Below are 57,671 nucleotides of genomic sequence, written 5' to 3'. Positions count from 1 at the left end.
GACGTAGTTTTGCACGTCCTCTTTTAGCACACGCTCCTTAGGACCGCTCGGCTTGACCAGCGCAAGATCGACGCCCAGCTCGCGGGCTAGCATCCTTACCGCAGGGCCTGCGTGCACCAACTTACCATCACGCGGCTTATGGGATGCCATCTGCGCTTCGGGGCTCGGTGTGCCGCCACTGCTTGTTGCCGGGGCTGACGCTTTCTGTGGCGAAGATTCACCCGACGAGACCGGCTTTTCTGTCGACTTTTTCGGCGCCGCTTTCTTGGCCCCTGCCACTTCGATATAGCCAATCACATCGCCTTCCGAGACGGTGTCACCTTCTTTTACCGTAAGCTCCAGAAGTTTGCCTTTATAGGGGCTTGGCACATCCATCGACGCCTTATCGGACTCCAGCGTAATCAACGGATCTTCTTCGTTGACCTCATCCCCTGCGGCCACGCCGATTTCGATAATTGGCACGTCCGATGAGCCAGAGAGATCCGGCACGCGAATTTCTTTGCGTTCCGGCTCGCCGCTGGCGACTGCTTCCGGCTCGGCATCCTGCTCAGCCGCTGCTTGTGGTTCGCTGCTGGCGTGGCTGGACGTCTGTGCGTCTGCCATGTCTTCTGCGTCGCCGCCGCCTTCACCGGCAATTTCCATCTGGCCGATTACGTCACCTTCGGAGACGGTATCACCTTCTTTGACCGTGAACGCCACAATCTTGCCCGAGTGAGGGCTGGGCACGTCCATCGAGGCTTTGTCGGACTCCAGCGTGATCAACGTATCTTCCGCGTTAACCTCGTCGCCGTTGCTGACGGCCACCTCGATAATCTCGACGTCTTCTGAGCCGCCAAGGTCCGGGACTTTAATATCCACAGTCTGCTTACCGCCGCCGGTGGCCTTTTTCGGCGCCTCTTGCTTTTGCGATGACGACTTTTCTGAGGTCGGCTTTTCCGCAGGCGAGGCGTCGGGTTGTGATTCCGCCTTAGGCTCGTCCAAGGCTTCCTCGCTCTCACCGCCGCCTTCGGCTTCGATCTCGACGATGTCGTCGCCTTCCGAGACGGTATCACCCTCTTTGACCAGCACCTTAGTGATTTTGCCGCCCTTAGGCGCCGGGACATCCATACTGGCCTTGTCGGATTCCAGCGTGATCAAGGTATCTTCCGCCTTGATGACGTCGCCTTCCGACACCGCAATCTCGATGATTTCGACATCGGTGTCACCGCCGATATCAGGGACTTTGATGATTTCGCTACTCAAGGTCGCGCTCCTCTCAACTTGTCACAAGCCCGCGGGCACCCCGCGGGCCAGGATCAACTGGTCAGCGGGTTAGGCTTGGCTGGGTCGATGGCATACTTTTTCAACGCCTCACCCACTCGCTTGCGCTCGATATCGCCACGGTCCGCCAGCGCTTTCAGCGCCGCGACGGTGACGAAGTAGCGGTCCACTTCAAAGAAGTAGCGCAGCTTCTCGCGGGTATCCGAACGGCCAAAGCCATCGGTACCCAGCACGCTGTAGTCGGTGGGCACCCACGCGCGCACCTGATCCGCGTAGAGCTTCATGTAGTCGGTAGCGGCAATCGCCGGACCGTCGCGGCCTTCCAAGCACTGGGTAACGTGCGGCTTAGGTGCCTCATCGTCAGGATTTAAGAAGGCGGTACGCTCAATCAGCAGCGCTTCGCGACGCAACTCGTTAAAGCTAGGCACACTCCAAATATCGGCGCCCACACCCCAATCGTTCTCCAGAAGCTCAGCCGCCGCTTCAACTTCGCGCAGAATGGTGCCCGAACCCATCAGCTGAACGCGACCTTTTTTACCTTTCGTTTCGCGCAGCAGATACATGCCTTTAACGATATCGTCGGCAGGCACATCGTCGAGAGCCGGATGTTCGTAGTTCTCGTTCATCACGGTCAGGTAGTAGAAGCAGTTCTCCTTCTCGGTGAACATGCGCTTCAAACCGTCCTGTACGATGACCGCCACTTCATGGCCGTACGTCGGGTCGTAGCTACGGCAGTTGGGGATGGTGGAGGCCTGAATTAGGCTATGGCCATCTTGGTGCTGCAAGCCTTCACCGTTGAGCGTGGTGCGCCCGGCGGTGCCGCCGACCATAAAGCCGCGCGCTTGCAGATCGCCCGCCGCCCACGCGAGATCACCAATACGCTGGAAGCCAAACATTGAGTAGTACACATAGAACGGCAAAAGCGGCAAGCTGTGATTGCTATAGGAAGTCGCCGCGGCAATCCACGCCGACATCGCCCCGGCTTCACTGATGCCTTCTTCGAGGATCTGGCCCTGCTTATCCTCGCGGTAGAACATGATCTGGCCTTTATCGACCGGCTCGTATTTCTGCCCCTCTGAGGTGTAGATACCGAGCTGGCGGAACATGCCTTCCATGCCAAAAGTGCGCGCCTCATCGGGAATGATAGGCACCACTTGCTTGCCGATGTTCTTGTCTTTCACCAGGCCATTAAGAATCCGCACAAAAGCCATGGTGGTGGAAACTTCACGCCCTTTGGAGCCGCCCATCTGCGAGGCAAAGGTTTTATCTTCCAATGCCGGGATCGACAATGGCTCAAAATCCGCGCGGCGCTGAGGCAGGTAGCCACCAAGGCGTTCGCGCTGCAGGTGCATGTATTTAAGCTCGGGAGAGTCATCATCCGGCTTGTAATAAGGCACTTCTTTGAGCTGCTCGTCGGTGAGCGGAATACCGAAGCGGTCACGGAATGTCTTCAGCGCTTCATGCTCCATGCTCTTGACCTGGTGCGCTTCGTTGGCGGCTTCGCCATCGCCGCTCCCCATCCCGTAGCCTTTGATGGTATGCGCCAAAATGACCGTTGGCTTGCCCGCGGCGTTGTTAACTGCTTCGTGATAAGCCGCATAGACCTTGAACGGGTCGTGACCACCACGGTTGAGCTTCCAAATATCCTCGTCGGACATATTCTTGACCATTGCTTCGGTTTCGGGGTATTTGCCGAAGAAATGCTCACGGGTATAGCCACCGCCGTTGGCTTTGTAATTCTGGTACTCGCCGTCGACCGCTTCATCCATGCGCTTTTGTAGCACACCTTTTTTGTCTTGCTCGAACAACGGATCCCAATGGCGGCCCCAGACAACCTTCAACACGTTCCAGCCCGCGCCGCGGAAGACGCCTTCCAATTCGTCCATGATTCGGCCGTTGCCGCGCACTGGGCCGTCCAAGCGCTGGAGATTGCAGTTGATCACGAAGATCAGGTTGTCGAGGTTCTCGCGCCCGGCCAGCGAAATCGCGCCGAGGGATTCCGGCTCGTCGCATTCACCGTCGCCCATGAAGCACCAGATCTTGCGATCGTGCATGTCCTTCATTTCACGCGAATGCAGATACTTCATCACGTGAGCTTGGTAGATCGCCATGATCGGCCCCAAGCCCATGGACACCGTGGGGAACTGCCAGTAATCCGGCATCAACCACGGGTGGGGGTAAGACGAAAGACCATCACCATCAACTTCCTGACGGAATTTATCCATCTGTTCTTCGTTGAGACGACCTTCCAAGAACGAGCGCGCGTAGATACCGGGCGCCACGTGCCCCTGAATGTAAACTAGGTCACCTCCGAAATCGCCGTTGGGCGCGCGGAAAAAGTGGTTAAAGCCGACATCGTAAAGCGTCGCGGAGGACATGAAGCTAGCAATGTGTCCACCTAGACCGGGCTTAGCACGGTTGTTACGAATAACCTGCGCAATCGCGTTGTAGCGAATTAAGGAGCGAATACGACGCTCCATAAACAAGTCGCCCGGCATCGGCGCTTCACGGTGAACGGGAAGCGTATTGCGGTGCGGGGTTGTCACTGAGAAGGGCACCTTCATACCATCCCGGCGCATACGATCCGCCAAGCGGGTCATCAGGTAGCGGGCGCGCTCTTCGCCCTCACGATCCAGTACCGATTCCAGGGATTCTAGCCACTCCGTGGTTTCGGTCGGATCGAGATCTTCTCTTGTCTCCAGACTCATAGAGGTCTCTCCGAATGACGATAAATGACAGTGGCCCCCGCGAACCGCTAGGGACCTGGGCATGCAGCCTTCATCGATGGCCGCAATCCCATTACCACCGGCACAGCGGCCGATGAGTTAAATTTCTCTACATTCAAGACATTAAGTAACGCTTAGCGCATCAAGAATGTAGTTAAGCTACATAACTTTAGTAAAAATTAGCCTTTTGTATTGCTGAAGATACCGCAAAGTAGTCGCGCTGCCAATTGCAAAAAACCGCAAAATACGACCAAAAACAGCATAATGCACCGCAGCATAAGCATTTGTTAACGCCAACATGACAAACCTCCACTTACACCGCAGATGTAGTTAAACTACCGTTTTATTGTCTACTGCGTGCATTTGTTGCGCTTTCATCAGCCGCTGACGGAAGTATGCCCAATCAAACGCGGGGCCGGGGTCGGTCTTACGCAGCGGCGCAACCTTGGCATGGCTGGTGATACGCGTGAGATCAAGCGCGGGATAGCGGGCCATTAATATGCTCATCAGCTGCGCCAAGCTTACGTACTGCGCTTTGGTGAAGGGCGTCACATCATCCCCTTCAAGCTCAATGCCAATCGAAAAGTCGTTGAGCGCTTGGCGCATTTTTTTTTGCCGCGCGTCCCACCAATGCGAGCGCCCGGCGTGCCACGCGCGGCGCTGGGTATCCACAAACTGCACGCATTCACCCTCGCGGCGAATCAAAAAATGCGCCGACACACGAAGCGATGCAATGCTGGCGAAAAAAGGGTGATCATTAGGCGCCAGCCGATTGGTGAACAGCGCCTCAATGGCCTCACCGCCAAACTGACCGGGGGGCAAACTGATGGCGTGCAGCACGACCAACGAGACTTCGCCATTGGGACGCTCATCGGCGTTAGGCGAGTCCACAACCCGCGCCTTGAACCACCACGTCGCGTCTTGTAGAGCGCTGTCTTGTGAAGGGCTGGCCACTCGATACTCCTATTGCTTATTTTGAACGCCTATGACGTGACGTGCGTTCTTTCACTATAATGGCGTTATACGTCAATTCATGCTCAGGGAATTCACTCGCTCTATGCACTACTATACCGCCCTTGCCGAAGAGATCCGCGCTAACGCCGCCCACTTGCTCTCTGAAGACGTGGGGCCTGGCGATATTACGGCTCAACTAATTCCAGAATCCCAATGGGCAGAAGCACACGTTATCACCCGTGACAATGCTGTGCTTTGTGGCGTTGCCTGGGTGGATGAAATTTTCCGTCGTTTGGACAGCCGTGTGATATTGACGTGGGAAGCCGCCGATGGCGACCGTTTAGCCGCTGATCAATGCTTTTTGCGCTTGAAAGGCCCGGCGAGAAGCTTGCTGACTGGCGAGCGAGCGGCACTTAACGTCCTGCAAACGCTTTCGGGCACCGCCACCACCACGCGACACGCCGTCGACTTGATTGCCGATACCGGCGTGCGTCTGCTCGATACACGCAAAACGCTACCCAATATGCGCTTGGCGCAAAAATACGCCGTCACTTGCGGTGGCGGCCACAATCACCGTATTGGGCTATGGGATGCGTTTTTAATTAAGGAAAACCACATTGCCGCGTGCGGCAGCATTGCCAACGCCGTGAAGGAGGCGCGCAGGCTAGCAAGCGACGTCCCCGTTGAGGTAGAGGTGGAGACGTTCGACGAGCTAGAGCAGGCGCTTGACGCCGGTGCCGATGTCATCATGCTGGACAATTTTTCTTTGGAAGAACTGACCGAAGCCGTCAAGCGAGGCAGTGGCCGCGCCACCTTAGAAGCCTCAGGCAACATAAACGCCACGACGCTGAAAGCGATTGCGGACACCGGTGTAGACTGCATTTCAAGCGGCGCGCTCACCAAGAATATTACGTCTATTGACCTCTCCATGCGCCTCACGCGCACGTACTCTACCTAAACGGAGACAACGAAGGCTTCATAAAGTCCTTGCGGTAGCCGTTATTTAAAGAATTGTTTTGAAGAATTGTTGAAGCCGTTATTAAGAGAACTAATGAGAGAACTAAAGCGTCAGGTCTCCACGGCGAGCAGCGGCTTACGCAAGTGAAAACGCTTTAGTTGCGCGCCACCGCGTTCCACCCAACGCTCACCGAGGTTTTGCCAGCCGCGACGCTCTAAGCGCTCATACAGCACAAGACTCGCCTCAATCTCAATTGCACTGCACCCGGCTTCTAACAGTAACCGTTCGGCGTGGATCAGCAAGGTGGTGCCGATACCACGCCCGGTAAGCGACGGCCAAACGTATAGGGTCTCGACCCGCGCCCCGCTGATGTCAAGCTCCAAAAACCCCACGCAACGACCATCGCAAGTTGCCACCAGGGTCATGTAAAGCGGATGCCGCGCCGTCCAGGCGCAGGCTTCGCGCGGCAAGACATTCGCCCAGGCGCGCCGCTCGGTCAGCGAGTAGTGGTTCGCGGCCCCTTGCATCACCGCGTGATAGAACACTTCGGCCTGATCGGCACCGTCGCGCGCCAGCGCTTGTCGATACACGACGCGCGGCGCAACCGTCGCAGAAGACGGAGCTAACGCTTCGGTCATAATTGCCTCGCTATCTCTTGCCTATCCGAGAGAAAAGCCCAACTTACCCTATACTGACACACGCTTCACACCCCTTTACGGTTAATTTCCACCACCCTACATTGAAGCCTTTATCCTTTAACCACGGAATGAACGTAGCAATGGACTTCACCCTCACGCCGATTGGCTACATCGATAGCGACTACCCGGATAAATTTGGCGTGCCGCGCCAACCTGGGCTTGCCCCTGCGGCAAGTGCCACGCTGACGCTCGTTGCGCCCTTCAATGACCCGCTTAGCGTGCGCGGGCTAGAAGCGGTCAGCCATCTCTGGGTCAGCTTTATTTTCCACCAGAACCCACCCACGTGGACCCCATTGGTGCGTCCACCGCGCTTAGGCGGCAACCGTAAGGTGGGGGTTTTTGCCAGCCGCAGCCCTAACCGGCCCAACCGGTTAGGGCTTTCTCTCCTCGCGCTTGAGCGCATTGATACCCAGTGTGGTGTACGCCTTATCTTTGTCGGCTGCGACTTGGTAAGCGGCACCCCAGTGGTGGATATCAAACCTTACCTGCCGTGGGCAGAAGCCAAACCTGACGCCAGCGCCGGATTCGCACCGGCACCGCCGCCAAACGTTGAGGTCATTTTTCAGCCACAAGCGCTAAACGTGTTGTCGCAGCGCGACGATCGCGACTCGCTACAAGCGCTGATTACGCAAGTGCTCAGCCAAGACCCACGCCCGGCATACCAACGAGATATCGACAGTCAACGCGTCTACGGTGTCAGGCTGCGCGACGTGGACGTTAAGTTCCAAGCATGGCGCAACACCACTCACAACAAAATGGCCACAACCTTAGCGGTCATGGCCATTGAAACGGTGTAAAACGGAAAGCCCGCTTGCTTATGCCGGGAACGTAATACCGATACGGCGACCGACTTCTTCGTAAGCTTCAATCACACCGCCAAGCCCCTGGCGGAAGCGGTCTTTGTCCATTTTTTCCCGCGTGTTGGCATCCCACAGGCGACAACCATCGGGCGAAAACTCATCGCCCAGGAACACCTGGCCGTTGAAAATGCCAAATTCTAGCTTGTAATCCACCAAGAGCATCCCGCCTTCGGCGAATAGCTGCTTAAGCACGTGATTGACCTTAAAGGTCAGGTCTTTCATTTTGGCTAGCTGCTCGGGCTTAGCCCAGCCAAAGGTCTCAGCGAGCGACTCGTTGATCATCGGGTCGCCCTTATCGTCGTTTTTCAAAAACAGCTCAAACGTAGGCGGCGTAAGGGTCATGCCCTCCTCCACGCCCAAACGTTTCACTAGACCACCCGCGGCAATATTGCGCACCACGCACTCCACCGGGATCATCTTCATTTTCTTCACCAGGCTTTCGGTGTTGGAGAGACGTTTCTCAAAGTGAGTCGGAATGCCAGCATCTTCTAGGCGCGCCATAATAAAGGCGTTAAAGACATTGTTAACCAAGCCTTTTCTTGCCAGCGCCTCTTTCTTTTTACCATCGAAAGCACTGGTATCATCGCGAAACTGGAGCACCAGCAAATCAGGATCGTCGGTGGTATAAACAGACTTTGCCTTACCGGCATAAAGTTCTTGGCGCTTTTCCATGGGGGCTCCGAGAGAGTCGAAGGAGAAATAATTAACGTAAATAACCAGCCACGCGCTCTAACAACTCGCGCTGATGCTCGGCGCTGAGAACGCGCTCGCCGGCATTTTCCGCACGCAGTACAACCTGTTCGCCACGGGGTTCAAGCGCCAGGCGCACCCGGTAGGGTGAGGTATTAGTTAGCGGGTTCATCATTCGCGTCCACAAACCGAAATCACGCAGCTCGCGCGGTGTATAATCCACCACAAAGGCATAGTCCGATGGGCGCGCTTCAATCAGCTCGCGTTGGCCCTCAACGTCAAAATCCAACGCCAGAAAATGGTCGAGCTCTGCCCAAACGCGGTCGGCCTGATACGGAATGTTTACCGCCCACTGCTCACCGTTTTGGCGGAACACCAGCGCTTTTTGATCGGCATAGCGCTGGGCATTGAGCGAAGATGACAGCGTACCCTCCGTACTGGCGCGCGCGCTGAGATAGTCGTCAAGCGCGTTAAGGCAGTTTGCAAGCGATGTGCCTTGTTGCTCACAACGTACTTCGCTGTGCCCGGCACGCAATGCGCTTTGCAGCCTGATTTGCCCCTGCGACAGGTTGATAACCCCTTGCGAGGGACTGACACGGGTCACATCAACCGGCTGGGAGCGCACAAACGACTCAAGCAGTGGCCAAACCGTGCCCGCATCTGCCGCTACCACCAACCAGCGCTGACCGTCAATTTCACGCGACTCAACAAACGCTGACTCGATGCCGCCGGCAAGGGTGAGCGGCTGCGGTGGGCGCACGTCGCTGGGCTCACTTAAACGCGATGGGCTCGCGACCTCGGGCACCGGCAGCACATCACCGTAGCGCTGGGCGTTCCGGGTATCGGGCAGGTTCAGCGGGGATCCCGGCTCGACATCGACATAATCGAGGTTGCGATCATCATAGAAGCCTTCACGCGCGCAGCCTGACAGCGCCATCGCCGATACCAGAGCCAGCGGGACCCATTTAAGCGCGGGGATTTTAAACGCCGAGATTTTAAGCGCAGAACTCATCAAGCCACCTTAGTATTCAAAAAATGGAGGCCAGGCACACGCTTTAGCACCAAGCCAACGTGAACGCCTCGACAGGATTACTCCTCAACCACACCGGCAAGCTGCAGCGCCTCGCTCACGGTGGCGTGATACTTTTCAGACAACCACGTCAGCGGCAAGCGGATGCCGGCATCGGCGTAGCCCATGCGATTGAGCGCCCATTTCACCGGAATTGGGTTGGACTCAATGCCCAAGTTGGTGTGCAGCGGCATAAGGCGGGTGTTGATCTGGTGCGCTTTATCGGCATCCCCGGCCACTGCGGCAGCGCACAAATCATGCATCGCTTTAGGAGCGACATTGGCCGTCACCGAAATATCGCCGTGGCCGCCCATCAGCATGAAATCGCAGGCGGTGGCGTCGTCACCGGAATAAAGCATAAAACCGCTACCCTTCACGCGGCTAATCAAGTCTTCAGCGCGCTCCAAGTTACCGGTGGCATCTTTCAGGCCGATAATATTGTCTACTTCCGCCAAACGAACAACGGTCTCGTTATAAAGGTCTGAGCACGTACGGCCCGGCACGTTATACAAAATGACCGGCAGTTTGCTGCCTTCGGCGACGGCTTTGAAGTGCTGATACAAGCCTTCTTGGGTCGGCTTATTGTAGTACGGGCACACCGAGAGGCAGTAATCCGCGCCCACTTCTGAGGCGTAACGCGCTAACTCCACCGCTTCGGAAGTGGCGTTGGCGCCGGTACCGGCAATCACCGGGATACGCCCATTGACTTCTTCCACGACGCTTCGAATCACGTCAAAGTGCTCGGCGAATGACATGGTCGTCGGCTCGCCGGTAGTCCCCGCGGCCACAATGCCATCGGTACCGTTTTCAAGGTGGAAGTTCACCAGACGACGAAGCGCCTCCCAGTCGATGTCGCCATTGACCTTCATCGGCGTCGCTAGGGCGACAATGCTGCCTGTGATCATCCGTTTCTTCCTCAACGTCAAATAAGGGTATGCGCTCACCGCGTGCGGTGAACAATAAGTGCAAATGGTACTCAGGCGGCTCGACCCTGTACAGCGCAAAGCGGCCGACGTAGGCATATTTCACTGGCGCGCGTCTATTACGTCCAAGCGTACGTGATGTTTTAGGTGGTTATTTTTGACAGCGTAGCGCTGCTTGCGTGTAATCATACGGTCTTTAACCTTAATGAGGAGTCCACTATGAGCGTTGAAATTGGCCAACCCGTCCCTGATTTTTCTGCTCCCGCTACCGGCGATAAAACCGTTACGCTATCCGCGCTACGTGGGCAGCAGGTCGTGGTGTATTTCTACCCAAAAGCTAGCACCCCTGGTTGCACCACGGAAGGCGGCGATTTTCGCGACCGCAAACCGCAATTTGACGCCGCTAACACCGTGATTATTGGCGTCTCGCGAGATGGCATTCGTGCCCAAGAGAACTTTAAAGCCAAGCAAGATTTCAACTTTGCCCTGATTTCCGACAAAGACGAAACCGTCTGCCAGCTATTTGACGTGATCAAACGCAAAAAGATGTACGGCAAAGAGCATCTTGGCATCGAGCGCAGCACGTTTTTGCTCGACACCGACGGCAACCTCGCGCAAGAGTGGCGAGGCGTCAAAGTCCCTGGCCACGTGGATGAGGTGTTAGACGCGGCGAAAGCGCTCAACAACTGACCACTTAGACACCGGGCACGCGGCCCTTTATGCCCTCAGCGGTCAACGTGTAACAGCATCCGCACGTTGACCGCGCTAAAGCGCTGCGGTCTCATCCTCTTTAACACGCTGAGGCATACTTTTTCCCCGCCCTTCACCTTGACTACGCAACCCACGCGGCCACGCATGTACCAGCGCTTTAAGCAGCGTTGCCAGCGGAATGGCGAAGAAGATGCCCCAAAAACCCCAAATACCGCCAAAAAACAGCACAGCGACAATAATGGAGACCGGGTGAATATTGTTCGTTTCCGAAAACAGAACCGGCGATAGCACATTACCGTCAAGCGCCTGAATGACACCGTAGGCAATCAACACATAAACAAACTCATCACTGATACCGAAGTGAAAGCCTGCCACCGCCGCCACCGGAAGCGTGGCTACCGCCGCGCCGATATAGGGCACAAGCACGGAAAACCCGACCAACACCGCTAAAAGCGCTGAATACGGCAATCTAAAATAGGCAAAAGTAAAAAACGCAACCGAGCCCACGATAATAATTTCAATGAACTTACCGCGAATATAATTGGCAATTTGTGCATCCATTTCGTGCCAAATGCGCGTCATTAAATCGCGCTTTTGCGGCAGCAATGACAGGATAAATCCCACCAACTTATCGCGATCCTTGAGCATGAAAAAAACCAAAATGGGCACTAAAACAAGGTAGATGATCAGCGCCATGATGTTGCCAAGCGACGCCAGCGAAAGCGTTAATGCCCGCTGCCCTAGTTGGCTGATTTCTCGGCTGGCAACGCCAATCCAGCTCTGCATTTGATCCGGCGTGATCAAGTTAGGGTAGCGCGACTGAAGCGCATCCAACCAATCCTGGCCACTGGCAAACATTCTGGGCGTTTCTTGCACCAGCCCCACCAGCTGGTTCCAAATTAATGGCATGAGAATGAACGCCAAGGTCAATAAGACACTAACAAAAGCCAAGAAGACGATCACTACGGCTAACAGATGCGGCACACGTCGGCGCGTTAACGCGCTTACCGCTCCCTGCAACAAAAAGGCAATAATCAGCGCGGTAAAAAATGGGGCCAACATGCGACCAAGCCAGATAATGGCCGCAAAACCTGCGACCAATACCAGCAGCAGGATGATCGCTTCCTCATCAGAAAAATAGCGCTCTATCCAACTTTTAAAGATGGTGCGCATGGTCATGACGCACTCACCCCAGCCTTACGAATCCAATAATAATAGATGCCTTCACGCTCCTCTCGTGCCTCTAACGTGTGCTCACTTTGCTCAGTGAATGATGCCATATCGCGCCATGACCCGGCATCGGTTGCGCGCACCTCAAGCAGCTTGCCTTTTTCTAACGAGGCCAAGCTTTGTTTTGCTTTGAGCAGCGGTAGCGGGCAGTGCAAACCGCTCGCGTCCAACAGCGCATCTGGCTCGCCGATACTACGTGAATCCGTCATCGTCTCTTTCGACATTCCCAACCCCGCTATATGGTGCATTTATGTGGCATGATGCGAGACATCAACACCCAACGCCAAACGGTTACGATTTAACGGCACTTCTCACCGTGAATCAATGTCACAGCGTTGGCTACGCCGTCGTCAATACGGCTGACGTAACCCCGCCGCTTACCATCATGCAAGAGGATGCTATGCCACGTCTTCGTCTCGCTCGCTACGGGTGGCTTTGTGCCGCTGCTCTGACAGCCAGTACGCTATTTTACAGCACAGGCGGCGCGGCACAGGGTGTCTATCAATCAGGCGACCATCAGCTGCCTACATTAAGCACCGTTTCATCAACAGCAACCAGCGAGGAGACTCGCTTAGGCCGCGCTTGGTTGAGGCAGTTCCGCGCTCAAGCGCCGCAATGGCAGGATCCAATCGTCCATCACTACCTTGATCGCTTAGTCGCGCGTTTAGCCCCGCACAGCCATATTAACGGCATTGATACGGTCACGGTCATGGTCGATAGTCCCTCGCTGAATGCGTTTGCCGTGCCGGGCGGAGTGATTGGCGTCAATGCAGGGCTATTCGCCTTTGCTGAAGATGAAGGCGCCTTTGCCTCGGTGATCGCCCATGAGCTCGGCCATATCGCCCAGCGCCACTACGCGCGTGGCACAGCCCGCGCCGAGCAGACGCAAATCCCCGCCATGGCGGCCATGCTCGCGGGCATGATAATCGCTGCCAGTGGCGCGGGCGATGCGGGTATTGCGGCGGCGATGGGGTCGCAGGCAGCACTTTTGCAAGATCAGCTTACCTACTCGCGGCGTTACGAAGAGGAAGCCGACCACGTCGGCCTACAAGCACTTGCGGCGGCAGGGTACGACCCCGATGCGATGGTGCAGATGTTTCGCGAAATGCAACGCATGGCAAGGCTTCAAGGCGGCACCCCGCCCGAGTTTCTGCTTACCCACCCCATCAGCGAAAACCGCTTAAGCGATACACAGGCCCGTGCCGCGCAACTTGACGTGACCGATTCGCGCCATAGCGATACGCTCTATGACATGATGCGCGGCCGTGCGCTTTTACACATTCACGCTAACGACCCGTTGCAAGCCGTTACGCGCTTGCGTCAAGAAAACGCCGAAGAGGCAGCACTCGACTATCTTGAGGCACTCATTGCCGCTCGTAACGGGCACATCGATGAGGCGCTGCAAACACTCGACCGACTCGCGCGCGCACACCCGGATTATAGCGCCCTACCCGCCTCTGCCGCCCAAGTTGCCCTAGAAACACGTCGTTTTGAGGATGCCATCGAGCGCAGCCAGCGCCTGCTTCGCTTGATGCCGGGTTATCTACCGGCGCAGCTCATTCTTGCCGAAGCCCAGCTGCAGCGCGACCCGTCTGCAGCGTTTGACTTGCTTCGCGACATCGCCGCCGAGCACCCAGAGTCCCCCCAAGCTTTCAATCTCCTGGCTGAAGCCGCCGGACGAAGCCAGCACAATGGTTGGGGGCATTTAGCCCGCGCCGAATATTTACAACTCACCGGTCGAGTGGACCGCGGTATTCGTCAGTTGGATATCGCACGCGATGCCGCCGAGCAAGAAAACGACACGCGCGTGTTGGGGCGCATTGAGCAGCGCCGCGAGGCATTTATTGAATACCGCGAGGCGCTGGACAAGTTTTAACGGGCGGGAATCGCAAACGTAGGCACGCAATTTACGGTTAGCGCTGAAAGTTCAGCATCCGCTCCAGCGGCTTGAGCGCTTGCTGGCGTAACGCCTCATCGACAAACACTTCACCGGTGCCTTCGCGTAGCGAGCCAGCGAGATTGTCCAAGGCGTTCATCGCCATCCACGGGCAGTGTGCACAGCTTCGACAAGTTGCCCCGTTGCCCGCGGTGGGGGCCTCAAACAGCGTCTTCTCCGGCACCGCTTGCTGCATTTTAAAGAAGATACCGCGGTCGGTGGCCACGATCAGCTTATCGTTGGGCAGCGTCTGCGCGGCCTTAATCAGCTGCGAGGTTGAGCCTGCCACATCGGCAAGCTGAACCACTGGCTCGGGCGACTCGGGGTGAACGAGCACTGCTGCATCCGGGTAAAGGCGCTTTAAATCTTCAACCCCTTTGGCTTTAAATTCTTCGTGAACGATGCAAGCCCCATCCCACATCAGCATGTCGGCGCCGGTTTTTTTCTGGATATAACCACCTAAGTGCTTATCCGGCGCCCACAGAATTTTCTCGCCTTTCGCTTGTAAATGCTCGATCACGTCCACCGCAATGGAAGAGGTCACTACCCAATCCGCACGCGCTTTAACCGCCGCCGAGGTATTGGCGTAAACCACCACGGTACGGTCAGGGTGCTGATCACAAAAGGCGCTGAATTCATCCGCCGGGCAGCCGATATCCAGCGAGCAGGTCGCTTCGAGCGTCGGCATCAACACGCGTTTTTCCGGTGAGAGAACCTTGGCCGTTTCACCCATAAAGCGCACACCCGCGACCACCAAGGTAGTGGCGTCATGGCGCGCACCAAAGCGTGCCATTTCGAGAGAATCCGCCACACACCCGCCAGTCTCTTCGGCCAGCTGCTGAATGGCATCGTCGGTATAATAGTGCGCTACTAGCACGGCGTTGTGCGCTTTTAGCAAGCGCTTGATCTCTTCAACACGCGCCTGATCTTCCGCGGGAATCTGCGTGGGGCAGTATGCACTAGGGAGCTGCGTATCGAGCTCCGCTTGAGAAGTCATAATCGTCATTGTGTCTACCACTGTGACAAACAGGGAATCCCCCTGTTGAACATCGACCGCAGCGTATGCACTCCGCACGCACTGCGCCTAAACGGCAAGCCGTTGCGTCTCTCGCGGTGGCTGGCCTGATCGTTTCAAAGCATTTGACCATTTTGCTAGCAAAATGTTGCCTGCTGCAAGGGCAATTGTCGTACGCATGTGCGTAATCGCACTGCAATGTCCGCGCCCACAGCAAAACGCCCCTGACAGCGAACTGCCAAGGGCGTTGAATTTGGTGGGTCGTGTAGGATTCGAACCTACGACCAATTGATTAAAAGTCAACTGCTCTACCAACTGAGCTAACGACCCTTTTTACTTACAATTTTTTACTAACTACCTTTCTCTACTAACAACTCTTTCTAGCGGTTTTACCTCATTTAGGATTGGTGGGTCGTGTAGGATTCGAACCTACGACCAATTGATTAAAAGTCAACTGCTCTACCAACTGAGCTAACGACCCGCCTGAACGGATGCATATCTTACGGATACGACTTGGCATCCGCAAGCTTTTTTCGCCTTTCTCTCTATTTTATCGCTTATCGACGCTTATTTTTATGCGTCGCTTTAGGCATACCGGGTTTGCGCATGGCCTGAACCGGGCGACGCTTATTCTTATCGCGACTCCAGCGGTTTTTCTCGTCCGGGGTCAATTCCGGCACTTTGCGTGACTCCAAACCGGCAAGGGTGGCCATATCGTCGACTTCGTCTTGCGAAAGCTCGACCCATTCACCCGCTTTGGCGCGTTTATCAAGGAAGATGTTGCCGTAGCGCACACGCTTCAAGCGGCTCACCGTCAGCCCTTGCGACTCCCACAGCCGGCGCACCTCGCGGTTGCGGCCCTCTAGAATCACCACGTGAAACCAAGTGTTAATCCCTTCGCCGCCGAACTCCTGCACATCAGTAAAGCGCGCAGGGCCGTCTTCCAGCATGACCCCGTCGACCATGGCGACGAGGTGCTCTTTTTTCACATCACCCATCACCCGCACAGCGTATTCGCGCTCGACCTGGGTGGAGGGATGCATCAGCTGGTTGGCCAGCTCACCGTCGGTGGTAAAGAGCAATAGGCCACTGGTGTTGATATCCAGCCGGCCAATGGCAATCCAACGCTCGCCTTTCAAGCGCGGCAGGCGGTCGAACACGGTGCGACGCCCTTCCGGGTCTTTACGCGTGCACAGCTCGCCTTCGGGCTTGTTGTACATGATCACGCGGCGCGGCGTTTCTTCTTCAGTCCGCAATGTCACCGGGCGCTCATCAAAGGTGACCTTGTCACGCAGCTCAACGCGATCGCCTAGTGTCGCGACCTGATTATTCACCCGTACCCGGCCATCGGCGATGGCTTTTTCCATCTCTCGGCGCGAGCCGAACCCGGCGCGCGCGAGGACTTTTTGCAGCTTTTCGCTGGTGACGGGGGAGGTGTTACTTTCCTGATTCATGCTCATCTGGCTTCTCTTCTGTCGACGTGCGTTCGGGCTCGTTGCCGCGCTGCGCACGTGCCGCTAGCCGTGCTTCCAAATCGGCAAAGCTCAGCGGCGAGTTTAACGCCGTCTCGGCGTGTGGATCGGCCTTCTCGACCGTCTCAAGGGGCGCATCCTGCCCCGTTTTATCGTCGGCGTCTAGGGGGAATTCAGCCGCGCTGGTGTCAGGGCTTTCGTCATCCGCCGTCGCCGCTGCGGTAAGCGCGTGCATAGGCGGCAGCGCGTCCAAGGTTTTCAGGCCGAAGTCGTCTAAAAAGCCGCGCGTGGTCGCGTAAACCGCCGGGCGCCCTGGCACATCACGATGCCCCACCACGCGAATCCAGCCGCGCTCCATCAGCGTGCGTACAATCGAGCTCGACACGCTCACCCCGCGCACTTCTTCGATATCGCCACGGGTCACCGGCTGGCGGTAGGCAATCAGCGCCAGCGTTTCTAATAGTGCCCGTGAGTAGCGCTGCGGGCGCTCGTCCCACAGCCGCGACACCCAGGGCGACAACCGCGGGCGAATGCGCAGCTGATAGCCCGAGACTGTCTCAATAAGCTCTAACGCGCCGTTAGCGTGGCGGCGTTCCAGGCGTAAAAGGGACTGTTTGATATCGCTTCGCGGCGGGCATTCGGCATCCCGAAACAGCGTTTCCAGCCGCTCAAGCGCTAGCGGCTCACCGGCGGCGAGCAGCCCCGCTTCAAGAATATCGTCTAAGGTCGTTGCCCCGTTATCGCTCATGTTACGTCCTCAAACGGGCTTTCATCAGCACTTCTTCCACCGCCCTCTATCACCTCGATTGGACCTTCTGGCGCCACTTGTCGCACTCGTACGTGAATGGGCGAAAGCGGGGCGTTTTGTACAATGTCGATCATCGCCTCTTTGGCCAACTCCAAAATGGCCATGAACGTGACCACCACCCCAGCGCGGCCTTCTTCTAAGGTAAAAAGCGCTTCAAAGGGCGTATAGCGGTGGGGGGCGCGCTGCAGTTGATCCATGATCGCCAGCATCCGCTCACGGGTGGAGAGCACTTCGCGGCTAATATGGTGCGTTTGGGTCAGCTCGGCGCGTTTGAGAAGCCCGGCGAGTGCGCCAAGAAGTTCGTCCAGCTCGACCTCGGGATGAACGATGCGCGATTCCAATGGCGGCAGCCCCGCTTGCACGCTGAACCAGTCACGCCCCATGCGCGGCAGCGTATCGAGCGATTCCGCCGCCTCTTTGAGGCGTTCGTACTCCTGCAAGCGGCGAATCAGCTCAGCGCGCGGGTCTTCCTCGTCGTCGCTCGCCTCCTTGGGCGGGCGCGGCAGCAGCGTGCGCGATTTGATCTCCGCGAGCATCGCCGCCATCAACAGGTACTCACCGGCCAGCTCAATTTCCATCGCCTTCATCAGCTCGACGTATTCGATGTACTGATGGGTAATAGCGGCGACGTTAATGTTAAGGATATCCAAGTTTTGGCGCCGAATGAGGTACAGCAGCAGATCCAACGGCCCTTCAAAGGCCTCCAGAAACACCCGCAGCGCTTCCGGCGGAATATACAAATCCTCCGGCAGCTTTGTAATAGGCTCGTCAAACAGCCGCGCGACGACTTGTGTTACAGCGGCGTCGCCCTCGGCTATCGGTTCACTGATCTCAGGCGTCTCGCTCACGCTTAAGCAACGGTTTGTCGATGGCGCGTCATATCACCTCGCCCCGCCAACAAACCATCAATGGCAACGTCTTCATCCAGCTGATCCCAATGAATTCCTCGGGCGCTCAGCTCGTAATTCATTCGCTGCTCTAGCGTTGCATTCAGCAACCTCGGATACCAGGCAAGAGGCACCCCAAGGGTTCGCCCATCACTTAGCGCCACCCAAAAATTATCGTCATCGAACGTCACGCTTTTAGGAGAAGTAGTCATGCCAGGCGGCCTCAAGTTGGTTACGGTACTGCACTACCATGATGCTAATGTTACGTAGCTCTTTGGCATCAAACCCATCATTTTGTGCCAGCTGTACTTCAGGTAACAGCCAGAACTTTGCCTCAGAGCCTGCTTTAAACACATGGATATGAGCAGGCTCCAAGGGATCACCTTCGTTTGAATAAAAAAAGAACTTGAATCCTTGCAAGCGCAGAACCACTGGCATGGTGCACTCCCTGCAGTACGGTTATGAAGTGAAACGAAGGTGATTAAAAACTACCGGCAATGCTACCTTGCCTCCGCAGCTTTGCGAAACCGCCCTTGGTAGTCAAACAGCTTATCGCGGATTTGAAAATGCCGCCCGACCTTACGCCCCACAACAAAATCAGGGTGGCGTAAACGGCGCTGCTCGGCGATGACCGCCTCGGGTGACGTCGGTTGCCACGAAGCTCCCGGTGCGCGCAGATGATCGCGTAGAAAGGCAGCGTAGAAGGCGCGCCGTTGGGCGGAGGTTTCCAGCGCAAACCACTCGGCGAGGGTGGTGCCATCCTCATCGAAATACGTCACTTTCAAGCGCGACAACCCCCGTCCGTTGGCGGTGGCCTCTAGCTGCATGCCGCTCACCCTTAGCACCCGGGCATCTTTCAGCTTCAAGGCGTCTTTGAGCTTATCGTCAGCGTCCACCAAAAGCTGCTGGCAGCCGTGGCAGCGCCGCGCGGCGATGTCGTTTTCCGCGCCGCAGTCGCTGCACACTTTAAAACGAAAGCGAAACTCGCACTGTGTTTGTTGGCCGCTATCGCCTTCGATCAACCCCTGACAGCGGCGGCCAAAATGCTCAAGCACGAGTTCGCCGTCGCGTTTGCCCCAGAACAGATTGGCGTGCCCGCAGGCGGGGCATGGCACTTGCACCGGCTCGCTGTCGCTATCGGGTTTAGGCTCGCCCACCTCTGGCGCATAAAGATCCCAAGGGTTACCGGCGTAATCCAGCACCAGGCAATCGTCTTTCCCTGGGGAGAGACGCAAGCCCCGCCCGACGATCTGCTGGTAGAGACTCACCGACTCGGTGGGCCGCAGTATGGCAATCAAATCCACATGCGGCACATCGAACCCGGTGGTTAGCACCGCGACGTTAACCAGGTATTTAAGCTCTCGCGCTTTAAATGCGTCAATCAAGCGCGTGCGCGTCTCAGACGCCGTTTCTCCGGTGATTAGCGCCGCCTGCTCACTGGGCAGATAGCCCATGATCTCGTCGGCATGGGCAACCGTCGCGGCAAAAATCATCACCCCTTCTCGCTCACGCGCATGCGCAATCATATCCGCGATAATCTGCGGCGTAGCACGGTTACCCGCGACCACGCGGTTTAAATCTTCCTCGCGGAAAGCGCCGTGGCTGCCCGGCGCCAACGCCGAGAAATCGTAGTGTGCCACCGCCATATCGCGCCGTTCGGGTTTGGTGAGATAACCCTGCTTAACCATTAACCTCAGCGGCTGTTCAAACACGCAATCGCGGAAGAACGCGTCGTCGTCTCCGCGCACCATGCCGTGGTAGTGGCGATGGTAGATAAACCCCTGCCCCAGCCGGAAGGGCGTGGCGGTCAGCCCCAAAATCTTAAGCGTGGGGTTCTGAGCGCGCAGATGATCGATCACTTGGCGGTAACTGGCGTTGTCATCCAACGAGACACGGTGACATTCATCAATCACCAACAAGGTAAAGCCAGCATCATTAAAGCTTGCCAAGTTACGCACTACCGACTGCACCGAGCCAAACACCACTTGGCGCGCGGCCTCTTTGCGCTTTAGCCCGGCGCTAAAGATATCGGCTTTTAAGCCGTACGCCTCAAACTTAGCGTGGTTCTGCTCCACCAGCTCGCGCACATGGGCGAGCACCAGCACCCGCCCCTTCGCTAGGCGAGCAAGCTCGGCAATCACCAACGATTTTCCGCTCCCGGTGGGCAATACCACCACCGCCGGCTCACTCGATTGGCGAAAATGCGCCACCACGCGTTTGACCGCCTCTTGCTGATAGGGACGCAGCAGGGGTGGCGGTGACGATAAAGGCGACCCGGAGGCCGCCTTTTGTGCGTAGCTGACAGGCATTACGCTTACCCCAACCAGACGCGGGCGTTGCGGAACAGCCGAAGCCAGGCGCCGTCTTGGGTCCACTCGCCAGGCCGCCAAGAATTGGTGACCGCGCGGGCCACGCGCTCAGGGTGCGGCATCATGATGGTGACGCGACCATCGGGTGTGGTTAGGCCGGTAATGCCTGAAGGCGAGCCGTTGGGGTTGGCCGGGTAGCGCGTTGTGGCTTGGCCGTAGTTGTCGACGTAGCGCAGCGCCACTTGCTGGCTTGATTGCATGGTACGCAGATGGGCGCTATCGCGGAACGCGGCGCGGCCTTCGCCGTGGGCGACTGCGATGGGCAGTTGAGAGCCTTCCATGCCGGCAAGAAGAATTGACGGGCTCTGCTCCACGCGCACCATCGCCATCCGCGCTTCAAACTGTTCGGACTCGTTACGCATGAATTCGGGCCACTGCTCGGCACCGGGGATCAGTGTTTTGAGCTGTGAAAGCATTTGGCAGCCGTTACATACCCCAAGAGAGAAACTGTCGTCGCGTTGGAAGAAGTTGGCGAACTGCTCACGGGCACGCTCGTTAAACAGCACCGACTTCGCCCAGCCGCCGCCGGCACCGAGCACATCACCGTAGGAGAAGCCGCCGCAGGCCACCAAGCCTTTGAACTCGTCCAGCGACACGCGGCCTTCGAGGATATCGCTCATGTGTACGTCAACGGCATCAAAACCCGCTTTGTCGAATGCCCAGGCCATCTCCACTTGGCCATTAACGCCCTGCTCGCGCAGCACCGCCATCGCCGGTTTGGCGGTATTGACGAACGGCGCGGTGATGTCGTCCTCAACATCAAAAGTCGGCGAAGCAGTGAGGCCAGGGTCGCGGACATCCAGCAGATTATCGAACTCGTTTTTGGCGCACTCGGGATTATCGCGCAGCGCCTGCATACGGTAGCTAGTTTCCGACCAAGTGCGCTGGGTGAGTTGGCGAGTGGTTTCCAGAAGCGGCTCTTCAAACAGCGTCACGCGTACCTGATCATCGTAACGCGGGCGGGCAATGACGCCGCAGGTTTCAATCCCCGCCATGGCGAACTGCGTCAGTGCCGCTTCGGTGTCGGCGCGATTGACCTGAATCACCGCGCCAAGCTCTTCCGAGAACAGCGCATTGAAGGCGTCGACTGGCTCGTCGATCAGCCAGTCGAGCTTGATTTCAAGGCCCGCGTGGGAGGCAAAGGCCATCTCCAGCAGCGTCACCAGGAGGCCGCCGTCGCTGCGGTCGTGGTAGGCGAGCAGCTTGCCGTCGCGGTTTAAGCCTTGAATCACCTCGAAAAACGCTTTGATATCTTCCGGGTCATCAACGTCCGGGCATTCGTTACCGACTTGGCCGTAGACCTGCGCCAAGGCCGAGCCGCCGATGCGGTTTTGGCCATTGCCCAAATCGATCAGGATCAGGTCGGATTCTTCCTGATCCAAGTTGATTTGGGGGGTGAGCGTGGCCATGGCATCGGTGACCGGGGCAAAGCCGGTCACCACCAGCGAAAGCGGCGAAGTAACGCTTTTCTCCTCAAGCTTCCCTTTGGCATTTTCGGCCTGCCAGGCGGTGCGCATCGACATCGAATCCTTGCCCACCGGGATGGCAATGCCCAGCGCCGGGCACAGCTCCATCCCCACGGCGTGCACGGCGTCGTAAAGCGCTTGGTTTTCGCCGGGGTGGTCAGCGGCGCTCATCCAGTTGGCGGAGAGCTTGATATCGCTGAGCTTGGCAATCGGCGCGGCGGCGAGGTTGGTAATCGCCTCCGCCACCGCGAGACGCGCGCTCGCGGCCGGGTTAATCAGCGCCACAGGGGGGCGCTCGCCCATCGCCATCGCCTCACCCGCGTGGGTGTCAAAGCTTGCCGTGGTCACCGCCACATCGGCCACCGGCACCTGCCACGGGCCGACCATCTGGTCGCGCGCCACTTGGCCAGTAATCGAGCGATCGCCAATGGTGATCAAAAAGCTTTTAGAGGCGACCGTGGGCAGACGCAACACGCGGTCCATCGCTTCGCGCAGGTCTAGGTTATCCAGCATCATGCCGGAAAGTTCAGGCGTTTGGCGGCTGAATTCGCGCTGCATTTTCGGCGGTTTACCGAACAGCACGCTCATCGGCAGATCCACCGGCTGGCTGTCGAAATGGCCGTCGCGGACTTCCAGATGGTGCGCCTCGCTCGCCTCGCCCACCACCGCGTAAGGGCAACGCTCGCGTTGGCAAAGGGCGTCAAAAGTGTCGATATCTTCCGGTGCCACGGCGAGCACGTAGCGCTCTTGCGCTTCGTTACACCAAATTTCCAGCGGGCTCATGCCCGGCTCAGCGTTGGGCACCGCGCGAATGTCAAACAAACCGCCGCGGCCGCCGTCTTTCACCAACTCTGGCAAGGCGTTAGAAAGCCCGCCCGCGCCCACGTCATGGATAAAACGAATGGGATTTTGCTCCCCCAGCGCCCAGCAGCGGTCGATGACTTCTTGGGCGCGACGCTCGATTTCGGGGTTCTCCCGCTGCACCGAGGCAAAATCAAGGTCGGCGCTGGAGGTGCCAGATGCCATGCTAGAGGCCGCACCGCCGCCAAGGCCAATCAGCATGGCCGGACCGCCCATCACAATCAGCTTGCCGCCCACGGGAATATCGCCCTTCTGCACGTGATGAGCGCGAATATTGCCGTAGCCGCCGGCGAGCATAATGGGCTTATGGTAGCCGCGCCGCTCAATGCCGCCATCGTTGAGCGATTCCTGCTCATAGGTACGGAAGTAGCCGGTGAGGTTGGGGCGGCCAAATTCGTTATTAAACGCCGCGCCGCCAATCGGGCCGTCGAGCATGATCTGCAATGCCGACTGCATGCGCTCGGGCTTGCCGTAATCAAACGCTTCCCACGGCTGAACAAACTCAGGAATACGCAAGTTGGAGACAGTAAAGCCCGAAAGCCCCGCTTTGGGTTTGCCGCCGATGCCGGTGGCGCCTTCATCGCGAATCTCACCACCGGCGCCGGTCGCAGCGCCAGGGAACGGCGCAATCGCCGTGGGGTGGTTGTGGGTTTCCACCTTCATCAGGATATGGATTGGCTCTTGATGGGTGCTGTAAAGCGCACGCTCATCATCAGCGCCGGTTAGCGAGGTGGGGAAAAAGCGCCCCGCGTAAGAGCCTTTGATCACCGCGGCATTGTCGCTGTAAGCCGAGAGGACGTTGTCTGGCGATGACGCAAACGTATTTTTGATCATTTTAAACAGCGAGTGGCTCTGCGCTTCGCCATCAATCACCCAATCGGCGTTGAATATCTTATGCCGGCAGTGCTCGGAGTTGGCCTGAGCGAACATCATCAACTCGACATCGGTGGGGTTGCGATCAAGCTCAATGAACGCCTCCACCAAATAGTCGATTTCGTCATCGGCGAGCGCTAGGCCCAATTCACGATTGGCCGTTGCCAGCGCCTCACGGCCACCTTCCAGCACCTCTACCCGGCCCAGCGGCGCCGGCGCGTGATGGGCAAAGAGCTTAGCGGCATCGGAGGCGTCAAACAGCACGGTTTCCGTCATGCGGTCGTGCAAAAGCGCTACCAAGGCGTTGAATTCGTCTTCATTCGGCGGCGAGCTGAACGCGATACGGTAATCGATACCGCGCTCAATGCGCACTACATCGCTCACGCCACAGTTATGGGCGATATCGGTCGCTTTCGATGACCAGGGCGATTGCGTGCCGATGCGCGGCACCACCAGAAAGCGCTGCGCGCCCTGAAGCGGATCACCCGGCTCGCTGCTGTGTGTGGCGCCGTCCTTGGAATAGTCCTTGGAATAGTCCTTGGAATAGTCCAGAAGCTGTACCAAACGCTCGCGAGCAGATTCGGCGAGTTCCCCCTGGTGGTCAATGAAGTGGACGTACTCCGCTGTGAACGCCTCAACCTCAGGCACACGTTCACGCAGCGTTTCCAGTAACCGAGCATAACGGAAAGCAGATAGGGCGCGCGCGCCTCGCAGTTCGAGCATATCTGGGAGCCTCTAAAGCAGGAAAAGGTTCTGGGTAACGTTCAAGCAGGAAATCACCAGGCCGCAGATCGGCCCTCTTTTATGTCACTCGTTACACCTATGATACTGGAAAGCGGGGAACACACGAAATCGACAAGATGACAGCACGGCTTGGCCTGGGTATCGTGACGCTATGTCCAATGCCGATAAGATGCCATGACAACGCTGATTTACCGCCATTTTTCGGCTCAGTCCAGCTTCTACTACGCGCTGATTACCGTCGTATTACTGGTAATGGTGCCAACCCTTTCGCTCACCCCACCCGGCGAGCATTTACAGCAAATCCAAAGCCGGGATTTTATGACGGTGCACACCCGTACCTCACCCACGACCTACTACGAGGGACGCCGCGGTCCCACGGGGTTTGAGTACGAGCTGATGCGCCGTTTTGCCGATTATTTGGGGGTGAGCCTGAACCTCGACGCGAGCCACCATGTGGACAGCGTGCTGCCTGCCGTGCGGGATAAAGGCGACCTTGGCGCGGCGGGACTGCCGCTTGCGCCCGACACACCGGGCATTCATTTCACTCGACCCATTATCGAAATGCAGCCGCTTTTGGTCTATCGCCGCGGACTTCACGGCATCAATGGACCGGCCGACTTGATCGGCTTGGAAATTGGTGCATTAAGCGCTTCGGGCACGTCGACCAATCTACGCGAGCTACAGGCCGAGTACCCTGAGTTGAGCTGGAAAGAATCCAACGAGCTTGAAGTGGCCGAGCTCATGGCGCAAATCGAAAACGAAAGCCTCGATGCGGCGGTGATCTATGATCACCAGTTTCGTCTCAACCGGTTATTTTTCCCCAACGTTGAGCGGGGTTTTTTCATTGGCGAACCCATTTCCATGGCGTGGGCGGTACCCAGCGGGCGGGGGCTTGGCTTTCTGCAGGCCGCCAATCGCTTCCTTCAAGACTTACAGGCAAGCGGCACGCTCGACAACCTCACCGCGCGCTACTTCGGCCACGATGACTATTTAGAGTACGTCGGCACTCGCACGTTTTTAGCACACCTCGATTCACGCCTGCCGCGCTATAAGGAGCTGTTCAAACAAGCTGCCCGCGAGACCGGTTTTGACTGGAAGCTGCTGGCGGCCCTTGGCTATCAGGAGTCACACTGGGACCCGGATGCGGTGTCCCCAACCGGCGTGCGCGGCTTAATGATGCTCACGCACCCTACGGCCAAAGAGATGGGGATCGAAAACCGCCGCGACCCAGCACAGAGCATCGACGGCGGCGCACGCTATCTGCGCAGCGTTTACGACCGACTTCCCGAGAATATTACCGGCGATGACCGCTTATACATGGCCATGGCGTCCTATAACGTCGGCCTGGGGCACCTGTACGACGCGCGTAAAATTACCGAAATGCGCAGCGGCGACCCAAATAGCTGGGCAGATGTGCGAGAAGCACTTCCGCTTTTGCAACACCGTGAGTGGCATAGCCAAACGCGTCACGGCTATGCCCGCGGTGGTGAGCCTGTGATCTATGTGCGTAATATCCGTCGCTACTATGAAATGATTGAATACGTGGAACGTAGCCGGCGGCAGTTCTTTCAACTTGAGCAAACCCCGGTCAACGATCCATCTTTGTTACTCTTTGAGTATGTTCCGCCGCTTGATTAACCCGAGAGCCTCATGTATTTACCCACCCGCCTTGCTACATGGTTACTGCTATTGACCAGCGCAGCGGCGGCCGTTGGGTTAGCTTACTCACTTAGCCTCAGTACCATTACCTTATTCACCTCGATACTTGCGCTGTGGGCGACATTTGCCCAGCGTGATGTTTTGGCGCGCAGTCTCGCCGCGCTCACATTGGCGCTGCTGCTACCTGGCCTTGTCAGCTACATCACGCCGGAAGGATGGATCAGCACGGCGCAATGGCAAGCCTGGGCAAACGGCATTTTCGCCCACAGTCGGCTGGAAACATGGCGCGCGCCGCTTTTGGTAACGCTCACGCTTGCCCTGCTCGCCCTTAGCTTGCTGCTGCGCCAGCGTGCCCGCCTTGGAGCGCCCCTACTTTTAGCGGCCGCGCTACTGTTGCTCTGCACCCAGTTCATCGACCGGCTAATCGGTCACGACCCGCCTACCCTGCTTCACTACAATGCCAGCAGCGGCACCCTTTTAGCGCTGGCTTTGCTAATCGCCACCCACATTGCGCTTGTCTGGCCACACTGGCGCGATAAACGCTACGTTGCAGGCGCTTTATGGCCCGCGACGATCCTAATGCTATTGGCGTTACTGCTATGGCAACAGCAGCAACGCCATATGGAATCGGCGCTTTATCAACGCACTCACGCCGAAGGAGACGCCTTAATCACCCGGCTACAATCCGATATCCAAGCACACCGCCAAGCCATGCGGCGTTTTTCTCATTTTTGGCAGCTGCTTGATGACGTCCCCAGCGCGCCGCAATGGGCGCGTCAAGCGGCGGATTACCACACCGATTTTCGCTATTTTCTGAATATCGCCTTTATCGCGACCGACAGCCAAGTGACCCACGTTTATCCCCCTACGTTGCTCAACCGTAATATCCAAGGGCAACGGCTGTTTGAGGCGCAACCGAGTGGCAGACAAGCGTTAGCCCCCGTGCTAGAAGGAAAAAGCGCAAACAGCACAGGGCTTGTCGAGCTATTACAGGGCGGCCCTGGGATCATTTATTACTGGCCGATTAAAACCGCCGATCAAACCCCGGTCGGTGCGGCCGCGATGGCGGTGAGTATCCCGATGCTGGCCGATATTTTATTTGCCTCTCTCACCCCAGAGCATGCAACGCTACGCTGGCACGATAGCGGCAGTGTACTGGCGCGCTTTGGCACGTCGACCGACCCCGGCCCTTGGCAACACCACTTCACACTCACCCTTGGCCAAGCGCCTCTGACACTCACCCGCCAGCCCAGCCGCGATTACCTGCTAAGCCAAATGCCGCGCTTGCCTTCTATCGGGCTGATTCTTGGGCTCATGTTGGCGTATTTGCTTTATCTTGTGCGCTACACCTTTAAGCGCCTGGGTGAGCAACACCGCGCCATGCGCTTTAGTAACCGCATGCTGCAGCTTGAGATCGAAAAACGTAGCGAACTACAAAAAGAGGTTGAATGGCTCGCAAGCCACGACGAACTCACCGGCATCGCCAATCGCCGTCACTTCTTAGCGCAGGCTAGCAAGCTCACTCACTCACTTCCGCTGAGCTTGATCCTTTGTGATATTGACCACTTCAAACGCATCAACGACCAGCTTGGCCACTTGGTGGGCGATGACTATCTAGAAGCCACCGCCAAACTCGGCGCCACCCTCATGGCGCAGCATGGCGGCCTCTTTGCCCGCTATGGCGGTGAGGAATTTGTCGCCTGGCTGCCCGCAGCGGATCATCAACACGCCTTGGCGATTGCCGAGCAGCTACGACGTCAAGTGATGGCGCTTTCCCTTACCCACGCTGACGACACACCGTTGACGCTAAGCGCAGGGGTTGTCACTCATACGCAAGGTGAGGTCGACATGACGCACTTGATGCAGGCCGCTGACGAGGCGCTTTACCGCGCCAAAGAGCAAGGGCGCAACTGCGTACAAAGCGCCAAGACCCAATAACCTTAGCGGCGCTCGGCAAAAAACGTTTTCAGCAGCTGCTTTGCGGGGGCTTTCAGCACGCCACTGGTCACCGCCACATGGTGATTAAACCACGGCTGAGCGAGCAAATTGGCTTTTGACTCCACCATGCCCGTGCGCGGCTCGGGGGCGGCGTAAACCAGCCGGGCGATGCGGGCGTGCACGATGGCGCCTGCGCACATCATGCACGGCTCCAGCGTCACAAACAGCGTACAGCCATCCAGCCGGTAGTTGCGCGTTTTCTCACCGGCGCGGCGTAGGGCGAGAATTTCCGCATGAGCGCTGGGATCGCAACCGGCCACTGGGGCATTGTAAGCCGCAGCAATCACATCACCCTCGGGCGCCACGACCACGGCCCCCACCGGCACTTCACCGGCCGTAAAAGCCAAGTGCGCCTGATCAAGCGCCCGGTGCATGTAAAATTCATCGCTGCGCATGGTGGCAAACTCCGTTATGGTAGGCCAAACGCCCGTATGATAGCGATAAGGATACCGTTCAAGGAACCCGCTTTTTATGACCGACGCACTGAACCAGCTTGTTGACCTGCTCAACCTAGAGCCGCTAGAAGAGACGCTGTTTCGCGGCCAGAGCCAAGATTTAGGCTTCCCCCAACTCTACGGTGGCCAAGTCCTCGGACAAGCGCTCGCGGCCGCTTCCAGCACCGTGCCCGGCGAGCGCCGACCGCACTCACAACATGGTTACTTTTTACGCCCTGGCGACCCCCACCGCCCTGTGGTCTACCAGGTAGACACCGTGCGCGACGGCGGAAACTTTACCACCCGCCGGGTCACCGCGATTCAAAAAGGGCGGCCCATCTTTTTTTGCAGTGCCTCTTTCCACACGCCTGAACCCAACCCGATTACGCATCAATGCCAGATGCCGGATGTCCCCACGCCAGAGACGCTTCTGGCAAACGGTAAAGCACACCATTCGCGCTTTAAGGGCCACCCGAGCGAGTTTCTCTACCTACCCGGCAAACTTGACGGCCACCTACCCGCCGAACGTTGCCTGTGGTTTCGCTTCGCCGGTGGAGCGCTTCCTGATGACGCAGCGCTGCACCGTCACCTGCTCTCTTACGCGTCGGATTTCAACTTACTCACGACCGGACTTTTACCCCGAGGCGTGGAATACACCGACCCCAAGCTGCGCATTGCCAGCCTCGATCACGCCCTGTGGCTACATAACGACGCCCGCCTGGATGATTGGCTGCTTTACGCTACCGATTCCCCTTGGGCCGGCGGCGCTCGCGGGCTCGCGCGCGGACACATCTATAACCGCGAAGGGTTGCTGATCGCCTCCACGGCGCAGGAAGGCTTAATGCGCCTGCACGACGAACCGATCCGTTAAGGCGGTTTGCTCAAGGCGATTCAGTTAAAAACGATTCAATTAAAAGCGATTTGACTAAAAACACTGACGCCCGCATCGCGGCGGGCGTCAGTGTCTAAAAACAGTATCTAAAAACGACACGTTCGGGGCGTTAGGCGCTTAACCGCCGTAAACCTCGTTGACGTTTTTCAACGGATAATGCGAGGGGAACGGCTTGCGCGCCACACCCGATTCGACCGCGGCCTGCGCCACCGCGGACGAAACGCGATCAAGCAGGCGAATATCCACCGGCGTCGGGATAATATAATCCCGCCCAAAGCGCATTTCGTCACACGCGTAGGCATCAAGTACCTCTTGCGGCACCGGTTCACGGGCCAAATCTTTTAGCGCGTGTACCGCCGCGACTTTCATCGCCTCGTTAATGCGCGTCGCGCGCACGTCCAACGCCCCGCGGAAGATAAACGGGAAGCCCAACACATTGTTGACCTGATTAGGAAAGTCCGACCGACCGGTGGCCATGATCACATCCGGGCGCGCTTCGCGGGCGACATCTGGGTGAATTTCCGGATCGGGGTTAGTGCAAGCAAAAATGATCGGATCCGCCGCCATCTTCTTCACCTGATCCGCGGAAAGAAGCCCAGGACCTGAGAGACCGACAAACACATCAGCGCCATCGATGGCGTCATCCAAGGTGCGCATATCGGTATCCAGCGCAAACTCGGCCTTGTACGCATTAATACCTTCGCGGCTTTTATGGATAACACCACGGCGGTCGAGCATAACGAGTTTGTCTTGGCTGGCACCACAGGCCACCAGCAGGCGCATACAGGCAATCGCCGCGGCACCGGCGCCCATGCAGACGATTTTCACGTCTTCAATTGCTTTGCCGGCAATGTCCAAGGCGTTGAGCATACCGGCGGCGGTCACAATCGCGGTGCCGTGCTGATCATCGTGAAACACGGGGATATTACACTGCTCGATGAGCGCTTTTTCGATCTCAAAGCACTCCGGCGCTTTAATATCTTCAAGATTGATGCCGCCCCAAGTATCGGCGATACGTGCCACGGTATCGATAAACGCCTTCGGGCTTTCCGCATTCACTTCGATATCTACCGAATTAATGCCGGCAAAACGCTTAAACAGCACACCTTTCCCTTCCATCACCGGCTTGCTGGCCATGGGGCCGAGATTCCCTAACCCTAAAATGGCGCTGCCATCGGAAATCACGGCCACCAGGTTGCCCTTACCCGTATAGCGGTAGGCATTCTCTTCATCACGGGCAATTTCTCGCACGGGCTCCGCCACGCCAGGACTATACGCCAACGCCAGATCCCGCGCCGTGGCGGTCGGCTTGGTCAGCTCAACCGAGAGCTTGCCGGGGATGGGTTTTGCGTGATAATCCAAAGCAGCCTGCTTAAATGCATCCGTCATGGTCGGGGTCCAAGTTAGCGTTGAAATTAAATCGTGATTTCAGAATATAGAAAAACGGAAGGCGCCTCAAGCGCGAGCCGCGTGGCTACAAAAAACGGCCGTTTAATCGGCTTTTCGTTCTTTTTCACGTTATTTAGGCATTATTTACTGAAACTTATGTAAAAAACCAACACGAGAGCGCGCACCTTGTCGCGTTGAGAGTAAAATTTATGGAAATTTATTCCAAAAATTACGAGCGCGCATAAAAAACCCCCAGCCAAAACTGAGGGTTTGCGCCAGCTCTTAAGGAGCTGAGCGCGATACAAACACGTTGCTTAGCGCTTAATCGCAGCGCCAAAACGCTTATTAAAGCGCTCGACACGGCCACCGGTGGTCGCTTGCTTCTGCTTACCGGTGTAGAACGGGTGGCAGTTAGAGCAAACGTCCAAGTTAAAGCCTTCGTTGGACGTGGAGCCAACTTGGAACTCAGCGCCACACGAGCAAATGGCGGTGACCGTGTGGTATTTTGGGTGGATACCTTGTTTCATCTTGAACCTCATTGAGCTGTATGCCGCCACCTGATCACGTGCCAGGCACCGCATACGGGTTTTGAAAAACGATTAACCGGTTAATCGCTCGAATCGCCTCGATTCAAACGGCCGCATATTATAGCAAACCTAACGCCGGAGGCCAATTGCCACGCACGCTATCGCCACACACGTTGTCTGACACCTCGCCTATTTTACGCGTGGCGCTTCCTTCTCCGCTGCGGCGTCTGTTTGACTACTTGCCCGCTCCGTCGGCGCCGGCCTGCGGTTGGCAGCCGGGCGTGCGCGTGCAGGTGCCGTTTGGGCGCCGCGAGGTTATCGGCGTGGTGATAGCGCTCGCCGAGAAAAGCGAGCTTCCGCGAGCGCAGCTTCGCGCGGTAAGTGAGGCTCTCGACGACGCGCCGCTACCGGCGGATTGGCTGTGGCTGTGCCGTTTTACCGCGCGCTACTACCAGCACAGCTTGGGCGATACGCTTGCCCATGCCATGCCCGCCCGGCTGCGCCAAGGGCACCCCATGGCCGGGCGCACGCAAACCCTGTGGCAGCGCTCACCCACCGCGCCTGCGGCGCCGGCGTTTGGCCGCGCGACGCGCCAGGCTGAGCTTTGGGCACTGCTCGGGCAGCACCCCCACGGGCTTCCGGGGCGGGCGATTAGCGCCCACGGTTTCAACCACGACACGCTCACCCGGTTGGCGCAAAAAGGGTTGATCGAAGCCCGCGACATCACGCTCACGGCCCCCGCGTCACCCAGCGGGCACTTACTCGCTGCCCCCGCACTGCCGCTTAATCGCGAGCAAGCCGCGGTCCTTTCCGCGCTGCACGAGAAGCTTGAGAACTTTCACCCCTGCCTGATCGAAGGCGTCACCGGCAGCGGCAAAACCGAAGTGTACTTGCAGTTGATCGAAGCCGTTGCCACCAAGGGCAAACAATCGCTGGTGCTGGTGCCGGAAATTGGCCTCACGCCGCAAACGCTGGCGCGCTTTCGTCGTCGCTTTAACGTGCCGGTGCTCGCGTTGCATTCAGGCCTCACCGACCCCGAACGCCTTGACGTGTGGGAAGCCGCCGCCAACGGTCGCGCGCTCATCATCATCGGCACCCGTTCGGCGATATTCACCCCGCTGGCTAACCCCGGCGTGATTATCGTCGACGAAGAGCACGACGGCTCCTACAAACAGCAGGACGGCCTGCGCTACCACGCCCGCGATCTCGCCGTCGCCCGCGCCCATCATCACCAAATCCCGGTGGTACTAGGCAGCGCCACGCCCTCTTTAGAGAGTTTGCAGCGCGGGCTCGACGGCACTTACCGCCACCTACATTTGACCCAGCGCGCCAGCCGCCACCCGCCGGCGAAACTCGAACTGACCGACCTGCGCCATCAGCGCCGCCAGGGCGGGCTATTACCCAGCGCCATCAACGCGATCAAACACACGCTCAAAGCGGGCAAGCAGGTGCTGATTTTTATCAATCGCCGCGGCTTTGCCCCCACCCTTGCCTGCCACGCCTGCGGCTGGATGGCCGAGTGTGGCGCGTGCGATGCCCGCATGACGCTACACCGCCAGCCGCCGCTGTTAGCCTGTCATCACTGTGACAGCCGTCGTGCGCTACCGGATGCATGCCCCGACTGCGGCAGCGGCGACCTGCGCGCGCTCGGCGCCGGCACCGAGCGCACCGAAGAGACGCTGCAGGGCTTATTCCCCGACACCACGGTGTACCGCATCGACCGCGATAGCACCCGGCGCAAAGACAGCTTCGAGCAGATCATCAAAGAAATTCAACGCGGCGAGCCGTGCCTTCTGGTGGGCACGCAAATGCTGGCCAAAGGCCACCACTTGCCCCATGTCACACTGGTGGTGGTGATCAACGCCGATGGCGGCCTGTATTCCGCCGACTTTCGCGCCCTGGAGCACAGCGCACAGCTTTTAGAGCAAGTCGCTGGGCGCGCTGGGCGTGCCGCCGACCCTGGCCGCGTGCTGGTGCAAACGCTCCACCCCGACGACCCGCACCTTACCCAACTGGCCGAACACGGCTACGGGGCGCTTGCGCGTGATTTACTCAAGGAACGGCGCATCGCGCAGCTGCCGCCGTTTAGCTTTATGGCGTTGTTGCGCGTGGAAAGCCCGCAGGTCGATGCCGCCACGACGCTGGCCCAAGAAGCCGCGCATTACCTGCACGAGTGGATTTACACCCAGCAAAGCCCGGTGCGCTGTTTAGGCCCGGTGCCGGCGCCCATGGAGCGACGCCAGAACCGCTACCACCTGCACGTCATCCTTAGCGCCAACAAACGCAGCCAGCTCCACCAGGCCGCCAGCGTACTGGTGCAATGGCTAGAACTGAGCCGCGACGCGCGCCGTGTGCGCTGGTCGCTGGACATCGACCCACAGAGCCTTACCTGACACGCTGGTTTGAAAGTGGGCGCCAATCGCCGATAATACGCTTTTTACGATGCGCGCCCGTCACAGGCGCCCGCGCACGCCGCCACCGACGTTACCCGGATACTGCCCATGAAAGACACGATTATCTCCCTGCTTGAAGGCGCCGTTGCCGCGCTGAAGCACCAAGGCGTGCTGCCCAGCGACCTCAACCCGACGATCAAAGTCGACCCCACCAAAGACAAAGCCCACGGCGATTACGCCACCAATTTAGCGCTGGCCATGGCCAAACCCGCGGGCATGAAGCCGCGCGAGCTAGCAGAGGCCGTGATCAACGCCCTGCCGGCAAGCGACGCCGTGCAAAAAACCGAGATTGCCGGCCCTGGGTTTATCAACTTCTTCGCCGCTACCGACGCCGCGGCACAAATTGTCGCGCAGGTGCTCGACTGCGGCGACACCTTTGGCCGCAGCATGATCGGCAAGGGTAAAAAAGTACAAGTCGAGTTCGTTTCCGCCAACCCCACCGGGCCCTTGCACGTCGGCCACGGCCGCGGTGCGGCGATTGGCGACTGCCTGTGCCGGCTGCTTGAAGCCACCGGTTATGACGTCACCCGCGAGTTTTATTACAACGACGCCGGCGCGCAGATCAAAAACCTCGCGCTCTCCGTGCAAGCGCGCGCCAAGGGCTTTGGCCCGGACGACGCCAGCTGGCCGGCTGACGGTTACCGCGGCGAGTACATCGTTGATGTCGCCAACGACTACATGGCGGGCAAAACCGTCACTGCCGACGACCGCGAAGTCTCGGCCATCGGCGATCCCAACGATCTCGACGCGATTCAAGCCTTCGCCGTGGCGTGGCTGCGCCGCGAACAGGATCTCGACCTCAAGGCCTTTGGCGTTGAATTCGACGTCTATTTTCTTGAATCATCGCTTTATGGAGACGGCAAGGTCGAGGCCACCGTTGAAAAGCTGATCAGTGGCGGACACACGTATGAGCAAGACGGCGCCCTTTGGCTGCGTACCACCGACTTCGGCGACGACAAAGACCGCGTGATGCGCAAGCGCGAGGGCGGCTACACTTACTTCTTGCCTGACGTCGCTTACCACCTCGATAAGTGGCAGCGCGGCTTCAACACCGTGATCAACGAGCAAGGCGCCGATCACCACTCCACCGTGACCCGCGTGCGCGCCGGCCTGCAGGCGCTGGAAGTGGGCATCCCTAAAGGCTGGCCAGATTACGTACTGCACCAGATGGTGATGGTGACCCGCTCGGGCGTCGAGGTAAAACTCTCCAAACGCGCCGGCAGCTACGTCACCGTGCGCGATTTGATTGATGAAGTCGGCCGCGACGCCACACGCTTTTTCCTGGCCGCACGCCGCGCCGACTCGCAGCTGACGTTTGATATTGATTTGGCCCGTTCGCAATCCAACGACAACCCGGTGTACTACATTCAGTATGCCCACGCGCGGGTGTGCAGTATGCTGCGTAAAGCCCAAGACGCCGATCAGCCGTTTATGCACGACCTGGCGCTGGAAAACTTGGCGCTTTTGGATAGCGATCAGGAAAAAGCCGTGCTCAACCGTTTGGCGCGCTTTCCCGAGGTGGTCGATCATGCCGCCAAAAATCGTGAACCCCAGCAGGTTGCACAATACCTGCTGGATCTTGCCGGCGATTTCCACACTTGCTACAACGCAGTGAAGGTAATGGTCGACGATGACGCTACCCGTAACGCCCGATTGAGTCTTGGCCTGGCGACACGTCAAGTACTGCGCAACGGCCTTGATTTGATGGGTGTTAGCGCGCCAGAGGAGATGTAACCCATGGCCACCCCGCGTAAAAAACCCACCCGTGGCGCCACTTCGCAGCGCAAAAAGCCCGCCAAAAAGCAGGCGGGGTTTCGGCTCCCTGGCTGGCTGTGGGGGTTAGCCGGGATGGCGGCGGGGTTCTTCCTCGCGCAGCATCAACATGGCACCGCGCCATGGCAGGAGCCGCCGCCTGATTCGCCCCAAGCGACGGTCATTTCCAAAGAGGAGCGCGACGCGCAAAGCGCCGCCCGCGAAACCCAGACCGCGGCCGAGCCCTCGATGCCGACGTTTGAGTTTTACACCCTGCTGCCGGAAACCGAAGTCATCGCCCCGGGCGGTACAGTGCCTTCTAGCGTCAATCGTCCAGAGGCAGCGACTGACGTCATCGCGGAAGCGCCAGCAGATGGCTCGACGCCAAGCGACAGCGCCCCCGCAGTCAGTGAGGATGACCCCATCGCGCGCGTGATCGCGGCCAATAGTACCGACACCAGCACATCAACGAACGCACCAACCGAGACCCCACCAGGGCGCTATATGCTGCAAGCGGCGTCTTTTCGCGAGCTCAACGATGCCGAAAAGCTGCGAAGCCGGCTGCGCAATTTGAGCCTGCTGGCGCAAATTAGCGAAGTGCAAGCCGGCGGCGATACCTGGCACCGCGTACAGGTTGGCCCTTACGAAGACACTCGCGAGCTCACGCGGGCGCAGGATTTGATGGGCACGCAAGGCATTGAGCCGCTGCTGATCCAGCTACAGAACTAAAAAACGCCAGAACCCAAAAACACGCTGACACTGAAAAACGTGCCAGCGCATCACGGCGGGCGGTTGATTTTTTATCGGCCGCCCGCATTTTGTCGGGACTCGCTTTTTTTCAGCGGTCGCTTTGGCGGCCGATTCGTCATCGGGAGCTCGCCTCCCACAAGGAGTTATCTCCATGACTACGATTGTTTCCGTGCGTCGCGGTGACCAAGTTGCGCTGGCGGGGGATGGCCAGGTGTCGCTTGGCAACACCGTGATGAAAGGCAACGCCAGTAAAGTCCGCCGCCTCTACCGCGGCAAAGTGTTGGCCGGGTTTGCCGGCGGTACCGCCGATGCCTTCACGCTGTTTGAGCGCTTTGAAGCGCAGTTGGAGAAATACCAAGGCCACCTCACCAAAGCCGCTGTGGAGTTAGCGAAAGATTGGCGCACCGACCGCGCCTTGCGCCGTTTAGAAGCGCTGTTAGCGGTAGCCGACCACAGCGCCTCGCTGATCATTACCGGCAATGGTGACGTCGTTGAACCCGAGCGCGGCATTATCGCCATCGGCTCCGGCGGCAACTTCGCGCTTTCAAGTGCTCGAGCGCTATTGGAGAACACCGACCTCTCAGCGCGTGAGATTACCGAAAAGTCGCTAGAAATCGCCGGTGACATCTGCGTGTTCACCAACCACCATGTCACGATGGAAGAGCTATAAGCCATGACTCAGATGACTCCCCGCGAAATCGTTCACGCGCTAGACCAGTTCATCATCGGCCAGCAAGATGCCAAGCGCGCCGTCGCCGTGGCGCTGCGCAACCGCTGGCGTCGTATGCAGCTTGACGACGAGTTGCGCTCTGAAGTGACGCCCAAAAACATCCTGATGATCGGCCCGACCGGCGTGGGCAAAACCGAAATTGCCCGTCGTTTGGCCAAGCTTGCCCGCGCGCCCTTTATCAAGGTGGAAGCGACCAAGTTCACCGAAGTGGGCTATGTGGGCCGCGATGTTGAATCGATCATCCGTGATTTAATGGAAGCCGCGATCAAAATGGTACGCGAGCAAGCCAAAGAGGAAGTCGGCCACCGCGCGGAAGATGCAGCAGAAGACCGCATCCTTGATGCGCTACTGCCGCCGCCCCGCGGTCAGGAAGACCAACCCCGCGAAGATAACGGCACCCGTCAGGCCTTCCGCAAGAAACTGCGTGAAGGCCAGCTTGATGACAAAGAAATTGATATCGAGCTATCTCAGCAGGGGCCAAACGTGGATATCATGACGCCGCCGGGCATGGAGGAGATGACCCAGCAGCTGTCGAGTTTGTTCTCCAACATGGGCCAGCAAAAGCGTGAAACGCGCCGCGTTAAGGTCAAAGAGGCTTTTGGTCTATTACGCGACGAGGAAGCAGGCAAACTGGTCAACGAAGAGGATATCAAGTCGCGCGCCGTGGAAGCGGTCGAACAGCACGGCATCGTGTTCCTGGATGAGATCGACAAAGTCGCCAAAGGCAGCGGCCAATCCAGCGGTGGCGAGGTCTCCCGCGAGGGCGTGCAGCGCGACTTATTGCCGCTGATCGAAGGCTCCACGGTGTCGACCAAGCACGGCATGGTCAAAACCGATCACATTCTGTTTATCGCCTCGGGGGCGTTCCACCTGTCGCGTCCATCGGATTTGATTCCTGAATTACAGGGTCGCTTGCCAATTCGCGTTGAACTCGATGCGCTCACGCCGGGGGATTTCAAGCGCATCCTGACCGAGCCGTCGGCATCGCTGACCAGGCAGTATCAGGCGTTACTGGCCACCGAAGGGCTGGATATCGAATTCACCCCGGACGGCATCGAGCGCATCGCCGAGATTTCCTGGCAGGTCAACGAAGGCACCGAAAATATCGGCGCACGGCGCCTGCACACGGTGATGGAACGACTCTTGGAAGAAGCCTCGTTCCGCGGTGGCGACATGGAAAGCCCGCTGTCGATTGACGCCGACTATGTCAACGCGCAGCTTGGCGAACTTGCCGTTGACGAAGATCTCTCGCGCTACATCTTGTAGATCACCGCTGGTAAATCAACTCTTGTAAAACATTTCTTGTAAAACAGAGTGCAATCCGCCACCGTCAGACTGCCCGGCTCCGCTGGGCAGTTTGTGCTAGTTCTTGTCTATGCTAGTTCTTATCTAAGTAGGCTAGTTACCTACGTCAGCTCCCAGCCATGAGGCACCGTTATGAGCGCTAATACCCCCACTCGCGTTCACTACCATAAGAAAGCCCGCGAACTTGAACTCGGCTATACCAACGACGAAAGCTATCGGCTGCCGATTGAGCTTTTGCGCGTGTTCTCGCCTTCTGCGGAAGTGCGCGGGCACGGCGGCGACACGGCTGTCTTGCAAGTCGGCAAAAAACACATCGGCCTGCAAAACATCACCCCGGCAGGCAACTACGCTCTCAAACTGCATTTTGACGACGGCCACGACAGCGGCCTGTTTAGTTGGAACTACCTCTACGATCTCGCCACTCGCCAAGACGATTACTGGCGTGACTATTTGCAGCGGCTTGACGACGCCGGCGCTTCCCGCGAGCCGCTAGGCATCGAGATCAAGTCGATCTAGGTAAGCGCAGACAAATCGGGGCGGACAAGGCTACAATAGTGCTCAACTTTTTTTGCTGTCATGTTAATGATCGTTTTCTTTGACTTCACCTACGGTTTAACCGCCTCGACTTCGGGAGCTAAAGCCCCATGAGCCCCACGGAAAAGCGCACGACCCATTTTGGCTACCAAGAAGTGCCGGTCGATGAGAAAGCGTCGCGCGTCGCCGATGTTTTTCACTCCGTTGCCGCCCGCTATGACGTCATGAATGACCTGATGTCGATGGGCATTCATCGCCTGTGGAAGCGCCTAACGATTGAGCGCTCGGGGGTTCGCCCTGGCCACCAAGTGCTGGACATTGCCGGCGGCACCGGCGATTTAACGCTTAAGTTTTCGCGCATGGTTGGCCCGCGCGGCAAGGTCGTACTCGCCGACATCAACGCGTCGATGCTGCGCGTTGGGCGCGATAAATTGATGGATAACGGCGTGGGCGGTAATGTCGAATACGTGCAGGCGAATGCCGAGTGTTTGCCATTCCCCGATAACAGCTTTGACTGCATCACCATTGCCTTTGGTCTGCGCAACGTTACCGAGAAAGACGCCGCGCTGCGTTCCATGACCCGCGTACTGAAACCCGGCGGACGCCTTCTTGTGTTGGAGTTTTCCAAGCCCAACAACCCACTGCTGTCCAGGGCGTACGATGAGTATTCGTTCCGGCTGCTGCCCAAAATGGGGCAGTTTGTGGCGGGCGATGAAGAAAGTTACCGCTACTTGGCCGAATCCATCCGCATGCACCCGGATCAAGAAACGCTCAAAGGCATGATGGAAGCCGCGGGACTGGAGCGCGTGGAGTATACCAACCTGACTGGCGGTATTGTTGCGCTGCACCGCGGCATCAAGCTATGACGCAATCGACAACACCCGCACCGGTGACGTTAGCCATGAAGAATTCAGCCACGATATGCGCAGCGACGATGAGATCAGCATGCTGGTAACGCCCGCCCTGCTATTGGCGGGCTGCGAGCGCACGCTAAACGCGCTGCTAGCCCGCGACCCTGCCGCTCCCGCACGCCTTGACGCTCTTGCCGGCAGCCGGCTTTTGATTCGCTTCGAACAGCCGCACCTGCAGCTTTTGCTGCATTTTCACCGTGGCGGCATCGATTTACTCCGCGCCGAGGCGTTTGACGAAGCCGACGCCGATGCGGTGGTTGAGCTCACGCCAGAGACACTCTCCGAGTGGATCAGCGGCGCCACCGTTGAGCGACTGATGTTCGAGGGCAAGCTCTCGGTGCGTGGCCGCACTTACTTGCTGGAATCCACTCGTGAGCTTCTCACCGACCTGGATATCGACTGGGAGGGCGAGCTCGCCCGCTGGCTGGGGGCGACGCCTGCCCATTCGTTGGCCGAAGGCTTGCGCCGCGCCGCAAGCTGGGGCCTGCGCGCCAAAAACGAGTTGATGGCGGATGTCTCAGAATACGTGTTTGAAGAGGCGCGGCTGTTACCTGGGCCTCAGCAACGCCGCGTGCTGCGCGATCACCTCACCGAGCTTGAGGTCGCTACCGACCGCTTGGAAGCACGCTTAAAGCGCCTGCACCGACGCTTAACCCAACACACTAGCGAGACCCAAGACACTAGCGAGGCCCAAGCAAAACGCTTATCGGACGATTCGGGAGAAACGCCGACATGAGCTTACGCTTAGTGCGCATTGGCTGGATCATTGCCCGTCACCGTTTGGATACCTTAATCCCAATGGAGCGACTGCCCTGGTGGCTGCGCACGCTGCTGTGGTTCTCGCCGTTAAAGCTGCTCCCGCAGGATGAGCGCTCCCGCGGCGTGCGCTTACGTTTGGCGCTGGAAAGCTTGGGGCCGATTTTCGTCAAGCTCGGTCAGATGCTCTCAACGCGCCGCGATTTACTCCCCGAAGATATCGCCGACGAACTCAAACGCCTACAAGATCAAGTCCCGCCTTTCCCCGGCGATGCGGCCGTGGCGCGGGTAGAAAAACAGCTCGAGATGTCGCTTAGCGAGGCGTTCGCCAGTTTTGACCGCGTCCCGCTGGCCTCGGCGTCGATTGCCCAGGTCCACGCCGCCACGTTGCACAGCGGCGAAGAAGTCGTGGTCAAGATCATCCGCCCGGGCATTATGCGTATCATGCGCCAAGATATCGCGCTGCTCTACCAAGTCGCCAAAGTGTTGGCTAAAGTGCCCGAAGTGCGACGCTTACGCCCAGTGGAAGTCATCCGTGACTACCAGTCGACACTTTTTGACGAGCTCGACCTCTACAAAGAGGCGGCCAACACCTCGCAACTCAAACGCAATTTTAAAGACTCGCCGCTGCTGTTCGTGCCCACCATTTACTGGCCTTACACACGGCGTCACGTCATGGTGCAAGAGCGCATCCACGGCGTGCCGGTGGCCGACATGGCCACCTTGACTGCCTGCAACACCAACTTGAAGAAACTCGCCGAGAGCGGAGTTGAGTTATTTTTCACCCAGGTTTTTCGCGATAACTTCTTTCACGCTGACATGCACCCCGGCAATATTTTCGTTAACTGCGACGATCCGGAAAATCCCCAGTACATTGCCATCGACTGCGGCATTGTCGGCAGTCTCACCCGTGAAGACCAAGACTATTTGGCGCGTAATCTGCTGGCGTTTTTTCACCAGGATTACTACGAAGTCGCGGCACTTCATATCGAGTCTGGCTGGGTGGGCGAAGACACCCGTGCCAACGAATTCGCTGCGGCGATTCGCACCGTATGCGAGCCGATTTTAGAAAAACCGTTAAAAGACATCTCGTTTGGCCAAGTGCTGCTCGGCTTATTTCAAACGGCACGACGCTTCAACATGGAAGTACAACCGCAGCTGGTACTGCTGCAAAAAACGCTACTCAACATCGAAGGCCTAGGTCGTCAGCTCTACCCAGACTTAGACCTGTGGAGCACTGCCAAACCGTTTTTAGAGCGCTGGATGAAAGAGCGCGCGGGGCCGCGTGGGCTGTGGGACTCTTTCAAGCGACAAGCGCCCGAGCTCTCTCATCAGCTACCGGAGCTACCCATGCTGGCTCACAAAGCCTTAAGCCGCATGGAGCATGAGCAGCGTCAACGCCAGCAGCAATCCAGCGCGATCACCTCAATTCGTCGTCACCTGACGCACCAAGGCAAGCGCGCTTATCGTCTGCGCATCGGGCTAATGCTACTCGCCATCGCGCTAGCGTGGCAGCCACTCAGCCAATGGGCGGCCACACAACAGTGGCCGGTACTCGTCGCAGCGGCGATCGGGTTACTGCTACTGGCGTGGCATTAGCGCACATGCGGACGTTGACGCAGGGTTATTCACAACACGCTGTTAGAAAGAGCGATCAAACACGATGACACACACAGCATCACCTAATACGTCTCCCTCTCCTGCATCGGAGACCGTCCTGGAAGCGCTTGCCGATATTCTCAAGCAGCGGCGTGACGCCGCACCGGAAGATTCTTACGTTGCAACCTTGCATCATAAGGGGTTGAACAAGATACTCGAAAAAGTGGGTGAAGAAGCGACCGAAACGATACTCTCGGCCAAAGACGCTGAGGGCGGCGATACGACGAAACAGCAAGCGCTTATCGCTGAAACCGCCGATCTATGGTTTCATACACTGGTGATGCTTTCTCACTTAGGGATGACTCATCAAGATGTACTGGATGAACTAGCGCGCCGCTTTGGGGTTTCGGGCCACGATGAAAAAGCTGCTCGTCACCCAAGGTAAAAGCTCTTTACGCTTAACCTTTTACTCTTAAATAGCGCAAGATTACCTTGTCGCTCACAAAAACGAGGACACGCATATGTTAGGTGGTATCAGTATTTGGCAACTGCTGATTGTTCTGGGGATCATCATCCTGGTTTTCGGCACCAAAAAATTGCGCAACGTGGGCACTGACTTGGGTGGTGCCGTTAAAGGCTTTAAGAAAGCCGTACACGAAGAAGACAAAGAAGGTGAAAACAAAGACGCGGATGCCGACAAGCCGCAGGCAAAAGTCAGCCACGATGAAACCGGCAACACCTATGACGTTCAGGCAGAAGAAAAAAAGGCTGAACAAAGCGACGAGCGCAAATAAACCATGCTGGATATCGGCTTTCTCGAACTGTTGATCATCGCGGTGGTTGGGCTTTTAGTGCTCGGCCCCGAACGGTTGCCGCGCGCAGCGCGTACGGCAGGGCTATGGGTTGGCAAGATCAAACGGACGGTATCGGGCATGCAGCGCGAAATCAGCTCTCAGCTTGAAGCTGAAGAGCTGAGGCAAAAGCTGAACGACCAGCAGAAATCGCTCGATGATAGCCTCAAAAAAGCCAAACAGGACGTTGAAAGCCTTGCCGAGTCGCCGCCTGCCTCTCAAAAGGAGGAGAAAAATCTAGCGGACGCCACGGCACGGCTTGATGATGCGTTGAACACCGTGCGTGAAGACGCCCCGTCCGAGGCGCCGGCAACGTCCTCGTCAGGTCAGCAGGAAGAGGGTCAACCGGGCGCTTCTCAAAGGGTTCAATCTCAAAAAGCCCAATCTCAAAAGGATGAAGAACAACGATGAGCAGTGGCGACTCTCAGGAGCATAACGCGCAAAAACAGGCCCCCTTGATTGAACACTTGGTGGAACTAAGATCTCGCCTTGTGCGCGCGGTCGTCGTGGTGCTGGTCATTTTTCTCGCCTTGTACTCGTTTGCCAATGACATCTACACCTTTGTGGCGCAGCCACTAATGGCGCTGCTGCCGGAAGGCTCGCAGATGATCGCGACTGAAGTGGCTTCGCCTTTTTTAGCGCCGTTTAAGCTAACGCTGGTAGTGGCGGTCTTTATCTCAGTGCCGTTTATTCTCCACCAGGCGTGGGCATTTGTGGCCCCAGGGCTTTACGATAACGAAAAAGCCTTGGCGATACCGATCTTGGCCTCAAGCGTGGGTCTTTTTTATGCCGGCGCTGCCTTTGCCTACTATGCGGTCTTCCCTCTGTTGTTTGCGTTTTTTACCCAATCCGGGCCGCAAGACATCACCATAATGACCGATATTAATCAGTACCTGAACTTCGTACTGAAGCTCTTTTTTGCCTTTGGCGTGGCCTTTGAAATCCCCATTGCCACCTTCTTACTGGTGCTTTCCGGCGCGACCACCGTCGAGAGCCTTGCCAAAAAACGGCCTTACATTCTTTTGGGCTGTTTTGTAGTGGGTATGCTGCTTACGCCGCCCGACGTCGTATCGCAAAGCTTGCTCGCGGTACCGATGTACCTGCTTTACGAAGTTGGCCTGCTGTTTGGTCGCTTAGTTCGGCGGAAGCGCCGCGAAGACGCTGAAAAAAGTTCCGACGCCGAAAGTTGATAGGCGAAAACGCGCCACAGTAAAGCGCACGTAAAAAAACCTCCGCCATGCCTAGCGGAGGTTTTACGTTATGCGCGGCTAAAGCGTAATCGCTTAGCCCATCATTTCATCGATACGGTCCACCAGCTTGAAAATGCCAGTGGCCGCTTCGCTGATGCGGGTGGCAAGCATGTAAGCGGGCGTGGAGACAACGCGGTTCTCAAAATCCACCATAATATCTTCTACCCCGCAGCTGCGGTGAAGACCGCCCATGGCGCTGATCGCCCCGGAAACACTCGGGTCGTGGCCTACGGTGACAGCAATGCCTTCGCCTAGTAGTCGAGGCGCCATGACCGGTGCGATACACATCAAGCCGATGGGCTTGGCATCCTCACGAAACCCCGCCAAGGCTTCTTTCAGCGGCTCGATGACGTCCATGCTATCGCCGGCAGTGGCGAAGTCTGAGAGATTTTTCGCCACGCCAAACCCACCAGGTACGATTACCGCGTCGAACTCGTCGGCTTCCAGCTCGCTAAGCGGGCTGATGTCACCGCGTGCCAGCCGCGCGGCTTCTTCCAACACGTTCCGGGTTTGCCCCTCAGCCACCTCGTGGGTCGCATGGTTAATCACGTGGAGCTGCTCGATGTCCGGGGCAAAGCAGCGATAGCCGATACCCAGTTGATCTAAGCGCAAAAGCGTCAGCGTGGTTTCATAAATTTCCGAGCCGTCAAAAACGCCGCAGCCGGCCAGAATCACCGCCACCTGTTTGGTCATGCTATACCCCTTTTTTATCGATACGATTTTTCAATACGGTTTCGCAATACAGCCTTGCAATACGGTTTTGCAATACAGTCTTAGTCGTCATTCTGAATACGGTTTGCCTATTGCGCTTCACTTTATGCAGTTTGCCGATTCTCCACAACATCGACTCTCCACAACATCGCTTTCGGCGCACACCTATCCCCTAACCCCATTCTCCCTCACGTGTTCCCCCAACGTGTTCTTGGCAACATTGCTCCTCAACATATTTTCCTCAACATAGGGCCTGATATACTCACTAAAAGCGATAACCTACTTTGATAACAGCGAGGAGAATGCCTTGAATACCCCGACACCGCGCCACTTTCCGGCCACGCGTATGCGGCGCATGCGCCGTGATGACTTCTCCCGCCGCCTGATGCAGGAAAACACCCTGACCCCGTCGGATCTCATCTTGCCGGTCTTTGTCTTAGAAGGCGAAAACCAACGCGAAGCCGTTCCTTCCATGCCCGGTGTTGAGCGCCTTTCGTTGGACCTTTTGGTTGAGCAGGCACGTGAAGCCTTTGCGCTTGGCATTCCGGCGTTGGCGCTTTTTCCGGTGGTGGGTTCAGCGCTGAAGTCGGAATTTGCCGAAGAAGCCTATAACGCGGGCGGCTTAGTGCAGCGTAGCGTTCGCGCGCTAAAAAAAGCGCTGCCGGAGCTCGGCGTCATCACTGACGTGGCGCTTGACCCCTATACCAGCCACGGCCAGGACGGCATCATCGACGAGCACGGCTATGTGTTGAATGACCGCACCGTCGATACCTTACTCAAGCAAGCGCTTTCCCACGCAGAAGCCGGCGCCGATGTCGTGGCGCCGTCGGATATGATGGATGGTCGCATCAGTGCGATTCGTCAGGTACTGGAGCAAGAGCACCTGCACAACGTCAAAATCATGGCTTACAGCGCCAAGTACGCCTCGCACTATTACGGCCCCTTCCGCGATGCGGTAGGCTCAGCGGGTAACTTAGGTAAAGCGGATAAACGCACCTACCAGATGGACCCGGCGAATAGCGATGAGGCCCTGCACGAAGTTGCGCTGGATCTCGCCGAAGGTGCCGATATGGTGATGGTAAAGCCAGGCATGCCTTACCTTGACGTGGTACGCCGAGTCAAAACCGAGCTTCACGCTCCCACCTTCGCCTATCAGGTCAGTGGCGAGTACGCCATGCACCGCGCCGCTTTCGACAACGGCTGGCTGGACGGCGATAGCGTCATGCTTGAGTCGCTTATGTGTTTCAAACGCGCCGGGGCCGACGGCATTTTGACCTATTTCGCGCTCGACGCCGCGCGTCTGCTTCGCCGCACTGAGGGGTAACACTGCTCGTTCACGTGCTTTATTGACCTCGCTCAACCCATACCCAAAGATGACAACGCGATGACACCCTTTTGTCATCTTTATCCGCCATACTGAAAGCATTGCTTTTTGTATATGTCTTTCGAGAAGGAACGGTAATGGATTCTCAAGCCTCAGACACATCCCCCAAACAAGGGGTCGACCCCGTCGTCACCGAAAACGAAGCGCCGTCACTACGTGTTAACCGGACACCGACCGGCGTACAAGCACGAGATAACCAAGCCGAAACCGATCTCGACGACCCCCAGCTTTACTTCAATCGCGAGCTTTCGCACTTACAATTCAACATTCGCGTGTTGGAGCAAGCACTAGACGAGGCACATCCGCTGCTCAACCGGCTGATGTTTTTGCTGATTTTCTCGTCCAACATGGATGAGTTCTTTGAGATCCGCGTGGCGGGTCTCAAGCACCAGATTGCGCTGGGTGATGACACCACCGGCGCTGATGGCCGCCTTCCCAAAGCGGTGCTAAGTGAGATTTCCCGCATCGCTCACGAGCAAATCACTCGCCAGTACCAGATTCTTAACGACACTCTTCTGCCCCAATTAGAAGCACTAGGGCTGCGGTTTCGTCGGCGCAACCAGTGGACTGAAGCGCAAAAAAGCTGGGTCCGTGCGTTTTTCAACGACGAAATCATGCCGGTGATCAGTCCAATCGGGCTTGATCCTTCGCATCCGTTTCCACGCCTGGTCAACAAAAGCCTTAACTTTATCGTCGAACTCGAAGGCAAGGATGCGTTCGGCCGTGCCGGTGGCATGGCCATATTGCCCGCGCCACGCTCACTACCGCGGCTGATCGCGTTACCTAAAGAGCTCAGCGAAGACGGCTTCTCGGAGTACGTTTTCCTTTCATCGATGATCCATGCTCACGCCGAAGAGCTCTTTCCTGGCATGCGCGTACGCGGCTGTTATCAGTTCCGCTTAACACGGAACGCCGACATGACCGTCGATCCGGAAGAAGTGTCTGACCTGGCCTCGGCGCTGCGCGGCGAGCTGTTAGCCCGCCGTTACGGCAGCGGCGTACGCCTTGAAGTCGCCAATAACTGCCCTGACGACCTCATCGACTTTCTGCTGCGCCAGTTTAGCTTGGAAGCTGAGGATCTCTATCGCGTGGAAGGGCCGGTCAACCTCACCCGCATGATGGCTGTGCTGGGGGATGTTGACCGCCCTGAGTTGCTCTATCGCCCTTTTATCCCGGGCATACCCAAAGCGCTTCGCAGTGGCAGCCTTTTCGATGCCATTCGCAAAAGTGATCTTTTACTCCACCATCCTTTCCAATCGTTTTCGCCGGTCGAAGATCTGCTCAGCGAGGCGGCGCGCGACCCGGATGTACTGGCCATCAAACAAACCCTCTACCGCACTGGCGCCGATTCCCCCATCGTCAGCGCCTTGGTGGATGCCGCAAGCCAGGGCAAAGAAGTCACGGTAGTGATTGAACTGCGCGCACGTTTTGATGAAGCCGACAACCTGCAGCTCGCCTCGCGCCTTCAAGAAGCCGGCGCCATCGTGATCTACGGCGTCATGGCCTACAAAACCCACGCCAAAATGCTGCATATCGTGCGCCGGGAAAAAGGCGCGCTGCGCCACTACGCGCATCTTGGGACTGGCAACTATCACTCCAAAACAGCCAAGCTATATACCGACTACAGCTTGTTCACCGCTAACGAAGCACTGTGTGCCGATGTCCATCGGGTGTTTCAGCAGCTTTCCGGAATGGGCCGCGCACGGCGAATTGATACGCTGCTACATGCGCCTTTTACCCTCCACGAGCGGCTCACCGAGATGATCGAGCGCGAAGCGCAAAACGCGCGCAAAGGCAAACGCGCGCATATTATTATCAAGTGCAACTCGCTGACCGAGCCTAGACTGATCAAATCGCTCTACCGCGCGTCGCAAGCAGGCGTTGAGTGTGACTTGATCATTCGCGGCATGTGCTGTTTAAAACCGGGCCTGAAAGGCGTTTCTGACAATATTCGCGTGCGTTCAATCATTGGTCGTTTTTTGGAACACACGCGCGTCTTTCATTTCCATAATGATGGCAAGCCAGAAATCTGGTGCTCTAGCGCCGACTTTATGTCGCGTAACATGTTCCACCGGGTAGAGACCTGCTTCCCGCTTCTGGACAAAAAGCTCGCCACACGGGTGCGCAAAGATTTGGAAACCTACCTGGTGGATAACTGCCAGAGCTGGCTGTTGCAACCCGATGGACGTTACTGCAAGCAAGATGCCGGTGACAGCGCCCCAATCAGCGCGCAAGAAACGCTGCTTTACGCTTACGCCACCAAAAGCTAGGCGCTTTAAAATGAATAAATATCACCATGATTGAGCTTCGCCACCTTCGCACTTTACTTGCGCTGCGCGAAACTGGCTCGCTAGTAGAAGCCGCTGAACGCGTCCACCTCACGCAGTCGGCGCTGTCGCACCAGCTAAAGGACCTGGAAAGCCGCGTGGAAAGCCCGCTTTTTGTGCGCAAAACCCGCCCGGTTGAGTTCACCCGTGCCGGCTTGCGCTTGCTCACACTCGCCGATCACGTACTCCCGGAAGTGCGCCGCGCCGAGCGCGATATTGCCCGGCTGAACGGTAGCGAACAGGGGCGCTTGCACATGGCCATCGAGTGCCATAGCTGCTTTCAATGGCTGATGCCAACGGTGGATTACTTCCGCGATCATTGGCCAGAAGTAGAGATCGATATTCCTAGCGGCCATCACTTCGACCCGCTCCCGGCACTTACCCGCGAGCAACTTGATCTGGTTATCACCGCGGACCCGCAGCCGCTTGACGGGATATACTATGCGCCGCTATTTCGCTATGAAGGGCTTTTAGCGGTTTCCCGCCAGCACTCCTTTGCGCAAAAAAACGCTGTCACGCCGCAAGAGCTCGCGGGGGAAACTCTGATTACCTACCCGGTGGAGCAATCGCGTTTGGATGTGTTTACCCACTTTTTAAACCCGGCCAACGTACGGCCAAAAGAGATTCGCACCGCCGAGCTCACGATTATGATGATGCAACTGGTGGCGAGCGGGCGCGGCGTGTGCGCACTGCCCAGTTGGGCGTTAACCGAATACTTAGAACGCGCCTACGTAAGCGCGGTTAAGCTTGGAGAGGACGGCGTGTGGAGCACCCTTTACGCCGCGATTCGCGAGGAGAGCCTGGAAGCGCCCTGGATGCAGGACTTTTTACGCACCGCACGCGAGACCTCGTTTGCGGTACTCTCCGGTATCAAGCCAGCGACTCACGACGCGGAATCAACAGCGTAAAGCGCGCGCCACCCAGTGCGGGGCTGATATCAACGGTCACACTGCCGCCATGACCCGACATGATTTTATGCACGATGGAAAGCCCAAGCCCATAGCCCCCGGAGCTACGCGTGCGGCTATCATCCAAGCGGGCAAAAGGCTTAAACACCTCCCCCCGCGACTCCACCGGCACGCCGGGGCCATCGTCTTCAACGTCAATACGCACCAGGTTGGGCTCATCCCAAAGGCGCACTTCTACCCGGGAGTAACCGTATCGACAGGCATTGCTGACCAAATTTTGCAGTGCGCGCTGTAAATAGCGCGGCTCGGCGAGCAGTTCAACGTCAGGGCCGGGCACAAGCGTCAGCGTTAAACCCTCATGCAGCGGCGCCAACGCGTCGATCACCCGCTCGGCCATCGCACGGCAATCCACGAGCGACATTTCCATTTCCGCGCCGTTGATGGTTTCGCCCCCCAAACGGGCATAGGTGAGAATCTCATCCACCAGGGTATCGAGTTCGGCGATATCAGCGTCGATTCCTTGCAGTTGCCGACGAATCGCGGGCTGCTCGGTCATGTCTTCGACCATCTGTACGGCAAAGCGGATCCGCGCTACCGGCGTACGCAGCTCGTGGGAGACCGCGCGAATCATCTCTTGCTGGCCGCGCAAAAGCGTCTGCACTTGGTTGGCCATGCCGTTAAAGGCCATCCCCACACGACCCAGAAAGTCACCGCTTTCCACTTTGACGCGGGTTTCCAAGCGTCCGCTGGCAATCCGTGTCGCGGCAAGTTCAAGACGCGCCATACGCGCTTCAATGCTGCGCATAATCAGGTAGATCACCAAGGTCAGCACCACCATCACCCCGATGAGGAGCGGCAGGTGCAAATTGAGTGGCAACACGTCACCGCGACGTATCGGGCCGGCTTCTAGCCACTGTACGGCATCTTCATCGGCGCCAGGCAAGGCGATAAGAAGGGTGACGTTAAAGTCCTCACCGTTTAGGCGAGTCACGGTTTGCCCTTGGGCGAGTTTAGCGCGCTGCGTTGCCGTCAACCCTTCTGGAAGCGAATCCCGCAGGTCCAGTGGCCAGCTGCCGCTACTCAAAGCGCCGACCTGCGTATTGCGCTCGGCGGCAGGAATTGCTGCCAGCTGCTCGGCGGCTAACGCAAGACTTGCGTACCACTGCTGATCACGCCACTCGGCAACACTGGCACTGATTAGCCACGGCGTCTCTTCAAGGCGCTTGCGCAGCCACCACGGCGATTTTTCCACCAACACCTTGCCTCGCTCAAGGCGGGCACGCTCGAAGTAACTCAGGTCAGCTTCGGCCAGCGGCATTAGCGTTAGCGATATGCCAAAACGCTCGGCCAATACCGCCATGCGTTTTTCACGTTGCCAAGGAGGCAGCGGCGAAAGCTCCGTCACCAGCAACGACATGGGGAGCGAGACAAGCTGCTCGTAATACGCCTCTTGACGTATTTTCTCAATCAGCATCCGCCCGCCGAGCGCGGTCACAAAAAGGACCAATAGCGCCACACCGAGCAGCAAATAAAAACGCAAAAAAGAGCTATGGTTTAACGCCCAGCGCATCACGTTCACGCCTCACTCAAGGCGATATTCGCTTTTTTTAACAAACGATCAGCTGTCTTTAACAAACAAATAACCCTTACTACGCACGGTTTTGATCCGGTGAGGGTGGTTCGGGTCATCGCCAATTTTAGGGCGAATCCGCGAAACACGCACATCGATTGAGCGGTCTTGACCGTCGTACTTAATGCCACGCAAGTCACTGAAAATTTCCTCACGGGTGAGCACGCGGCCGGCATTGCTGGCCAATAGCCACAAAAGATCGAATTCTGCGCTGGTCAGATCAATGCGCTCACCGGATAGCCACGCTTCACGGGTGGCGTTATCGATGTCTAAGTTTTCAAACTTTAAGCGCATCTCCCCGCTGGGGGCCGGGCCATCTGCACGGCGCAACAGCGCCCGCATCCGCGCGAGCAATACCCGCGGCTGCACCGGCTTGGGGACGTAATCGTCCGCTCCCATTTCTAGCCCCAGCACCTGATCTAAATCATCGGTGCGCGCGGTCATCATCATGATCGGGCCGGCAAAATTGGGCCGGACACGACGACAAATTGCCAGGCCGTCTTCACCGGGCAGCATCAAATCCAAAATCACCAAATCAGGCTGAAGGGTTAAGATACGATCAACCCCTTTAGAGCCGTCAGCTTCTAACGTGACCTGAAAACCGTTGGCTTCTAAGTAGTCACGCGTAAGTTCAGCCAGACGCTGGTCATCTTCAATAATCAAAATGTGATCCTGATCGGGGTAATCAGGGATCGTGGGCTCTTGGGCTCCAAGCGCTTCAAACTGTTTTTCTAAATGGTCGACCATGCGTCCTCGTTACTCCGCTTTAGTACGCGCTTTTCTCGCTCCTCTATACGGGAGCGGGTGGTGGTGTTATGCGTAAGGATACCTTATTACAGCCGTTTCGCCTGCGCCTAAAGGTACAATGCCGTTAATAACTAATCGTTAATAATTAATTTAATTATTTATAATTAATAGTTAATTGCAAGGCGCGAACGGCACGCCTTACGGTTAACCTTGATTGCGTAAATGCACGTTGTTGAGTGTTGGTGTGGGCGTTGGTAGCTACCCTTTTGGCCCCAGCAACAGCCAAATCAGCAAGCCAAAAAAGGGGAAAAACAGCAGAATCAAAATCCACAACAACTTGGAAATCCCACCGGCTGAACTTTTGGCGACTTTCACAATCGCCCAAATCACGATAACGAGCCAAATCAACCCTAACAGACCGCCGATTTCAATCCCCATAGCAACTCCTTAAGCCATCAGCATAATAATAGCTAAGCACAGGCCCTATTACGTCACAAGGCCAGTCACTTCACAAGATAGGCCACTTAACAAGATCGGCCCGCGCACTCTTCCGGCAAGCGCAGCACCATCTCGCCTTGTGACATCTCAATGGCGAGCAGGTTGAGAAAACTCATGCCCAACAGCACCGTGTCGCGTTCCATACCGGGGCCAATCGAGCCTTGTACATTTTCAATCCGAATACCGCCCAAGCGCACCTCATCGAGTTGCGTTAAATTGCCTTGCACCCGTCCGTTAGCGGTATTAAACCAGGCGCTACTATCAGGCTCTAGGCCCAACCGATCCGCCATGCTTTGCGGCACGGCGACATAGGTTGCACCGGTATCAAGCAAAAACGTCACCGGCTCGCCGTTGATAAAACCCGGCGCTTGAAAGTGCCCCGCACGGTTACGCTTAAGCGTTAACGGCTCGTCGTCACTCTGGGCAATGTGGGCATTGGGGCGCAGAGTCGCTTCTAGCCCTCCGTGTAACCACCAAGTACCGACCGCCATCAGCAGCACCCAGAACAGCAGCATCATGACAAGACCACTGCCGCTACTGCGTTTAGAGCCGTTGCGTTGGGTCATACGCTTTCTCCCACGCCGCTTAGGGCGCCTGCCACTGCTCGGCGGCGGCTCGACCGCGCGCCTCATTCACCCGTATACACAACAGCATCGCCGTGATGAACAGCACCGCGCAGAGTAAAATTGAAGCCTGCAACCCTACCAGCGTTTGCAGCGTGCCGAGCAACACAATGCCCAACACCCCCGCCAGCTTATTGGCTAAGCCCCAAAAACCGAAAAACTCGGCCGTTTTGGAAAGCGGCGCAAACAGCCCCACCAGCGTGCGGCTTGCCGATTGGCTGGACCCCAAACTCAGCCCTGCCAAACAGCCCACTACCAGAAACACATATTGAGACTGCCACTGCCAGTCAAAGTGCCGATTCGCGATCTCGGTAATACCCGGTGTCGCCCAAATAAAGACAATCGCCAATACCCAAAGTGCCAGCGTGATCAGATACGTCACTTTTGCTCCGAGGCGATCTTGCACCCAACCAAACCCCAAGGCGCCCGCCGCCGCCGTGATTTGAACGATAATAAACATAATATTGCGCACGCCCTCATCCCAACCGATGACCTGCGCGCCGTAGATGAAAGCAAAGGCAATAATGATGTAGACCCCGGCCATCGAAAAAAGCAGTGACACGAGGAACACGCTCAGGTCTTTAAAGTAGCGCAAATCACTCAGCGTAGCGGCGACGCGCAGGCGGGCGATGTGGCGATACGTTGCTGCCACCGGCTGCGGCTGGCCGCGCTCTTTCAGCAGCAAAAACGTGGGTATCGCCGCGACCAGGAAAAACCCCGCGGCAAATGGCCCCACCCAACGGATGCGCTCAAAGTTATCCGCCGTCGCCTCACCCAGCACGATCAGCGTAAACCCCGCGGCAAAAAGGCCGCCAATATAGCCCAGCGCCCAACCAAACCCGGAAATTTTACCCAGCGCGCTAGGCGGCCCGAGCTCGGGCAAAAACGCGGCAATAAAGGATTCACCCATGGAGTAGGCATAGTTGGAGAGGATAATCAGCACAACGCCCAGCCATACATAGCCCGGCTCCACAAAGTACAAAAGTGCGGTGCTGACGACGGTGGCAAGGTAGCTAAAAAACAGAAAGCGTTTTTTCTCTGCGCGGTAATCCATCACGGCGCCCAAAAGCGGGGCGGTTATCACCACTAATAAATAACTGGCGGCCAGCGCCATGCTCCACAGAAAGTTCGCCAGCCGGTAGCCGTCGCCACGATCCCCGACGATGACCGTGGTAAACAGTTCGCCAAACACCACCGTGATAATCAGCAGCGTATACGCCTGGTTGGCGAAATCGAACATCGCCCAGCCGACAATTTCACGACGAGGGGCATAGCGGCGGGATTCAGCGGCAGCGGTGAGCATAATGAGACTCGGTCGTTGGAAGCTATAAAAGCCAGTGGGCGAGTACCGCGGCGCCGCCCACCAATATCGCGGTGCTGACCGCCACACTCACTGCGCGGTTCAGCCAACGATCAAACGCGGCACTTTTATTGCGCCGCGTAGCACCGTGGCGGTTTGGCTCCTTCATCAGACGATTGTCTCCATGCGCCGCTCTCCCTTGAAAGTGCGCGTTAGCCTCGCGGCTTGCACACCAGGACAATCTTCACCGGAATGAACATATTTACTGCTTCGATGCTATCAACTTCCTGGGTGACCTGCACCGGTAATATGCCATTCGCGTGCTTGCCACCCTGTGGCGCTCGACGACTCGAAATGAACTCGACAAGGTAAGTGTGTTCCAATGCCGCGAACAATTCCTTTTGGAGGCTTACATGCCACACCCCAACCACGACAAACAACGTAACGCCGCCTGGCAGGCGGCGCATCAGTGGCGCGCCAGGGCAGCGCAAACGCGCCCCGACGGGTTAATGGGCACCATTAAGCTATTTTTTACCTGGCTGGCGTTTGGCGTGTTGATGATCATCGGCGTGGTATTAGGGCTTTTGTTTTTGCTGGTAGGTTGGGCCATGATGCCGTTTTTGCGCCATAAAATGAAAAAACGCATGGAAGCGATGCGGGCCAACCAAGCACAAGACATCGGCGGCGGCCAGGCTCACCGCGAACCGCGTAAGCCGCAGGATGTGCTAGAGGGTCATTACGAAGTCAAAGACAAAAATCGAAGCGACTGACGTATCGATATCCTATCGCTATGCCGGCGGCACGAGCCACACAAAGGCCGCGGCAAGCGTTAGCGGCATCACCACCAGGCTACCAAGGTTGCCGATCAGCACCAGGGAAGCAACTTTTTGCGGCGCTAGCTGGTACTGTTCGGCGACTAAGTAATTGAGCACCGCCGGGGGTAGCGCGGCAAACACTAAAAGCACCGCGAGCTGCAGCGGGTTAAGCGGCAGCAGTACCATCAGCGGCAGCGCAATGACCAAGCCCGAAAGCGGGCACAAAAGCGCGCCGAGCATCCCGGTTCGCCAGTCGCTGAAGTCGATCTCCAAAAGCCGCACGCCGAGGGCAAACAGCATCAACGGAATGCACACCCCACCTAACATGTGCATCGATTCAAGAAGCCAGCCCGGCAGCGGCACGCCGCCTAGATTCACCATAAGCCCAGCCAAGCTTGCGAACACAATCGGCATACGCAAAAGCCGCCATAACGAGGTGCGCGGGTCGAGCATGTAAAGCCCTACCGAAAAGTGCAACAGCATTTCAACGATAAACACCACCACCGCCGCCGGCAGCGCCTGTTCGCCAAACGCCAGCACCAGAAGCGGCACCCCCATGTTGCCGGAGTTGTTGAACATCATCGGCGGCAGAAACACTTTCACATCAAGCTTAAGCCACTTGGCAAGCGGCCAGAGCACCAGCCCCGACCCCAACACCACTAACGCGGACGCAAATGCCAACCAAGCGTAGTCAGCAAGCGGCGCTTGACGGTCGGCCAACACCGCAAACACCAAAAGCGGAACAAAAAGCTCCATGTTAAGCGTATTGAGGCTTCTAATATCCGGCGTGCGAAAGCGCCCGTAAGCCGCGCCACAGCCAGCGATCAAAAACACCGGTAACAGCGTGGCGAGAATCTGCCCAATCATTTATTCCTCGACACCCAAAAAGCGCTCCCACAAACCCCTCACAGTCTCGCGCTCGGCCTGAAAATCGCCTTCATCCACGGTCGCTTTCCCGCCGGTCAAGGCCGCCCGGTGGGTAGTGCTGCGGTAAGCCAAGTAGGCGTCGCGCAGGCGTTCGGCTTCGTCCTTTGGCAAATGCCCGCTGCCAGCCAGCGTTTCCAGAATGCGAATATTATCGCTATAGGCCAGCAGCTCCGGCGTTTCATGGGCCAACGAAAGCACCGCGAACTGGCACAGAAACTCGATATCCACCATGCCACCGGCATCTTGCTTAAGATTGAACGTCCCGGTTTTTTTGCTCGCCAGATGATCGCGCATTTTATCGCGCATGTTGACCACGTCTTCACGCAGCGCTTCACGCTTGCGCGGCTGCGCCAGAATCTCCCCGCGCACGGCGTTAAACTTCTCCGCGAGCGCTTCGTTGCCCGCCACCACGCGCGCGCGTACCAGCGCTTGGTGCTCCCAGGTCCAGGCGTTTTCGCGCTGATAATCGGCAAAGGCATCGATTGAGGTGACCAAAAGCCCAGCGTTGCCCGAAGGCCGCAGGCGCATATCGACCTCGTAGAGCGAGCCGGCGGGCGTTACCGCCGTTAACAGGTGAATAATGCGTTGGCCAAGGCGAGTGAAAAATACCGGCGTATCCAGCGACCGCGGGCCATCGGTCGCGCCTTTGCCGTCGCTATCATGAAGAAAAACCAAATCCAGATCGGAGCTGTAGCCAAGTTCAATACCGCCGAGCTTGCCGTAGCCCACGATCAAAAACGCGGCCGTATCAATGTGCATTCCCGGCGGCGTGCCGTGTTTGCGCGTTAGGTGCTTCCACGCCATGGCGAGCACGGCGTCGAGTATCACCTCGGCAATATAAGTCAAGTAATCGCTTACTTTCATCAGATGCCGCGTGCCAGCGATATCGGAGGCCGCGACGTGTAAGGTCTGGGCGTGCTTGAACACCCGCAACGCTTCCAACTGCGCCTCTTCGTCATCTTCGGGAATGCGGTTGAGCGTTTGGCGCAGCTCATCGGCCAACCGTGCTTTATCCGCCGGTGTGTAAAGCGATTCCGGCGTCAACAGCTCGTCGAGCAGAATCGGGTAGCGGGCGAGCTGCTCGGCAATCCAGGGGCTCGCCGAGCACAGATGCATCAGATGCACCAGCGCCTGGGGATTTTCACGCAGCAGCGCCAGGTACGCGGTGCGCCGCAGCACGGCTTCAATCAGCGGTTGCACCCGGGGTAGCGCGGTATCGGGCGTCTCGCTTTGCGCCAGTGCATCAAGCAACAGTGGCATCAGCGCATCTAAACGCTCAAAGCCAATCCGCTGCATGCTCTGCACCGCGCGGGAATGATAAAGCCCACTAAGGCGTTTAAGCGCCTTGTCGGGCTCCACGAACCCGGCATCAGCCAAATAGCTTTCGGCTTCATCTTGTTCCAACTCACCGCGCCACACTAAGCGCCACTGTTCAAGGCTGGCGTCGCTGTCGCTGGTCTCTTCAACGTCATCTTCTGGGTCGGCAATCACGGCGTCGAAG

At 57.5% G+C, this 57,671-nt stretch carries 53 protein-coding genes and 2 tRNA genes (2 of these 55 cut by a window edge); 24 read left to right on the top strand and 31 right to left on the bottom strand.

From position 1 onward, the window contains the following. From aceF to ampD, 3 genes are all read right to left on the bottom strand, one after another. Positions 1–1,242 carry the 5' portion of a pyruvate dehydrogenase complex dihydrolipoyllysine-residue acetyltransferase gene (gene aceF, locus QC823_RS00530; protein WP_309654402.1) on the bottom strand. 801 nt of this gene lie to the left of the window's left edge, so only the first 1,242 of its 2,043 coding nucleotides appear in the window; its start codon is at positions 1,240–1,242; its stop codon lies beyond the left edge, outside the window. 53 nt (positions 1,243–1,295) lie between these two features. After that, on the bottom strand, positions 1,296–3,968 hold the full coding sequence (aceE, locus tag QC823_RS00525) for a pyruvate dehydrogenase (acetyl-transferring), homodimeric type (RefSeq protein ID WP_309654401.1): 2,673 nt from the start codon (positions 3,966–3,968) through the stop codon (positions 1,296–1,298). A gap of 348 nt (positions 3,969–4,316) precedes the next feature. Continuing rightward, positions 4,317–4,940: a 1,6-anhydro-N-acetylmuramyl-L-alanine amidase AmpD gene (gene ampD / locus QC823_RS00520; RefSeq protein WP_309654400.1), complete on the bottom strand. Its 624-nt coding sequence runs from the start codon at positions 4,938–4,940 to the stop codon at positions 4,317–4,319. Positions 4,941–5,043: 103 nt separating this feature from the next. On the opposite strand from ampD, the gene nadC reads away from it, so the two are divergent. Next, a complete protein-coding gene (gene nadC / locus QC823_RS00515) occupies positions 5,044–5,898 on the top strand; it encodes a carboxylating nicotinate-nucleotide diphosphorylase (protein ID WP_309654399.1) in 855 nt (284 codons plus the stop codon). Positions 5,899–6,008: 110 nt separating this feature from the next. Here nadC and QC823_RS00510 read toward each other — a convergent pair whose 3' ends face one another. Further along, positions 6,009–6,536: a GNAT family N-acetyltransferase gene (locus QC823_RS00510; protein WP_309654398.1), complete on the bottom strand. Its 528-nt coding sequence runs from the start codon at positions 6,534–6,536 to the stop codon at positions 6,009–6,011. A 140-nt stretch (positions 6,537–6,676) separates the two neighbouring features. On the opposite strand from QC823_RS00510, the gene tsaA reads away from it, so the two are divergent. Next, positions 6,677–7,393 carry a tRNA (N6-threonylcarbamoyladenosine(37)-N6)-methyltransferase TrmO gene (tsaA, locus tag QC823_RS00505; protein WP_309654397.1) on the top strand — a complete coding sequence of 239 codons (717 nt, stop codon included), beginning with the start codon at positions 6,677–6,679 and terminating at the stop codon, positions 7,391–7,393. An 18-nt stretch (positions 7,394–7,411) separates the two neighbouring features. Here the strand turns inward: tsaA and purC are convergent, their stop codons facing one another. From purC to dapA, 3 genes are all read right to left on the bottom strand, one after another. After that, a complete protein-coding gene (purC, locus tag QC823_RS00500; protein WP_309654396.1) occupies positions 7,412–8,128 on the bottom strand; it encodes a phosphoribosylaminoimidazolesuccinocarboxamide synthase in 717 nt (238 codons plus the stop codon). Between the two features lie 31 nt (positions 8,129–8,159). Further along, on the bottom strand, positions 8,160–9,158 hold the full coding sequence (locus QC823_RS00495) for a lipoprotein, NlpB (RefSeq protein WP_309654395.1): 999 nt from the start codon (positions 9,156–9,158) through the stop codon (positions 8,160–8,162). 77 nt (positions 9,159–9,235) lie between these two features. Beyond that, positions 9,236–10,120 carry a 4-hydroxy-tetrahydrodipicolinate synthase gene (gene dapA / locus QC823_RS00490; RefSeq protein ID WP_309654394.1) on the bottom strand — a complete coding sequence of 295 codons (885 nt, stop codon included), beginning with the start codon at positions 10,118–10,120 and terminating at the stop codon, positions 9,236–9,238. 237 nt (positions 10,121–10,357) lie between these two features. On the opposite strand from dapA, the gene QC823_RS00485 reads away from it, so the two are divergent. Then, positions 10,358–10,828: a peroxiredoxin gene (locus QC823_RS00485; RefSeq protein WP_309654393.1), complete on the top strand. Its 471-nt coding sequence runs from the start codon at positions 10,358–10,360 to the stop codon at positions 10,826–10,828. Positions 10,829–10,903: 75 nt separating this feature from the next. Here QC823_RS00485 and QC823_RS00480 read toward each other — a convergent pair whose 3' ends face one another. Continuing rightward, on the bottom strand, positions 10,904–12,028 hold the full coding sequence (locus tag QC823_RS00480) for an AI-2E family transporter (protein WP_309654392.1): 1,125 nt from the start codon (positions 12,026–12,028) through the stop codon (positions 10,904–10,906). After that, entirely contained in the window at positions 12,025–12,288 is a 264-nt protein-coding gene (locus QC823_RS00475; protein WP_309654391.1) for a sulfurtransferase TusA family protein, read from the bottom strand. Before QC823_RS00475 ends, QC823_RS00480 begins: the two co-directional genes overlap by 4 nt. Before the next feature lie 191 nt (positions 12,289–12,479). On the opposite strand from QC823_RS00475, the gene QC823_RS00470 reads away from it, so the two are divergent. Next, on the top strand, positions 12,480–13,955 hold the full coding sequence (locus tag QC823_RS00470; RefSeq protein ID WP_309654538.1) for a M48 family metalloprotease: 1,476 nt from the start codon (positions 12,480–12,482) through the stop codon (positions 13,953–13,955). 37 nt (positions 13,956–13,992) lie between these two features. On the opposite strand, the gene nadA is transcribed toward QC823_RS00470, so the two are convergent. From nadA to purL, 10 genes are all read right to left on the bottom strand, one after another. Continuing rightward, the gene (gene nadA, locus QC823_RS00465) at positions 13,993–15,021 is read right to left on the bottom strand and encodes a quinolinate synthase NadA (protein WP_309654390.1); all 1,029 of its coding nucleotides are present in this window, start codon (positions 15,019–15,021) and stop codon (positions 13,993–13,995) included. Between the two features lie 263 nt (positions 15,022–15,284). Next, a tRNA-Lys gene (locus QC823_RS00460) sits at positions 15,285–15,360 on the bottom strand. Between the two features lie 75 nt (positions 15,361–15,435). After that, positions 15,436–15,511 (bottom strand) — tRNA-Lys (locus QC823_RS00455). Positions 15,512–15,587: 76 nt separating this feature from the next. Continuing rightward, positions 15,588–16,484, bottom strand: coding sequence for a 23S rRNA pseudouridine(2605) synthase RluB (rluB, locus tag QC823_RS00450; RefSeq protein WP_309654537.1), 897 nt, complete (start codon positions 16,482–16,484; stop codon positions 15,588–15,590). Continuing rightward, entirely contained in the window at positions 16,468–17,250 is a 783-nt protein-coding gene (gene scpB, locus QC823_RS00445) for an SMC-Scp complex subunit ScpB (RefSeq protein ID WP_309654389.1), read from the bottom strand. The genes rluB and scpB overlap by 17 nt, the downstream gene beginning before the upstream one ends. Beyond that, positions 17,247–18,158 (bottom strand): segregation and condensation protein A, encoded by a 912-nt coding sequence (locus QC823_RS00440; RefSeq protein ID WP_309654388.1) that lies wholly within the window; start codon positions 18,156–18,158, stop codon positions 17,247–17,249. Before QC823_RS00440 ends, scpB begins: the two co-directional genes overlap by 4 nt. Before the next feature lie 2 nt (positions 18,159–18,160). Continuing rightward, positions 18,161–18,409, bottom strand: a complete 249-nt coding sequence (locus QC823_RS00435; RefSeq protein WP_309654387.1) for a DUF2442 domain-containing protein — start codon at positions 18,407–18,409, stop codon at positions 18,161–18,163. Beyond that, positions 18,393–18,635: a DUF4160 domain-containing protein gene (locus tag QC823_RS00430; protein WP_309654386.1), complete on the bottom strand. Its 243-nt coding sequence runs from the start codon at positions 18,633–18,635 to the stop codon at positions 18,393–18,395. Before QC823_RS00430 ends, QC823_RS00435 begins: the two co-directional genes overlap by 17 nt. Positions 18,636–18,697: 62 nt before the next feature. After that, complete coding sequence (gene radD, locus QC823_RS00425) at positions 18,698–20,506, bottom strand: DNA repair helicase RadD (RefSeq protein WP_309654385.1); 1,809 nt, start codon at positions 20,504–20,506, stop codon at positions 18,698–18,700. A gap of 5 nt (positions 20,507–20,511) precedes the next feature. Further along, the gene (purL, locus tag QC823_RS00420; protein WP_309654384.1) at positions 20,512–24,489 is read right to left on the bottom strand and encodes a phosphoribosylformylglycinamidine synthase; all 3,978 of its coding nucleotides are present in this window, start codon (positions 24,487–24,489) and stop codon (positions 20,512–20,514) included. Between the two features lie 195 nt (positions 24,490–24,684). On the opposite strand from purL, the gene mltF reads away from it, so the two are divergent. Together mltF and QC823_RS00410 are read left to right on the top strand one after the other, a co-directional pair. Next, entirely contained in the window at positions 24,685–26,148 is a 1,464-nt protein-coding gene (gene mltF, locus QC823_RS00415) for a membrane-bound lytic murein transglycosylase MltF (RefSeq protein WP_309654383.1), read from the top strand. A gap of 12 nt (positions 26,149–26,160) precedes the next feature. Then, complete coding sequence (locus tag QC823_RS00410) at positions 26,161–28,107, top strand: sensor domain-containing diguanylate cyclase (RefSeq protein WP_309654382.1); 1,947 nt, start codon at positions 26,161–26,163, stop codon at positions 28,105–28,107. 2 nt (positions 28,108–28,109) lie between these two features. On the opposite strand, the gene tadA is transcribed toward QC823_RS00410, so the two are convergent. After that, complete coding sequence (gene tadA / locus QC823_RS00405; protein WP_309654381.1) at positions 28,110–28,562, bottom strand: tRNA adenosine(34) deaminase TadA; 453 nt, start codon at positions 28,560–28,562, stop codon at positions 28,110–28,112. A gap of 76 nt (positions 28,563–28,638) precedes the next feature. On the opposite strand from tadA, the gene QC823_RS00400 reads away from it, so the two are divergent. Then, a complete protein-coding gene (locus QC823_RS00400) occupies positions 28,639–29,472 on the top strand; it encodes an acyl-CoA thioesterase (RefSeq protein WP_309654380.1) in 834 nt (277 codons plus the stop codon). A gap of 138 nt (positions 29,473–29,610) precedes the next feature. Here the strand turns inward: QC823_RS00400 and QC823_RS00395 are convergent, their stop codons facing one another. Continuing rightward, a complete protein-coding gene (locus QC823_RS00395) occupies positions 29,611–30,882 on the bottom strand; it encodes a malic enzyme-like NAD(P)-binding protein (RefSeq protein ID WP_309654379.1) in 1,272 nt (423 codons plus the stop codon). 314 nt (positions 30,883–31,196) lie between these two features. Continuing rightward, positions 31,197–31,409: a 50S ribosomal protein L31 gene (gene rpmE / locus QC823_RS00390; RefSeq protein ID WP_309654378.1), complete on the bottom strand. Its 213-nt coding sequence runs from the start codon at positions 31,407–31,409 to the stop codon at positions 31,197–31,199. A gap of 146 nt (positions 31,410–31,555) precedes the next feature. On the opposite strand from rpmE, the gene QC823_RS00385 reads away from it, so the two are divergent. The 13 genes from QC823_RS00385 to tatC all read left to right on the top strand — a co-directional run bounded on the left by QC823_RS00385 (position 31,556) and on the right by tatC (position 44,240). Further along, the gene (locus QC823_RS00385; RefSeq protein WP_309654377.1) at positions 31,556–33,802 is read left to right on the top strand and encodes a primosomal protein N'; all 2,247 of its coding nucleotides are present in this window, start codon (positions 31,556–31,558) and stop codon (positions 33,800–33,802) included. Between the two features lie 108 nt (positions 33,803–33,910). After that, positions 33,911–35,596, top strand: coding sequence for an arginine--tRNA ligase (gene argS, locus QC823_RS00380; RefSeq protein ID WP_309654376.1), 1,686 nt, complete (start codon positions 33,911–33,913; stop codon positions 35,594–35,596). A gap of 3 nt (positions 35,597–35,599) precedes the next feature. Beyond that, entirely contained in the window at positions 35,600–36,343 is a 744-nt protein-coding gene (locus QC823_RS00375; RefSeq protein ID WP_309654375.1) for an SPOR domain-containing protein, read from the top strand. A gap of 172 nt (positions 36,344–36,515) precedes the next feature. Then, entirely contained in the window at positions 36,516–37,034 is a 519-nt protein-coding gene (hslV, locus tag QC823_RS00370) for an ATP-dependent protease subunit HslV (RefSeq protein WP_250079021.1), read from the top strand. 3 nt (positions 37,035–37,037) lie between these two features. Continuing rightward, positions 37,038–38,360: an ATP-dependent protease ATPase subunit HslU gene (gene hslU, locus QC823_RS00365; protein ID WP_309654374.1), complete on the top strand. Its 1,323-nt coding sequence runs from the start codon at positions 37,038–37,040 to the stop codon at positions 38,358–38,360. A gap of 171 nt (positions 38,361–38,531) precedes the next feature. Further along, the gene (locus QC823_RS00360; RefSeq protein WP_309654373.1) at positions 38,532–38,915 is read left to right on the top strand and encodes a gamma-butyrobetaine hydroxylase family protein; all 384 of its coding nucleotides are present in this window, start codon (positions 38,532–38,534) and stop codon (positions 38,913–38,915) included. 128 nt (positions 38,916–39,043) lie between these two features. Further along, on the top strand, positions 39,044–39,799 hold the full coding sequence (ubiE, locus tag QC823_RS00355) for a bifunctional demethylmenaquinone methyltransferase/2-methoxy-6-polyprenyl-1,4-benzoquinol methylase UbiE (RefSeq protein WP_309654372.1): 756 nt from the start codon (positions 39,044–39,046) through the stop codon (positions 39,797–39,799). 79 nt (positions 39,800–39,878) lie between these two features. Beyond that, positions 39,879–40,580 (top strand): ubiquinone biosynthesis accessory factor UbiJ, encoded by a 702-nt coding sequence (locus QC823_RS00350; RefSeq protein WP_309654536.1) that lies wholly within the window; start codon positions 39,879–39,881, stop codon positions 40,578–40,580. Beyond that, positions 40,577–42,199, top strand: coding sequence for a ubiquinone biosynthesis regulatory protein kinase UbiB (gene ubiB / locus QC823_RS00345; RefSeq protein ID WP_309654371.1), 1,623 nt, complete (start codon positions 40,577–40,579; stop codon positions 42,197–42,199). The genes QC823_RS00350 and ubiB overlap by 4 nt, the downstream gene beginning before the upstream one ends. A gap of 64 nt (positions 42,200–42,263) precedes the next feature. Beyond that, a complete protein-coding gene (locus QC823_RS00340; protein ID WP_309654370.1) occupies positions 42,264–42,644 on the top strand; it encodes a phosphoribosyl-ATP diphosphatase in 381 nt (126 codons plus the stop codon). A gap of 76 nt (positions 42,645–42,720) precedes the next feature. Continuing rightward, positions 42,721–42,993, top strand: a complete 273-nt coding sequence (gene tatA, locus QC823_RS00335; protein WP_309654369.1) for a Sec-independent protein translocase subunit TatA — start codon at positions 42,721–42,723, stop codon at positions 42,991–42,993. A gap of 3 nt (positions 42,994–42,996) precedes the next feature. Continuing rightward, positions 42,997–43,461: a Sec-independent protein translocase protein TatB gene (tatB, locus tag QC823_RS00330; protein WP_309654368.1), complete on the top strand. Its 465-nt coding sequence runs from the start codon at positions 42,997–42,999 to the stop codon at positions 43,459–43,461. Beyond that, positions 43,458–44,240, top strand: a complete 783-nt coding sequence (gene tatC, locus QC823_RS00325) for a twin-arginine translocase subunit TatC (RefSeq protein WP_309654367.1) — start codon at positions 43,458–43,460, stop codon at positions 44,238–44,240. The genes tatB and tatC overlap by 4 nt, the downstream gene beginning before the upstream one ends. Before the next feature lie 93 nt (positions 44,241–44,333). On the opposite strand, the gene elbB is transcribed toward tatC, so the two are convergent. Further along, the gene (gene elbB, locus QC823_RS00320; protein WP_309654366.1) at positions 44,334–44,993 is read right to left on the bottom strand and encodes an isoprenoid biosynthesis glyoxalase ElbB; all 660 of its coding nucleotides are present in this window, start codon (positions 44,991–44,993) and stop codon (positions 44,334–44,336) included. A gap of 325 nt (positions 44,994–45,318) precedes the next feature. On the opposite strand from elbB, the gene hemB reads away from it, so the two are divergent. The 3 genes from hemB (at position 45,319) to QC823_RS00305 (ending at position 49,630) form a co-directional block, all read left to right on the top strand. Next, positions 45,319–46,335: a porphobilinogen synthase gene (gene hemB, locus QC823_RS00315; protein ID WP_309654365.1), complete on the top strand. Its 1,017-nt coding sequence runs from the start codon at positions 45,319–45,321 to the stop codon at positions 46,333–46,335. Between the two features lie 137 nt (positions 46,336–46,472). Further along, entirely contained in the window at positions 46,473–48,665 is a 2,193-nt protein-coding gene (gene ppk1 / locus QC823_RS00310) for a polyphosphate kinase 1 (RefSeq protein WP_309654364.1), read from the top strand. A gap of 26 nt (positions 48,666–48,691) precedes the next feature. Continuing rightward, a complete protein-coding gene (locus QC823_RS00305; RefSeq protein ID WP_309654363.1) occupies positions 48,692–49,630 on the top strand; it encodes a LysR family transcriptional regulator in 939 nt (312 codons plus the stop codon). On the opposite strand, the gene QC823_RS00300 is transcribed toward QC823_RS00305, so the two are convergent. The 6 genes from QC823_RS00300 to QC823_RS00275 form a co-directional block, all read right to left on the bottom strand. Further along, the gene (locus tag QC823_RS00300; RefSeq protein WP_309654362.1) at positions 49,593–51,200 is read right to left on the bottom strand and encodes an ATP-binding protein; all 1,608 of its coding nucleotides are present in this window, start codon (positions 51,198–51,200) and stop codon (positions 49,593–49,595) included. The genes QC823_RS00305 and QC823_RS00300 overlap by 38 nt on opposite strands. Before the next feature lie 48 nt (positions 51,201–51,248). After that, positions 51,249–52,007 (bottom strand): winged helix-turn-helix domain-containing protein, encoded by a 759-nt coding sequence (locus tag QC823_RS00295; RefSeq protein WP_309654361.1) that lies wholly within the window; start codon positions 52,005–52,007, stop codon positions 51,249–51,251. Positions 52,008–52,265: 258 nt separating this feature from the next. After that, positions 52,266–52,445, bottom strand: a complete 180-nt coding sequence (locus tag QC823_RS00290; RefSeq protein WP_309654360.1) for a PLDc N-terminal domain-containing protein — start codon at positions 52,443–52,445, stop codon at positions 52,266–52,268. 86 nt (positions 52,446–52,531) lie between these two features. Then, positions 52,532–53,071: a retropepsin-like aspartic protease family protein gene (locus QC823_RS00285; RefSeq protein WP_309654359.1), complete on the bottom strand. Its 540-nt coding sequence runs from the start codon at positions 53,069–53,071 to the stop codon at positions 52,532–52,534. Between the two features lie 19 nt (positions 53,072–53,090). Continuing rightward, positions 53,091–54,431 carry an MFS transporter gene (locus tag QC823_RS00280; RefSeq protein ID WP_309654358.1) on the bottom strand — a complete coding sequence of 447 codons (1,341 nt, stop codon included), beginning with the start codon at positions 54,429–54,431 and terminating at the stop codon, positions 53,091–53,093. Positions 54,432–54,453: 22 nt separating this feature from the next. Further along, the gene (locus QC823_RS00275; protein WP_309654357.1) at positions 54,454–54,597 is read right to left on the bottom strand and encodes a hypothetical protein; all 144 of its coding nucleotides are present in this window, start codon (positions 54,595–54,597) and stop codon (positions 54,454–54,456) included. Positions 54,598–54,841: 244 nt separating this feature from the next. Here QC823_RS00275 and QC823_RS00270 point away from each other — a divergent pair, with 244 nt between their 5' ends. Continuing rightward, entirely contained in the window at positions 54,842–55,198 is a 357-nt protein-coding gene (locus QC823_RS00270) for a hypothetical protein (RefSeq protein ID WP_309654356.1), read from the top strand. Between the two features lie 18 nt (positions 55,199–55,216). Here the strand turns inward: QC823_RS00270 and QC823_RS00265 are convergent, their stop codons facing one another. Further along, positions 55,217–56,110, bottom strand: a complete 894-nt coding sequence (locus QC823_RS00265) for an AEC family transporter (protein WP_309654355.1) — start codon at positions 56,108–56,110, stop codon at positions 55,217–55,219. Further along, positions 56,111–57,671: the 3' portion of a bifunctional [glutamate--ammonia ligase]-adenylyl-L-tyrosine phosphorylase/[glutamate--ammonia-ligase] adenylyltransferase gene (gene glnE, locus QC823_RS00260; RefSeq protein ID WP_309654354.1), read on the bottom strand. 1,394 nt of this gene lie beyond the right edge of the window; the window shows 1,561 of its 2,955 coding nt (coding positions 1,395–2,955); its start codon lies off the right edge, out of view; its stop codon occupies positions 56,111–56,113. It lies immediately after the preceding gene.

The sequence above is a fragment of the Vreelandella vilamensis genome (assembly GCF_031451755.1).
Taxonomy (GTDB): domain Bacteria; phylum Pseudomonadota; class Gammaproteobacteria; order Pseudomonadales; family Halomonadaceae; genus Vreelandella; species Vreelandella vilamensis.
Note: the sequence above shows the minus strand (reverse complement) of the source record. Positions and strands in the feature narration are given on the sequence as shown.

Bases quoted from the DNA above. Each gene is read 5' to 3' on its own strand.
- aceE (WP_309654401.1), bottom strand. From the start codon at position 3,968: ATGAGTCTGGAGACAAGAGAAGATCTCGATCCGACCGAAACCACGGAG.
- nadC (WP_309654399.1), top strand. From the start codon at position 5,044: ATGCACTACTATACCGCCCTTGCCGAAGAGATCCGCGCTAACGCCGCC.
- QC823_RS00510 (WP_309654398.1), bottom strand. From the start codon at position 6,536: ATGACCGAAGCGTTAGCTCCGTCTTCTGCGACGGTTGCGCCGCGCGTC.
- tsaA (WP_309654397.1), top strand. From the start codon at position 6,677: ATGGACTTCACCCTCACGCCGATTGGCTACATCGATAGCGACTACCCG.
- purC (WP_309654396.1), bottom strand. From the start codon at position 8,128: ATGGAAAAGCGCCAAGAACTTTATGCCGGTAAGGCAAAGTCTGTTTAT.
- QC823_RS00495 (WP_309654395.1), bottom strand. From the start codon at position 9,158: ATGAGTTCTGCGCTTAAAATCTCGGCGTTTAAAATCCCCGCGCTTAAA.
- dapA (WP_309654394.1), bottom strand. From the start codon at position 10,120: ATGATCACAGGCAGCATTGTCGCCCTAGCGACGCCGATGAAGGTCAAT.
- QC823_RS00485 (WP_309654393.1), top strand. From the start codon at position 10,358: ATGAGCGTTGAAATTGGCCAACCCGTCCCTGATTTTTCTGCTCCCGCT.
- QC823_RS00480 (WP_309654392.1), bottom strand. From the start codon at position 12,028: ATGACCATGCGCACCATCTTTAAAAGTTGGATAGAGCGCTATTTTTCT.
- QC823_RS00475 (WP_309654391.1), bottom strand. From the start codon at position 12,288: ATGACGGATTCACGTAGTATCGGCGAGCCAGATGCGCTGTTGGACGCG.
- QC823_RS00470 (WP_309654538.1), top strand. From the start codon at position 12,480: ATGCCACGTCTTCGTCTCGCTCGCTACGGGTGGCTTTGTGCCGCTGCT.
- nadA (WP_309654390.1), bottom strand. From the start codon at position 15,021: ATGACGATTATGACTTCTCAAGCGGAGCTCGATACGCAGCTCCCTAGT.
- rluB (WP_309654537.1), bottom strand. From the start codon at position 16,484: ATGAATCAGGAAAGTAACACCTCCCCCGTCACCAGCGAAAAGCTGCAA.
- scpB (WP_309654389.1), bottom strand. From the start codon at position 17,250: ATGAGCGATAACGGGGCAACGACCTTAGACGATATTCTTGAAGCGGGG.
- QC823_RS00435 (WP_309654387.1), bottom strand. From the start codon at position 18,409: ATGACTACTTCTCCTAAAAGCGTGACGTTCGATGACGATAATTTTTGG.
- QC823_RS00430 (WP_309654386.1), bottom strand. From the start codon at position 18,635: ATGCCAGTGGTTCTGCGCTTGCAAGGATTCAAGTTCTTTTTTTATTCA.
- radD (WP_309654385.1), bottom strand. From the start codon at position 20,506: ATGCCTGTCAGCTACGCACAAAAGGCGGCCTCCGGGTCGCCTTTATCG.
- purL (WP_309654384.1), bottom strand. From the start codon at position 24,489: ATGCTCGAACTGCGAGGCGCGCGCGCCCTATCTGCTTTCCGTTATGCT.
- mltF (WP_309654383.1), top strand. From the start codon at position 24,685: ATGACAACGCTGATTTACCGCCATTTTTCGGCTCAGTCCAGCTTCTAC.
- QC823_RS00410 (WP_309654382.1), top strand. From the start codon at position 26,161: ATGTATTTACCCACCCGCCTTGCTACATGGTTACTGCTATTGACCAGC.
- tadA (WP_309654381.1), bottom strand. From the start codon at position 28,562: ATGCGCAGCGATGAATTTTACATGCACCGGGCGCTTGATCAGGCGCAC.
- QC823_RS00400 (WP_309654380.1), top strand. From the start codon at position 28,639: ATGACCGACGCACTGAACCAGCTTGTTGACCTGCTCAACCTAGAGCCG.
- QC823_RS00395 (WP_309654379.1), bottom strand. From the start codon at position 30,882: ATGACGGATGCATTTAAGCAGGCTGCTTTGGATTATCACGCAAAACCC.
- rpmE (WP_309654378.1), bottom strand. From the start codon at position 31,409: ATGAAACAAGGTATCCACCCAAAATACCACACGGTCACCGCCATTTGC.
- argS (WP_309654376.1), top strand. From the start codon at position 33,911: ATGAAAGACACGATTATCTCCCTGCTTGAAGGCGCCGTTGCCGCGCTG.
- QC823_RS00375 (WP_309654375.1), top strand. From the start codon at position 35,600: ATGGCCACCCCGCGTAAAAAACCCACCCGTGGCGCCACTTCGCAGCGC.
- hslV (WP_250079021.1), top strand. From the start codon at position 36,516: ATGACTACGATTGTTTCCGTGCGTCGCGGTGACCAAGTTGCGCTGGCG.
- hslU (WP_309654374.1), top strand. From the start codon at position 37,038: ATGACTCAGATGACTCCCCGCGAAATCGTTCACGCGCTAGACCAGTTC.
- QC823_RS00360 (WP_309654373.1), top strand. From the start codon at position 38,532: ATGAGCGCTAATACCCCCACTCGCGTTCACTACCATAAGAAAGCCCGC.
- ubiE (WP_309654372.1), top strand. From the start codon at position 39,044: ATGAGCCCCACGGAAAAGCGCACGACCCATTTTGGCTACCAAGAAGTG.
- QC823_RS00350 (WP_309654536.1), top strand. From the start codon at position 39,879: ATGCTGGTAACGCCCGCCCTGCTATTGGCGGGCTGCGAGCGCACGCTA.
- ubiB (WP_309654371.1), top strand. From the start codon at position 40,577: ATGAGCTTACGCTTAGTGCGCATTGGCTGGATCATTGCCCGTCACCGT.
- QC823_RS00340 (WP_309654370.1), top strand. From the start codon at position 42,264: ATGACACACACAGCATCACCTAATACGTCTCCCTCTCCTGCATCGGAG.
- tatA (WP_309654369.1), top strand. From the start codon at position 42,721: ATGTTAGGTGGTATCAGTATTTGGCAACTGCTGATTGTTCTGGGGATC.
- tatB (WP_309654368.1), top strand. From the start codon at position 42,997: ATGCTGGATATCGGCTTTCTCGAACTGTTGATCATCGCGGTGGTTGGG.
- tatC (WP_309654367.1), top strand. From the start codon at position 43,458: ATGAGCAGTGGCGACTCTCAGGAGCATAACGCGCAAAAACAGGCCCCC.
- elbB (WP_309654366.1), bottom strand. From the start codon at position 44,993: ATGACCAAACAGGTGGCGGTGATTCTGGCCGGCTGCGGCGTTTTTGAC.
- ppk1 (WP_309654364.1), top strand. From the start codon at position 46,473: ATGGATTCTCAAGCCTCAGACACATCCCCCAAACAAGGGGTCGACCCC.
- QC823_RS00305 (WP_309654363.1), top strand. From the start codon at position 48,692: ATGATTGAGCTTCGCCACCTTCGCACTTTACTTGCGCTGCGCGAAACT.
- QC823_RS00300 (WP_309654362.1), bottom strand. From the start codon at position 51,200: ATGCGCTGGGCGTTAAACCATAGCTCTTTTTTGCGTTTTTATTTGCTG.
- QC823_RS00295 (WP_309654361.1), bottom strand. From the start codon at position 52,007: ATGGTCGACCATTTAGAAAAACAGTTTGAAGCGCTTGGAGCCCAAGAG.
- QC823_RS00290 (WP_309654360.1), bottom strand. From the start codon at position 52,445: ATGGGGATTGAAATCGGCGGTCTGTTAGGGTTGATTTGGCTCGTTATC.
- QC823_RS00285 (WP_309654359.1), bottom strand. From the start codon at position 53,071: ATGACCCAACGCAACGGCTCTAAACGCAGTAGCGGCAGTGGTCTTGTC.
- QC823_RS00280 (WP_309654358.1), bottom strand. From the start codon at position 54,431: ATGCTCACCGCTGCCGCTGAATCCCGCCGCTATGCCCCTCGTCGTGAA.
- QC823_RS00275 (WP_309654357.1), bottom strand. From the start codon at position 54,597: ATGAAGGAGCCAAACCGCCACGGTGCTACGCGGCGCAATAAAAGTGCC.
- QC823_RS00270 (WP_309654356.1), top strand. From the start codon at position 54,842: ATGCCACACCCCAACCACGACAAACAACGTAACGCCGCCTGGCAGGCG.
- QC823_RS00265 (WP_309654355.1), bottom strand. From the start codon at position 56,110: ATGATTGGGCAGATTCTCGCCACGCTGTTACCGGTGTTTTTGATCGCT.